The sequence below is a fragment of the Arthrobacter sp. YA7-1 genome (genome assembly GCF_025960325.1).
In the GTDB taxonomy this organism is placed as follows: Bacteria; Actinomycetota; Actinomycetes; order Actinomycetales; family Micrococcaceae; genus Arthrobacter; species Arthrobacter bambusae_A.
The window spans coordinates 4,167,825-4,224,819 of sequence record NZ_CP110114.1 but is presented as its reverse complement, the minus strand read 5'-3'; the positions used below and the strand labels follow the sequence as shown (position 1 = coordinate 4,224,819).

The 56,995-nt window shown below is 63.6% G+C and carries 51 protein-coding genes (1 of these 51 running past the window's edge); 30 read left to right on the top strand and 21 right to left on the bottom strand.

Annotated elements, in window-relative coordinates; translation table 11 throughout:
* Positions 1-4,295: 4,295 nt before the first annotated feature.
* The 5 genes from trxA to OIT41_RS19760 all read right to left on the bottom strand — a co-directional run bounded on the left by trxA (position 4,296) and on the right by OIT41_RS19760 (position 10,210).
* The gene (gene trxA, locus OIT41_RS19780) at positions 4,296-4,622 is read right to left on the bottom strand and encodes a thioredoxin (RefSeq protein ID WP_078107075.1); all 327 of its coding nucleotides are present in this window, start codon (positions 4,620-4,622) and stop codon (positions 4,296-4,298) included.
* Between the two features lie 36 nt (positions 4,623-4,658).
* Positions 4,659-5,615 carry a thioredoxin-disulfide reductase gene (gene trxB, locus OIT41_RS19775; protein ID WP_241707632.1) on the bottom strand — a complete coding sequence of 319 codons (957 nt, stop codon included), beginning with the start codon at positions 5,613-5,615 and terminating at the stop codon, positions 4,659-4,661.
* A 166-nt stretch (positions 5,616-5,781) separates the two neighbouring features.
* Entirely contained in the window at positions 5,782-7,425 is a 1,644-nt protein-coding gene (locus tag OIT41_RS19770) for an ABC transporter substrate-binding protein (RefSeq protein WP_241707631.1), read from the bottom strand.
* A 143-nt stretch (positions 7,426-7,568) separates the two neighbouring features.
* On the bottom strand, positions 7,569-9,638 hold the full coding sequence (murJ, locus tag OIT41_RS19765) for a murein biosynthesis integral membrane protein MurJ (protein WP_241707630.1): 2,070 nt from the start codon (positions 9,636-9,638) through the stop codon (positions 7,569-7,571).
* Between the two features lie 71 nt (positions 9,639-9,709).
* The gene (locus tag OIT41_RS19760; protein ID WP_241707707.1) at positions 9,710-10,210 is read right to left on the bottom strand and encodes an NUDIX hydrolase; all 501 of its coding nucleotides are present in this window, start codon (positions 10,208-10,210) and stop codon (positions 9,710-9,712) included.
* Positions 10,211-10,426: 216 nt separating this feature from the next.
* On the opposite strand from OIT41_RS19760, the gene OIT41_RS19755 reads away from it, so the two are divergent.
* From OIT41_RS19755 to OIT41_RS19735, 5 genes are all read left to right on the top strand, one after another.
* Positions 10,427-11,923 (top strand): CCA tRNA nucleotidyltransferase, encoded by a 1,497-nt coding sequence (locus OIT41_RS19755; RefSeq protein ID WP_241707629.1) that lies wholly within the window; start codon positions 10,427-10,429, stop codon positions 11,921-11,923.
* Positions 11,924-11,965: 42 nt separating this feature from the next.
* The gene (locus tag OIT41_RS19750) at positions 11,966-12,508 is read left to right on the top strand and encodes a histidine phosphatase family protein (RefSeq protein ID WP_078107119.1); all 543 of its coding nucleotides are present in this window, start codon (positions 11,966-11,968) and stop codon (positions 12,506-12,508) included.
* A 579-nt stretch (positions 12,509-13,087) separates the two neighbouring features.
* The gene (locus OIT41_RS19745; RefSeq protein WP_171983456.1) at positions 13,088-13,228 is read left to right on the top strand and encodes a hypothetical protein; all 141 of its coding nucleotides are present in this window, start codon (positions 13,088-13,090) and stop codon (positions 13,226-13,228) included.
* A 147-nt stretch (positions 13,229-13,375) separates the two neighbouring features.
* Complete coding sequence (locus OIT41_RS19740; protein ID WP_241707706.1) at positions 13,376-14,947, top strand: glycosyltransferase family 87 protein; 1,572 nt, start codon at positions 13,376-13,378, stop codon at positions 14,945-14,947.
* A complete protein-coding gene (locus OIT41_RS19735) occupies positions 14,940-16,385 on the top strand; it encodes a phytoene desaturase family protein (protein ID WP_241707628.1) in 1,446 nt (481 codons plus the stop codon). Before OIT41_RS19740 ends, OIT41_RS19735 begins: the two co-directional genes overlap by 8 nt.
* A 135-nt stretch (positions 16,386-16,520) precedes the next feature.
* On the opposite strand, the gene OIT41_RS19730 is transcribed toward OIT41_RS19735, so the two are convergent.
* The gene (locus tag OIT41_RS19730; RefSeq protein WP_241707627.1) at positions 16,521-17,126 is read right to left on the bottom strand and encodes an NAD(P)-dependent oxidoreductase; all 606 of its coding nucleotides are present in this window, start codon (positions 17,124-17,126) and stop codon (positions 16,521-16,523) included.
* Between the two features lie 82 nt (positions 17,127-17,208).
* Here OIT41_RS19730 and OIT41_RS19725 point away from each other — a divergent pair, with 82 nt between their 5' ends.
* Positions 17,209-17,601, top strand: a complete 393-nt coding sequence (locus OIT41_RS19725; RefSeq protein ID WP_264637130.1) for a winged helix-turn-helix transcriptional regulator — start codon at positions 17,209-17,211, stop codon at positions 17,599-17,601.
* Positions 17,602-17,672: 71 nt separating this feature from the next.
* On the opposite strand, the gene OIT41_RS19720 is transcribed toward OIT41_RS19725, so the two are convergent.
* Positions 17,673-18,371 carry an ABC transporter ATP-binding protein gene (locus tag OIT41_RS19720; protein ID WP_241707625.1) on the bottom strand — a complete coding sequence of 233 codons (699 nt, stop codon included), beginning with the start codon at positions 18,369-18,371 and terminating at the stop codon, positions 17,673-17,675.
* A 39-nt stretch (positions 18,372-18,410) separates the two neighbouring features.
* The gene (locus OIT41_RS19715) at positions 18,411-19,502 is read right to left on the bottom strand and encodes an ABC transporter permease (RefSeq protein ID WP_264637129.1); all 1,092 of its coding nucleotides are present in this window, start codon (positions 19,500-19,502) and stop codon (positions 18,411-18,413) included.
* 194 nt (positions 19,503-19,696) lie between these two features.
* On the opposite strand from OIT41_RS19715, the gene OIT41_RS19710 reads away from it, so the two are divergent.
* From OIT41_RS19710 to OIT41_RS19675, 8 genes are all read left to right on the top strand, one after another.
* The gene (locus OIT41_RS19710; RefSeq protein WP_241707623.1) at positions 19,697-21,055 is read left to right on the top strand and encodes a sensor histidine kinase; all 1,359 of its coding nucleotides are present in this window, start codon (positions 19,697-19,699) and stop codon (positions 21,053-21,055) included.
* Positions 21,052-21,708 carry a response regulator gene (locus OIT41_RS19705; protein ID WP_284762379.1) on the top strand — a complete coding sequence of 219 codons (657 nt, stop codon included), beginning with the start codon at positions 21,052-21,054 and terminating at the stop codon, positions 21,706-21,708. Before OIT41_RS19710 ends, OIT41_RS19705 begins: the two co-directional genes overlap by 4 nt.
* 201 nt (positions 21,709-21,909) lie before the next feature.
* Positions 21,910-23,901: a penicillin-binding transpeptidase domain-containing protein gene (locus OIT41_RS19700; RefSeq protein ID WP_241707622.1), complete on the top strand. Its 1,992-nt coding sequence runs from the start codon at positions 21,910-21,912 to the stop codon at positions 23,899-23,901.
* A gap of 348 nt (positions 23,902-24,249) precedes the next feature.
* Complete coding sequence (locus OIT41_RS19695) at positions 24,250-25,530, top strand: FAD-dependent oxidoreductase (protein WP_241707621.1); 1,281 nt, start codon at positions 24,250-24,252, stop codon at positions 25,528-25,530.
* Positions 25,531-25,553: 23 nt separating this feature from the next.
* Positions 25,554-26,132, top strand: a complete 579-nt coding sequence (locus OIT41_RS19690; protein WP_241707620.1) for a TetR family transcriptional regulator — start codon at positions 25,554-25,556, stop codon at positions 26,130-26,132.
* Between the two features lie 34 nt (positions 26,133-26,166).
* Positions 26,167-27,849 carry an ABC-F family ATP-binding cassette domain-containing protein gene (locus tag OIT41_RS19685; protein ID WP_241707619.1) on the top strand — a complete coding sequence of 561 codons (1,683 nt, stop codon included), beginning with the start codon at positions 26,167-26,169 and terminating at the stop codon, positions 27,847-27,849.
* A gap of 278 nt (positions 27,850-28,127) precedes the next feature.
* Entirely contained in the window at positions 28,128-28,898 is a 771-nt protein-coding gene (locus OIT41_RS19680) for a DeoR/GlpR family DNA-binding transcription regulator (RefSeq protein ID WP_241707618.1), read from the top strand.
* A complete protein-coding gene (locus OIT41_RS19675; RefSeq protein ID WP_241707617.1) occupies positions 28,895-30,088 on the top strand; it encodes an MFS transporter in 1,194 nt (397 codons plus the stop codon). Before OIT41_RS19680 ends, OIT41_RS19675 begins: the two co-directional genes overlap by 4 nt.
* A 75-nt stretch (positions 30,089-30,163) precedes the next feature.
* On the opposite strand, the gene OIT41_RS19670 is transcribed toward OIT41_RS19675, so the two are convergent.
* From OIT41_RS19670 to OIT41_RS19655, 4 genes are read right to left on the bottom strand one after another with little or no spacing between them, the layout of a single operon-like run.
* Positions 30,164-30,571, bottom strand: a complete 408-nt coding sequence (locus tag OIT41_RS19670) for a hypothetical protein (protein WP_241707616.1) — start codon at positions 30,569-30,571, stop codon at positions 30,164-30,166.
* Between the two features lie 58 nt (positions 30,572-30,629).
* Positions 30,630-31,874: an ABC transporter permease gene (locus OIT41_RS19665; RefSeq protein WP_241707615.1), complete on the bottom strand. Its 1,245-nt coding sequence runs from the start codon at positions 31,872-31,874 to the stop codon at positions 30,630-30,632.
* Positions 31,871-32,599: an ABC transporter ATP-binding protein gene (locus OIT41_RS19660; RefSeq protein ID WP_078107090.1), complete on the bottom strand. Its 729-nt coding sequence runs from the start codon at positions 32,597-32,599 to the stop codon at positions 31,871-31,873. The genes OIT41_RS19665 and OIT41_RS19660 overlap by 4 nt, the downstream gene beginning before the upstream one ends.
* 6 nt (positions 32,600-32,605) lie before the next feature.
* Positions 32,606-34,147: an efflux RND transporter periplasmic adaptor subunit gene (locus OIT41_RS19655; protein ID WP_264637128.1), complete on the bottom strand. Its 1,542-nt coding sequence runs from the start codon at positions 34,145-34,147 to the stop codon at positions 32,606-32,608.
* Between the two features lie 181 nt (positions 34,148-34,328).
* Here OIT41_RS19655 and OIT41_RS19650 point away from each other — a divergent pair, with 181 nt between their 5' ends.
* The 6 genes from OIT41_RS19650 (at position 34,329) to OIT41_RS19625 (ending at position 41,259) form a co-directional block, all read left to right on the top strand.
* A complete protein-coding gene (locus OIT41_RS19650) occupies positions 34,329-35,825 on the top strand; it encodes a bifunctional phosphatase PAP2/diacylglycerol kinase family protein (protein ID WP_264637127.1) in 1,497 nt (498 codons plus the stop codon).
* 164 nt (positions 35,826-35,989) lie between these two features.
* Positions 35,990-36,988: an ABC transporter ATP-binding protein gene (locus tag OIT41_RS19645; RefSeq protein WP_241707612.1), complete on the top strand. Its 999-nt coding sequence runs from the start codon at positions 35,990-35,992 to the stop codon at positions 36,986-36,988.
* Positions 36,985-37,875 (top strand): ABC transporter permease, encoded by an 891-nt coding sequence (locus tag OIT41_RS19640; protein WP_078107094.1) that lies wholly within the window; start codon positions 36,985-36,987, stop codon positions 37,873-37,875. The genes OIT41_RS19645 and OIT41_RS19640 overlap by 4 nt, the downstream gene beginning before the upstream one ends.
* A 49-nt stretch (positions 37,876-37,924) precedes the next feature.
* Entirely contained in the window at positions 37,925-39,211 is a 1,287-nt protein-coding gene (locus tag OIT41_RS19635; protein WP_264637126.1) for a sensor histidine kinase, read from the top strand.
* A complete protein-coding gene (locus OIT41_RS19630) occupies positions 39,208-39,903 on the top strand; it encodes a response regulator (RefSeq protein WP_078107096.1) in 696 nt (231 codons plus the stop codon). The genes OIT41_RS19635 and OIT41_RS19630 overlap by 4 nt, the downstream gene beginning before the upstream one ends.
* 54 nt (positions 39,904-39,957) lie before the next feature.
* Positions 39,958-41,259, top strand: coding sequence for a M18 family aminopeptidase (locus tag OIT41_RS19625; protein WP_264637125.1), 1,302 nt, complete (start codon positions 39,958-39,960; stop codon positions 41,257-41,259).
* 1 nt (position 41,260) lies between these two features.
* Here the strand turns inward: OIT41_RS19625 and OIT41_RS19620 are convergent, their stop codons facing one another.
* On the bottom strand, positions 41,261-41,932 hold the full coding sequence (locus tag OIT41_RS19620; protein WP_264637124.1) for a DUF1345 domain-containing protein: 672 nt from the start codon (positions 41,930-41,932) through the stop codon (positions 41,261-41,263).
* A gap of 154 nt (positions 41,933-42,086) precedes the next feature.
* Entirely contained in the window at positions 42,087-42,425 is a 339-nt protein-coding gene (locus OIT41_RS19615) for a YnfA family protein (RefSeq protein WP_264637123.1), read from the bottom strand.
* A gap of 260 nt (positions 42,426-42,685) precedes the next feature.
* On the opposite strand from OIT41_RS19615, the gene rpsF reads away from it, so the two are divergent.
* From rpsF to OIT41_RS19585, 6 genes are all read left to right on the top strand, one after another.
* Complete coding sequence (gene rpsF, locus OIT41_RS19610; protein ID WP_028267876.1) at positions 42,686-42,991, top strand: 30S ribosomal protein S6; 306 nt, start codon at positions 42,686-42,688, stop codon at positions 42,989-42,991.
* Positions 42,992-43,046: 55 nt separating this feature from the next.
* Positions 43,047-43,622, top strand: coding sequence for a single-stranded DNA-binding protein (locus tag OIT41_RS19605; RefSeq protein WP_078107100.1), 576 nt, complete (start codon positions 43,047-43,049; stop codon positions 43,620-43,622).
* Between the two features lie 124 nt (positions 43,623-43,746).
* Positions 43,747-43,986: a 30S ribosomal protein S18 gene (gene rpsR, locus OIT41_RS19600; RefSeq protein ID WP_003800144.1), complete on the top strand. Its 240-nt coding sequence runs from the start codon at positions 43,747-43,749 to the stop codon at positions 43,984-43,986.
* Positions 43,987-44,003: 17 nt separating this feature from the next.
* Entirely contained in the window at positions 44,004-44,456 is a 453-nt protein-coding gene (rplI, locus tag OIT41_RS19595; protein WP_059388834.1) for a 50S ribosomal protein L9, read from the top strand.
* 107 nt (positions 44,457-44,563) lie between these two features.
* On the top strand, positions 44,564-45,400 hold the full coding sequence (locus tag OIT41_RS19590) for a PhzF family phenazine biosynthesis protein (RefSeq protein ID WP_264637993.1): 837 nt from the start codon (positions 44,564-44,566) through the stop codon (positions 45,398-45,400).
* A 99-nt stretch (positions 45,401-45,499) separates the two neighbouring features.
* On the top strand, positions 45,500-46,126 hold the full coding sequence (locus tag OIT41_RS19585; protein WP_264637122.1) for an FMN reductase: 627 nt from the start codon (positions 45,500-45,502) through the stop codon (positions 46,124-46,126).
* A gap of 29 nt (positions 46,127-46,155) precedes the next feature.
* Here OIT41_RS19585 and OIT41_RS19580 read toward each other — a convergent pair whose 3' ends face one another.
* Together OIT41_RS19580 and OIT41_RS19575 are read right to left on the bottom strand one after the other, a co-directional pair.
* Positions 46,156-46,731 carry a hypothetical protein gene (locus OIT41_RS19580; RefSeq protein WP_264637121.1) on the bottom strand — a complete coding sequence of 192 codons (576 nt, stop codon included), beginning with the start codon at positions 46,729-46,731 and terminating at the stop codon, positions 46,156-46,158.
* A 3-nt stretch (positions 46,732-46,734) separates the two neighbouring features.
* On the bottom strand, positions 46,735-47,214 hold the full coding sequence (locus tag OIT41_RS19575) for a hypothetical protein (protein ID WP_241707605.1): 480 nt from the start codon (positions 47,212-47,214) through the stop codon (positions 46,735-46,737).
* A 628-nt stretch (positions 47,215-47,842) separates the two neighbouring features.
* Between OIT41_RS19575 and dnaB the strand changes: the two genes are divergently transcribed.
* Entirely contained in the window at positions 47,843-49,222 is a 1,380-nt protein-coding gene (gene dnaB / locus OIT41_RS19570) for a replicative DNA helicase (protein ID WP_184739940.1), read from the top strand.
* Here the strand turns inward: dnaB and OIT41_RS19565 are convergent.
* From OIT41_RS19565 to OIT41_RS19550, 4 genes are all read right to left on the bottom strand, one after another.
* Entirely contained in the window at positions 49,219-49,866 is a 648-nt protein-coding gene (locus tag OIT41_RS19565; RefSeq protein WP_241707604.1) for an ABC transporter ATP-binding protein, read from the bottom strand. The genes dnaB and OIT41_RS19565 overlap by 4 nt on opposite strands.
* 29 nt (positions 49,867-49,895) lie before the next feature.
* On the bottom strand, positions 49,896-51,755 hold the full coding sequence (locus OIT41_RS19560; protein WP_264637120.1) for a hypothetical protein: 1,860 nt from the start codon (positions 51,753-51,755) through the stop codon (positions 49,896-49,898).
* 236 nt (positions 51,756-51,991) lie between these two features.
* Entirely contained in the window at positions 51,992-52,282 is a 291-nt protein-coding gene (locus OIT41_RS19555; protein ID WP_264637119.1) for a lactococcin 972 family bacteriocin, read from the bottom strand.
* A gap of 775 nt (positions 52,283-53,057) precedes the next feature.
* On the bottom strand, positions 53,058-54,026 hold the full coding sequence (locus OIT41_RS19550) for an acyl-CoA thioesterase (protein ID WP_264637118.1): 969 nt from the start codon (positions 54,024-54,026) through the stop codon (positions 53,058-53,060).
* A gap of 92 nt (positions 54,027-54,118) precedes the next feature.
* Here OIT41_RS19550 and OIT41_RS19545 point away from each other — a divergent pair, with 92 nt between their 5' ends.
* From OIT41_RS19545 to OIT41_RS19535, 3 genes are all read left to right on the top strand, one after another.
* Positions 54,119-55,462 (top strand): MATE family efflux transporter, encoded by a 1,344-nt coding sequence (locus OIT41_RS19545; RefSeq protein ID WP_264637117.1) that lies wholly within the window; start codon positions 54,119-54,121, stop codon positions 55,460-55,462.
* 9 nt (positions 55,463-55,471) lie between these two features.
* Positions 55,472-56,026, top strand: coding sequence for a hypothetical protein (locus OIT41_RS19540; RefSeq protein ID WP_413542295.1), 555 nt, complete (start codon positions 55,472-55,474; stop codon positions 56,024-56,026).
* 67 nt (positions 56,027-56,093) lie between these two features.
* Entirely contained in the window at positions 56,094-56,444 is a 351-nt protein-coding gene (locus OIT41_RS19535; RefSeq protein ID WP_078107111.1) for a hypothetical protein, read from the top strand.
* A 15-nt stretch (positions 56,445-56,459) separates the two neighbouring features.
* Here OIT41_RS19535 and OIT41_RS19530 read toward each other — a convergent pair whose 3' ends face one another.
* On the bottom strand, positions 56,460-56,995 hold the 3' portion of the coding sequence (locus OIT41_RS19530; protein ID WP_078107112.1) for a CGNR zinc finger domain-containing protein. 13 nt of this gene lie beyond the right edge of the window; 536 of the gene's 549 nt are visible here — the last part of the coding sequence; its start codon lies off the right edge, out of view; it ends in the stop codon at positions 56,460-56,462.

Sequence of the window (56,995 nt, the reverse complement as noted above, 5' to 3'; positions counted from 1 at the left end):
GCGGTCTTAGGGGGCTATCTGTGTGTCTGCGCCAGTGACAGCCACGAACCACCATTTCCCGGTGACCAAATGACGACGGGTGCGCCGAACCGAACGATGCCGAACATCTTCAGGATCTTATGGACGCGGTATTGGTCGACTTCGACGATCGTGTTGCGTTCCCGCCTTCACGGCGACATAGGACCGGCGGGTGGCAAACCGTTCCCTGAGCTCGTTTGAGTGTGGCAGTGTGGCAGTGCGGCTGGAAGGGAGTCCGCCTGGAAGGGAACAGATCCCTGGGAGCTCGATCGTCGTCCGGCTGCCGCGTGGCAACAGCCCCTGAGCTCGTGGATTGCGGCGAGGCGGCATGGCTTGGGCGATGTCCTATCCGGACTAGGAGCCCATTCCATCATCCATGTTCGGAGGCGTCCAAGACGGTTCGCGGGTCCCCCGGACCTTGTCATCGAATTCCAGAGCTCGGGAAGTGCGATTGGACCCCGAATAAGTCAGCACCGCAAGACGGCCTCAGGGAGAATCTGATCGAAGTCCTCCTGTGGACCACGGAACTCACAGGAGAGACTGGATCTCGTGGTGTGTGGTGTGTGGTGTCGGCACTGGCTCCAGTCGCCGGTGCCTGCGCCTACGCGGACTTAGGTGCGTGCCCCGACCGGCGTCTGGACGCAGCACAGAGGACCCCTGTACCTGGTGTGCCGACTTGCGGTGAACTTGGATCGAGCGGTGGTGGGACGCCGGCTCCCCCGGAGACGTCGTGCGACGGGATTGAAATCCTGGCATCCTGGCCGCGGTCGTCCTCGTGCCGCGCTGTCCTCAGGTGAGGCTCGCTTGCTGTACTGCTTGCCGGCGCGGCGACAAGCGCGCCGAGGATGTCCGGATGGCTCTCAGTCCTGGTTGGCAGCGCACAGAATCTCTTCATGGACACTCCACACACTTCGGTCTGCCGAATGATCCAGCCCACGGGGCGTCCGTGGCTGGGGCGTCCTGAGTTCGATTCCTGCAAAAGATTCAGAAGGGGTTCGTCTTAGCGGGCATCCATCCCCCGAGCTCCGGCTAGCTAAAGCGCGAGAGTTAGGAGGACCCGATGTGGCTTCGGCTGAGCTTGCCATCGGATCGCCGACGCTACAGGCCAATACTTCCACGGGCGGGCGGGGCGGTATCGACGAATCTGAACGCAGACGATCCGAGAAAGCTTAGCCGTGTGGAGTGTGTATCTCGCTGTTGAAAAGTCTGAGAGCAGCGGTGGATATCGCTGTGGATAACTTTGTTGATAATTCGGTGGGACTGCGGGAGCTCAGGCCTGAGCTCTGTGGGTATCTCGTCGGTCGGCGTCGGTATTCGTGTGGTCCTGAGGTCGCTCGCTGGCTCTGTTTCACGTGAAACAGAGCCAGCGCCTGTAGATCAACCAGATTTACCCCGTTTGGGACCAATATTGGCAGATTCACGGGCTTCTGAAAGCTTTCCGGTCCGTATCAAATCTGATCTCATCTGGCTGGCTAAGCTTTGCTGCGTTCCGCGCCGGACATGCTCCCCAACCGTCCGGGAGAAGCTAGTCGAAGTGGTTCTTTGCGCCCGTGGATATCGTTGTGGATAACCGTGTGTATAACTTTTGGCCGGTCGGTGGATATCCCTCCCAGCGAAGAGCCAGCTGAAGTGGAATCTTGCCTCCATGTTCCTCGCCAGTGCCCGGCTCGACTCGGCTCGGCTTGGTGCTCTCGGGATCTTCTATTCCGCCTGCGCCCCGTGTGAGCGCTCTTGAATTCGACGGTCGCTGCATGTTTCACGTGAAACGCGACCGAATCGAAGGCTGCCGATCACCCGACACCTTCCACTGTCGGTGGGCAAGGGCCGGTGGCAACGACCGAGACCGGAGGACTCCAGGAGCGTGACTGCAGCGGGAGCGCCTGCTGACATTCGGAGAAGCACTGCTGGCATCTATTGGCCCGCGGGTTACCTAATCGGGCGCGGTTCAGTCACGCGGAAACGCGGTTGAGCCACTAGATTGCGGCCAGCCTTGGTTTCTGAATCCCGGACCGGGCGGCCGTGTAGGCATGTCGCTTCTCGTAGTTCAGCTTCGTTCATGAGGGTAGTCGGGCCAATCATTGCTCCCGGTTAGAGGGACCTCCTCCGTTCTCTTGGATTGAGCAGGCGCTCCAGATCGCCCCGTCTACCCCGGACAACCTCGCCAAAAGCAACCAACCCCACCTTGGCCGGTCGAGTTGACCTGCCTTGGGGTTCAATTGTTAGCGCTTCTCGCCTCGTTGCAGGAAGGGGCTTGTGTGAGGGATGCCCAGGGAAATTGCTGCCTCCAGGCTGATCATTTGGCGGCGCTCCGCCTTGCCGGACTTCTTGTCCCGCTGAGGCGGGCTTGAACCCAGGCTCTCGTGCTGGGAGGCAATTTCCGTGGACGTAGCTCTAGTTGCTCGTTTGAGACTCTGTCTCCCCCATTGCCATACGTCCACGATCCTCGGGTGCAGGAAGACGTCAGGGCCACCCCGGCGCGGCTCAGGCGAGTTTGTGTACGGGGAACCAATGCCCAAAGCTGTGGGTGGCGGGTTCAAGATAGCGTAGTCGGCTGAGTCGAGTCTGACTGCAAGACAGCCCGCCCAAGGTACTTCACCGTGTCGGCAGGGATCCTGGATGGGTACTCCCACAATCAGTCTGAATCCCTCGAACGGACCACGTGATTGCCTAACGGCCCGCTCTGGGACCACGTGCGCCGGCGAGCGAAGAAGGCCTGGCCGTCCTAGGGCCTGACATGTAGTGTGTGGCTGCGACACCTTTGTCCTGACTGTGCAGCCGCTGGCCTCAGGTCCTGCCGTCTGAGAGGGTCTGATGCCGCACACTTCGGCTCATTCAGCCACGTTCACGTCTACGCCGTTACGGATCGGCGTTACGGATCAATAGGGGGCTGTCGATAGAGCCACCCACAACCCGGCACCCATAGTCCGTCGACCTTCTCACGCCGTGAGGATGAAGGCGTCCACACGGCGCCTGCTCCCAAGCCTCACGGTGCCAAGGGGCCATTCCAAGGAACTGTATTGTGGCGCAGGGCAATGGCGAACTCCTCCCCCGATTGACGGCCAACAAGCGGCCTCCTCAGCCTCGATGCATGTCCAAGGGTTACTGGGATCGAAGGCTACTCGTGATGACGGACGGAGCAATGGACGGGGTGGGCCGCGTCCCAAGGGACGAAGCAACCTGAATTAATTGTTTACGGACCTATTAGTACTAACGGTCGGGCCTTCTGCCGGCCGACGTCGCCAGGCACTCGTTTGTCCGGTGTCCGGATAGCTTTACGCCTTGCGAGAGTTGCTGGTAGCCACTTGACGCGCCTGTCTGTCACGTGCCGACGGAAGTGTCCGTATTGATCGCAGGCCTGAAGAAGTGCCCGGCCGGCTCTCGGGACACCGCGGTGTTTCACGTGAAACATCGCTGATATGGGGATTTTCAATAGGACGTTCATCCCGTGCCAAGGAGGGTGGTTTGCGGCGACCCCCGGTGCGCCGGTCATGGCCTAGCACCGAACAAGCCGCGGCGTGGTTCTTGACGGGGGTTGATCGACCTGGAAAGCCGCAATGAATAAGGGACGACGCCCCGGCTCGGCGGCAAGCCGTAACCCCCGCACCCAGTAGTACCAGCGCGGTTTCACGTGAAACCGTCCAATCGCCACTGTCCCGCGATCTGCCTGCGCGAGGCTCAGGTCATCCAGCAATGAACCCGGCACCCAAAGCACTTTTACTCCCTCATCAACGAGCCGTGTTTCACGTGAAACAGTGCATGTGTTGAACGTATGGTTCGACCTGTTTCGAATTCAATAGCGAGGGATCGTGGGCTCCAACGCACGGGTAGCACGGTTTCACGTGAAACGACCGGATCACATACTTGCCCTTCGTATCGAACGTAGTGACTCGGCAGCCTGAATGGAAACTCCCTGCGTCCGCGGCGATGCATGAGTCAGTCGGGCGCAACTATTGCTTAGTAAACATTCCAGCATTCGAAGGCGGAATTAGTTCACCCACTCCGGCCCGTCTCCGGGGGCCGAAGTTTCAGTGGCCGTCTGGGCCGTTCCAGCGAAGAACTGCCCCTTTTGAAAGTGAAAAAGGTTCAGAAATAGGAATAAAAACCGAGACTGGCAGCGGGCGTTCACTGCGCCTCTCAATATCACCAGCCGAAACCACGAGGCTCGGGTCTCGAACTCAATAGCGTGTACCCAAAGACATGAAAAAGCCGGCGGTCTCGCTCAACAGCGAAACCACCGGCTCAATCGGGAAGCAGGCCTTACAGGCGCGCCGCATGTCCTAGGACAGGACGGATTCAAATTCCTTTTCGAAGAACTGCTTCGGCTTTGCACCGATAACTGTGCTCTTCACTTCTCCCCCGCTGAAGAGGTAAACGGCTGGGATGGACGTGATGCCGTACTCGGCGGCTATGGCGGGGTTGTCGTCGACATTCAGCTTGACGACATCGACCTTGTCTCCGTATTCAACCGAGATCTCATCGAGGATTGGACCCAACTTACGGCACGGGCCGCACCACTCTGCCCAGAAGTCCACAATGACCGGCTTTTCAGCGGCCAGGACGTCGGTGCTGAAACTGGCGTCGGTAACGTTTTTCGCGTTGCTCATAATTCTTTCCCTTCGAATGGATGGCTGCTGTGCCGGTTAGGCGTGCAGGTCTGCAAGATAGTGCTCGACGTCCAAGGCAGCGACACAACCGGATCCGGCTGCCGTGATGGCCTGGCGGTAGGTCGGGTCCACGACATCGCCGGCGGCGAAGACGCCCTTGATGCTGGTCTTGGAGCTGCGGCCGTCGACGGCGATGGTGCCTTCAGGAGCGAGCTCCAGTTTTCCCTTGACGAGTTCGGTGCGGGGATCGTTGCCAATGGCCACGAAAACTCCAGTGACGGCGAGCTCCGACTCGGTGCCGTCGACGAGGTTCTTCAGCTTCAGGCCAGTGACCTTGTCCCCGCCGATGACGTCCTCGACGGCGGTATTCCACACGAAGTTGATCTTTTCGTGGGCCTGGGCGCGGTCACCCATGATCTTGGAAGCCTTGAGGGTGTCGCGGCGATGTACCACGGTGACCGACTTGGCGAACTTGGTGAGGAAGAGGGCTTCCTCCATGGCAGAGTCGCCACCGCCGATCACTGCGATGTCCTGGTCTTTGAAGAAGAAACCGTCACAGGTTGCACACCAGCTCACCCCGTGGCCGGAAAGGCGTTTTTCATTCTCGAGGCCGAGCTCACGGTATGCGGAACCCGTGGACAGAATGATGGCGCGTGCCATGAACTTCTCCCCCGTGCCGATAGTCACGGACTTGATGTCGCCGTCGAGGTCCAGTTCGGTGACATCCTCAAACTGAATCTCCGTCCCAAAGCGTGCCGCCTGCTTTTCGAAGTTCTCCATGAGATCGGGTCCCATGACGCCTTCGGGGAAGCCGGGGTAGTTCTCGACGTCTGTCGTGTTCATCAGTTCGCCACCGGCCGTCACGGAACCGGCGATGAGAAGCGGGTTCATGTTGGCCCGTGCCGTGTAGACGGCCGCCGTGTAACCGGCAGGCCCGGAGCCTACGATAATGACATCACGTACGATGGACGCGGTGTTTTCTGCGTTGCTCACTGTTGGGTGAACCTCTTCCTTAATCGATGCACCGGTTCCTTGCGGCCGGCCACATGGCACAACCCTATGGCGGCGCGGAATATTCCGATGTTTCCGGGGACCCTAATATCCACCACCATTCAGGGTACCTTCTGGCAGTGCAGGGCATGGAAGCGAGAAGCGTCGGCTACTGGACCTTGATCTCCGCAAGGCGCAGGCCGTAGCCGTAGCGCGTCTTGGGGGCGGTCAGTTTGGGCAGGGCCTTGATGGAGATAATCACGTATTGGGCCGTTACAGGGGCACTGAGCGGCATGGTGAGCTCCGGTGAGGTGAAGCTGTTGGTGCCCACCAGCTTGGCACCGTCCAAGGCCGGACGATCATTGGTGTAAACGCTGATGTTTCCACCGGATGCGCCCAACTGGCTCAAAGTGACGGACGTCACCTGCGAGGGTGTCTTGAGCTTGACCAGCAGCGACACTCCATCGGGTGCGAGTCCACCCCAGTCCGCCGTGGCGAATTCCATGTCCGACCAGTAACTGGCGGCATTGCCGTCGTATGCCTTGACCAGGTCCTTGTCGTAAGTTGCTGCGAAATCGAAATCGCCCATACGGGTGACTCCATCGATGACCGGCGGCGCTGCGACCGGCGGCGCCGAGGCGGTACCTGTGCTGCTCGGCTGTCCAGTTACGGTTTGAGACGCCGAAGAGGACTGCTTGGCCGCGGGAGCCCCGCCGGGGATGAGGTTGCCGAGATTGGTGACAGCAAGGATCAAACCTACGATCAACACGGCGGCAAGGACCCCGCCTACGAGCCAACGGAAGGAACGGGGCTCGCGAACCGGCTCCTCGTCGTAATATTCGTCCTCGTCGAGGGGCCCTGCTTGCTCGCGCGCGTTCGACGGGAAGCTCGAGGCTCCCCGGCTGTATCCGGCGGCAGCCGCGGCCGCATCGCGGGAAGCGCCCGTGCCGCGCGCTCCGCCGTCGTCGTTAACGAAGCCATAGTCGTCCTCGGACCAGAGAGAGACTTTGGATTCCTGGGCCGGGGTTGCAGAAGTAGGCGCCTGAGGAGTGGATGCTGGAACAGCCTGGGTGGCGGGCGCCGCTTGGATTTGCTGGGGAGCGGTCCGGCTCGCCTCGGCGGTCGAAGTGGACGCGGGCCTCCCCGAAGGCGCGGCTTGGCCGTCGTCGCTGTTTGACTTGCCGCTGCCGTTTACGGCGGCCGCGGCCGCTGCGGCAGCAGCCCCTGCCCCCGCTGCCGCAGCAGCGATGCGGGAACCAAAGCCCCCGGAGGCCGACGCCGGCCGGCCAGCGGGCATGGGAGGAACCACCGGGCGGTGCGGGTCAGCGGCAGCCGGCAGCGATTCGCCAGCGGGATGGGGCTCGACCTCGTCGTAACTGATGTACTCGGCGTCGTGCTCGTCGTCGTCGTAGAGTCCGTCGTAGGTCTCGGGTTCGTGGGAACGGGCCTGGCCGAAGATCTCGCTGCCAAGCGTGTCCGTGAAGAACGGTTCGACGTAAGGAGGGTTGGTGGCCACCACCAGGTCCAGCAGGTCGGGCGCGCTGCTGTGGTTCGTAATGAGGTACGTGGTGCTGTCGCTGACCCCGAGGTCGAGGATCTGGACATGTCCGGGCCGTTCGCCGGTGGCGACCTCGCGGGCGCTCTTGGCAACCTGATCGGCGTTTCCGGGGCCAGCCACGAGGATGCTGACAGGCCTGTTGAGGACCTGGTCCATGCCGTCGAGCACCAGATCCTGGTCGTGCGAAGTCAACACGGTGGCTGTGACTTTGTAGCGGCCGCCAAGCACTGATCCGACATCGATCGGGTGGGACACGGGTTCCTCCTAAGACTGTCCGGAAGCTGCGGGTCCTGAATACGGGATCCGGCCAGCCGGGTGACCCGTGGTCTGCAACTACCTGTATTAGTTTCTGATCCTAGCTGATTGGGCCGTTCCGGCTCCCGGTTTGCGCGGATCCGTCACCTTTTGCGGCGTGATCCACCGCGGAAATAGGGGTTGTTTCCCAGTGTTCCCTGATAGGTGCGGCGACCGGGCAACGGGATCCCTGGGCGGCCTGCGCCCCGTTGCGCGGTGCTGGGGAGGTCTTCATCGGGCAGGTATGACTTCTCGACGTCGGACCAGGCATCCACCTTGTCCTTGCCCTCCGCAATGGCTCCATCGGCATCGCGGTTGTCATCCCACCCGTCCTTCGAAGGCATGGTCTGCACGGCCGGACCGGCGCGGAAGGATGCTGCGTCGAACTCCCCCGAGATGCGCGGAATGAGTCCGGTGTCGTCGGAAACCGTGGCGCGGGCCGCCGTCGGGGTCTGCTCTCCACCCGCGGACGGTGCTTTCGCAACCGGAACGCCCCGGCCGAGCCGGCCAAGCACCGGACGGAGCAAATCGCGGAGCTCACTGACGTGGAAGACGCGCAGCAGGAAAAGGTATGCAAGCAGCATGACGGGCCCGACGACGACCACCGTCACCAATGCGGCAGGCCGGCTGCTCCAGGCGAAGCCGTCGGCGTGATAGCTGCCCAGGAGCCACAGTGCCACGGCGCCGGCGATCGCCGAGCCCAACGCGGCGTAGCCCATGCGGATGTACGAGTTTGCGATGCGCGGACCGTCCACGTGGCCGAGAAGTCGTCGCAGGAACCAGACGCTGATCACCACGGAAAGGATGTTTCCGAGGGTATACAGGACGGCGATCGCGAAGATGATCCGCCCGACCGGCAGGAACTGGATGATGAACGCGCCCACAACGTTGACCAGCGCAAGGATGAGCTGGATGTAGAAAGGGGTCCGGGCGTCTTCATTGGCGTAGAAGACACGCGACATCATGAAGTTGGCGCTCATGAACGGGGTGCTCAGCGCGAGGATCGTCAGCGTCTGGGCGAGCATGACGCCGTCCTGGGGTTTCCCGCCGGAGAAGAACATGCCCAGCGGTCCGGCGAGGGCGAACAGGGCCAGTGCCCCGAAGACAGTGGCGACGGCCATGGTCCGCAGCCCGTGCGACAGGGCTTCGCGCAGTTCGGCTTTGTTGCCCGCCTGGGAGGCATGGGCCATCCGGTTGAACAGCACAGTGGCGAGCGACAACGCAATGATCGAGTGCGGGAGCAGGTAGAGCTGGCTGGCGACTTCCAGGACCGCGTTACCCGGGAGAGTGGCGGCCGCCGGGTCTTGCGCATGCTCCAGCCGAAGCCGCTCGGAGCCGGGAATCGTGGCGATCCTCATGACGTAAAGGAACGCGAGCTGCCCGACGGCGGCGGTCAGGAGCGTCCACACGCTCAGTTTCGCTGCCTGGCCCAGTCCGACGCCCCTCCAGCCGAAGCGGGGCCGGAGCCCGAGCCGCAGGCGGATCACCGGGACAAGGAGTATGGCGGTCTGAGCGAGCACGCCGACAGTGGAGAGGCCGGCGATCAGGAACGTCTGGACTGGCCCCCAATTGTCCAAGGTGTGGGGGTTGGTGTTGTTGGCGCCGAGGATCCAGATGAACATGCCCAGTCCGGCGATGGCCACCACGTTGTTCAAAATGGGAGCCCACATCGCGGGGCCGAAGGCACCGTTGGCGTTGAGGACCTGGGTCAGCAGCGCATACAGACCGTAGAAGAAGATCTGCGGCAGGCAATAGAACGCGAAGGTTACGGCCAGCGATTTCTGCTGGGGTGAATAGCCCTGGGTGGTGAGGTCGATGACCATCGGCGCGGCCAGGGTGACCAGGGTGGTCAGCGTCAAGAGAACCAGCACAGCGAGGGTCAGGAGCCGGCTGATGTAGTCCGCGCCGCGGTCCGGACCCTTGCTGGCTTTGATGATCTGCGGGACCAGCACAGCGTTGAATACGCCACCGGCCACCAGGAGGAAGATCAGGTTCGGCAGGTTGTTGGCATTGATGAAGGTGTCGTTGACCGTCGATCCCAGGCCCAGTGCGGCGCCAAGCATCCAGGTTTTGGCGAAGCCGAGGAACCGTGAAACAAGCGTCCCTGCGGCCATGACGGCGCTGGAACGGGTTTCTCCGGACTGGGGTGACTGGGTTGTTTTGGCGGCAGACATTGTCATTATCGTCCCATGAGCCGGGCTGCCTGTTGCGTCAAACCGGCGTCCGCCGGAAGGAAAGGCCCGCGTTAGAGGTGTTCGGGCAGGACTTCCCGGGCGAGATCGGCGATGCGCCGCTCATTGGGAAAGGACAATTTGCGGGCCAATTCCTGGAGGGGAACCCACGCGGCATCGATGGCCTCTTGGTCGGGATCGTTCTCGATGGTCAGCTCCCCGCCCGTGGCGCGCAGGAGGAAATGGTGCACGGTTTTGTGGACGCGGTGCCCGCTCACGGTGAACCAATAGTCGATGCTGCCGAGCGGAGCGAGGACGTCGCCCTCGATTCCGGTTTCTTCAGCGATCTCGCGGACGGCTGCTTCCTCGTTGTTTTCCTTGCCCTCCGGATGCCCTTTCGGCAGGCACCACTCGAGCCGGCCACCCCTATTAAGGCGGGCGATGATCGCAACCCTTAGTTCGCCGTCGGACGTGTCTACGACGACGCCGCCGGCAGAGACTTCCTCCACCGTCGGAAGGGCGGCCTGGGCCGGGTGCGGAGCGGGCGCGACGTGGGCACCAATTGCCGACGGCAATGGTGCGTTCGTCCTCCTGCCAGGAGCACTCGGGATCGGGTTGGCCATGAAGTCCACTCTAACGACTCTTGCCCGTTGGTGATGACCGGGACATGGACTCACGGTGACGTGCGGATGGCGTGAGACCGTGATCCCGGTGTTGTTCCCACCCAATCGCAGCGCAATGACGAGGATCCGGTGTGATGGCGCGGTGAAATCTGACAAGCTTAAGGAACTATGGCGCAAGTATTGGACAGTTCTTCAGTTAATTTCCAGATGGATCCAGTGGTCCTGGACCTCGGTCGGCGTTTCGTGGACGCTGGATTCGAACTGTCGCTGGTTGGCGGGCCGGTGCGGGATCTCTTCCTCGGACGTGTCTCGCCGGACCTGGATTTCACCACTGACGCCTCTCCGGACCAGACCCTCTCGATCATCAAGAGGTGGGCCGACAATTTCTGGGAAATCGGACGCGCCTTTGGAACGATCGGGATGAAGAAGTCCGGCTTCCAGATCGAGATCACGACCTACCGCGCCGAGGCTTACGACGCCGATTCCCGCAAGCCCGCGGTGGCCTTTGGCTCGTCGCTCCTGGACGACCTCCTGCGCCGCGACTTCACCATCAACGCCATGGCGCTCCGGCTGCCGTCGCTGGAACTCGTGGATCCTTTCGGCGGGGTCCGCGACCTCCACGCCTCGGTCCTCGCCACCCCGGGAGCACCCGAAGCGTCATTCTCCGATGATCCCCTTCGCATGATGCGTGCTGCCCGTTTCGCCGCGCAGCTCGGCGTTGCCGTGCACGACGACGTCCGCCTCGCCATGTCCGGGATGGCCGAGCGGATCAAGATCATTTCCGCCGAACGCGTGCGCGAGGAACTCGTCAAGCTCATTAACGGTGCGCACCCGCGTGCGGGCATCGACCTCCTCGTGGAAACCGGACTTGCCGAATTCGTCCTCCCCGAGGTCTCCGCGCTGCGCCTTGAAGCCGATGAGCACCACCGGCACAAGGACGTCTACCAGCACTCCTTGCAGGTCCTGGAGCAGGCTGCGTCGCTTGAGACGGGCCCGGACGGCCCGGTGCCGGGTCCGGACTTTGTGTTGCGCTTCGCCGCGCTCATGCACGACGTCGGGAAGCCGGCGACGCGCCGTTTCGAACCGGGCGGCGCGGTGAGCTTCCGCCACCACGACATGGTGGGCTCCAAACTGACCGCAAAACGCATGAAGGCCCTGCGCTTCGACAACGACACCATCAAGGCCGTGGCGCGGCTCGTGGAGCTTCACATGCGTTTCTACGGTTACGGCGACGCCGGCTGGACCGATTCCGCCGTCCGCCGCTACGTCGCAGACGCCGGCCCCTTGCTGGAGCGCCTGCACCGGTTGACCCGGTCCGACGTCACCACGCGTAACCAGCGCAAGGCCGAGCGGCTCTCCTTTGCTTACGATGACCTTGAGCAACGGATCGAAGTCCTGGCCGAACAGGAATCGCTCAATGCCATCCGGCCGGACCTGGACGGAGCGCAGATCATGGATTTGCTGGGACTCAAGCCCGGACCCGTGGTTGGCCGCGCCTACAAGTTCCTCTTGGAGGAGCGCATGGAAAACGGTCCGCTGTCCCAGGAAGAGGCCGAGTCCAAGCTCCTGGGCTGGTGGACCGGCCAACCCGAGTCCGCCGTCGAACTTTCATCGGAACCAGCCGTCGATGCCAAAGCAGGCACCGCCGAACCAGAGGAGTCCTAAGTGAACCCTGCAGCCAAACTCTCCCGGCCACAGCTCTGGATCATGCGTCACGGCGAGACCGAATGGTCCAAGAGCGGCCAATACACCGGTTTGACGGACCTTCCCTTGACGGTCGAGGGAGAGCAGCAGGCCGTGGAAGCGCGCAAAATCCTGGAAGGCATCGACTTCGACCTGGTCCTGACATCGCCGCTGCGCCGGGCCCGCCGTACCGCGGAATTGGCGGGCTTCCCCGACGCCGTTCATGAGCCGCTGGCTGTGGAGTGGAACTACGGCGATTACGAAGGCATCAGCTCGGATCTCATCCGCAAGGACAACCCGGATTACCTCATCTGGACCGACGGCGTTCCCAACGGCGAGACACTCGACTCTGTGGCGGCCCGGGCCGACAAGATCATTGCCCGCGTCCTCGAGTCCGGAATGGACAACGTCCTGATTGTCGCGCACGGCCATTTTTCCCGCATCCTCACGGCCCGTTGGCTCGAATTGGACGCGAGGGAAGGACGCCACTTTGTCTTGGGAACGGCCAAAGTTTGTACCTTGGGATGGGACAAGCGGACGCCGGCCATTCTCCGCTGGGGATTGTAAGAATTAATTTCTAAATTGTTTGTAATTGGCTGGTCAACAGTGCGATTCATGGTGTAACTTTATTTTTGATCCCAGAGCAATCTGCCGGGATTGAGGCGTGCGCTACCCAGTCAGTCATCTGCGGTAGCGCCAAAACAGAAAAGGAGGTTGGGAAAATGATTACTTTGACTAGCGGATGGAAGATGACCGTTGCTGGCACCCCGGCCTTCGCTGTTCGACGCCGTCCTGCGGCCTAACTTCTCCTGATTTCCTTCTTCCCCCTGATGTTTCAGGGCTGATCAAGGGGCAATCAGGCTCCGAGTTGGGCCTGCCATTGAGCGGTATCACGCGATTGACGTGGTGCGCAGTTTCCTCATAGTTCGGAACCAGCTTCTTGTTGGGGACGGCTGCCCCTGGATACCCCTATCGGAGTTCCATGCTCCGGTACGGACACGGTCGTTCGAGAAATCCGCTTAATCCACCCCTCATTGCCTGGCATTCACGCGCCTAATTCCGCCGCTGTTTTCTTCGAATTCAGGGGGCTTAATTGTCATGCCTGAATTCCGGCAATTCTCTTCAATAACGAAAGGAGGTGAACCCTTGGCCAAGCGCCTCAGGGACTTGATGGTCTTCAACAGCAAGCCCGTCGTCAAAGACAAGACCCTCTTCAACGGACAACTGTTGGATCAACGCCGGGAAGACGTCTACGTCGTCCTGCATCAAATGGGCATCATCCGCTGAGTGTCCCCACCACTGCACTACAGGAGGGACTGATGGCACACATCGGACCGTTCGCCCCGGAAGCCCGCGCGGCTACGCGTGGGCTTCCGCCCTTTAAAGCGGGGGCTTAGGGAGGAGCGCCCCGTGCCTGAAGGTAAGCTCGATTCCATGCAGGAGACAAAGCCGCACATCCAGCAAAAGCGTGCGCGCTTTGTGGTTCCCAGCCGTAGTGATTACTTGCTCAGGAACTTCACCGAGTTGATCGGGGGACCCCTCGGACGGCGGTCCTCCCCCGGGGCCATCTCCCCCGGATTCTTCACCGTGGAGCGGGTCCTGGTCATCCTCACGATCGTCGCCGCCATCGTGTCGATCATGATCAAGGGCTATTGCCGCGTCAACGGCTGGCACACCCCACAGCAGTTCTATGCCACCTGCTACTCGGATTTCCCCGAACTTTTCAGCAGCAGGGGCTTCGCCGACGGCGTCTTCCCGTTCCTTGATCCGAAAAGCATGTTCGAATATCCGGTGATCATCGGGCTGATAGCCGGTGCTACCGCACGGTTGGTCCCGGGCCATGGCGCCACCCCCGATCGGATCCTGGGCTACTTCGACGTGAACGCCACCCTGATTGCGGCCATGTGGATCGTGGTGGTTCTGGCTACCGCGCGCATCAATCGTCGCCGGCCTTGGGATGCGGCAATGGTGGCCCTCGCGCCCGGGATTGTCCTGGCCGGAGTCATTAATTGGGACATGTGGGCAGTTGCCATGCTCGCCGTGGGGATGTACTTCTTCTCGAAGGACCGTCTCGTCATGGCGGGCCTGTTCATCGGCCTCGGAACGGCCACCAAGCTTTATCCGCTGCTTATCCTCGGCGCGATCCTCCTGCTCGCCTTGCGAAGCGGCCGCCTGCGGGGCTTCTTTGTGACCACCGTGTCAGCCGCGGTCGCTTGGCTGGCAGTCAACGTCCCGATCGCGGCCATCAACCCAGCCGGTTGGCGCTACTTTTTCGATTACACCCGTGATCGCCCCGCGGGGTACAGCTCCTTGTGGTTCGCGTATAACCTCGTTGCCGAACGCCTCCGACTGGCCAAACTTGGCCCCGACGCCATCAATGCCTTGGCGATGGACATGTTCCTCCTTGCGTGCGTTCTGATTGCCGTATTGGCATTGGCGGCGCCGCGGCGCCCGCGGCTTGCCCAGTTGACCTTCCTGATCGTGGCAGCCTTCGTGCTGAGCAATAAGGTCTATTCCCCGCAATATGTGCTCTGGCTGGTGCCCTTGCTGGCATTGGCCAGACCCCGCTGGCTCGACTTCCTGGTCTGGCAGGCAGCTGAGGCGTTGCATTGGGCTGCCACCTGGATGTATCTGGGTCAGGTCAGTAGCGGCGGGGCGGCGCAGAACAACATCGATATGCCGTACTACGTCATGGCCGTGGTGCTGCATATGGCCGTAACGGCATATTTGATGTTGAGGGTTGCATGGGACATCTGGGATCCACACCTTGATCCCCTCCGGGTCCAGGGTGTGGACGATCCCCACGGTGGCCTGTTCGATGGCGCGAAGGATTGGTTTCGGGTGGACCTCAAGAATCCGACGGCCTCGGTGCTCCCCTGGCGGCGCGTTGAGGTGAACTCCGCTGAGGACCGTTCCGGGCGCGAGCCGCAATCCGGGCGCGACACCTCCGGAACTCCCCGCGACTCAGTGAGCTCCACGCAAGGCGACGGCGAACGCCATGGCTGAGGTCGCCGTCGTCGGCTCCGGACCGAACGGTTTGGCCGCCGCGGTAGTGATGGCCCGGGCGGGCCTGGCTGTCCGGGTGTACGAGGCCGCCGAGACGATCGGTGGTGGAACGCGGACGACTGAACTGCTGGAGCCGGGGCATATCCACGACGTCTGCTCCGCTGTGCACCCCATGGCGCTGGCTTCGCGTTTCTTCCGGGATTTTGAGCTCGAACGGCGTGTGGAGCTGCGTTTGCCGGAGGTCCAATACGGAACACCGCTCGACGGCGGCAGGGCAGTTCTCGCGTATCGCTCGCTGGAGCGGACGGCTTGTGAACTCGGGGCCGATGGAGCAGCATTTACCCGCCTCATGGGACCGTTGGTGGAGCATCTGGGCGGCGTTCTTGACGTGACGCAGAACCAGTTGCTGCGGATGCCGGCCCGTCCGATCGCCGCGCTACGCCTCGGCCTGGCAACCTTGGAGCAAGGTTCACCGTGGTGGAACCGGCGGTTCATCGGGGATGCGGCGCCCGCACTGCTGACAGGTGTGGCGGCGCATGCTTTGTCTCCCCTTCCTTCTCCCACAGCCGCAGGGGCGGGACTCCTCCTGGGTGCGCTGGCCCATGCCGGTGGCTGGCCCATTCCGGTTGGTGGATCCGTGGCCATAGCGGACGCGATGGTGCGGGACATCGAGGCCCACGGCGGAGTGGTCGAGACCGGTGTGCGGATCGATTCCTTGGAAGAGCTGCGTCCCGCGAAGGCCATCCTGCTGGATGTCGCACCACCAGGACTGCTGCGCATGGCGGGCGCCGCGCTTCCCGCCCGCTATAGGAAGTCGCTGGAAACATTCCGTTTTGGGAATGCGGCATGCAAGGTGGATTTCATCCTGTCCGGGCCGGTGCCTTGGACGGCTCCAGGTTTGGCCGACGCCGGGACGGTGCATGTGGGCGGCACGCGTGCCGCCATGGCGGAGGCCGAGAACCTTGTAGCTGCGGGCCGGCATCCCGCGAAGCCGTATGTCCTTGTGGCCCAGCCATCCATAGTGGATCCGGGGCGCGCTCCCGTAGGGCGGCACATTCTCTGGTCCTATTGTCATGTTCCCAAAGGTTCCACGGTGGACATGGCCGAGGCGATCATGTCCCGGATCGAGGAATTTGCGCCGGGTTTCCGCGACGTGGTGGTCGGCTGGAAGACGACAACGGCGGCGGGCTTGGCCGACTACAACGCGAACTACGTGGGTGGCGATTTTAGCGCGGGGACCATGGATATCCGAGGACTGGTACAGCGTCCCGTGCTCTCCTCAGTGCCGTGGCGGACGCCTCTGCCAGGGGTGTACCTGTGTTCCTCGTCTACGCCTCCAGGACCTGGAGTAACAGGAATGCCCGGGTACCATGCTGCTGAATATGCCCTGAAAGACATGTTCGGCCTGCCGATACCCGGGCTTGGCCTAGGCGCATGACCCCTGCGACGCCCGCTCACTTATGTCGCCAAAATCCGAAACGCTCGCTCACTTGCGTACAGGAGCGGCCCGCGTTTTCCGTCAGAGGTGAGCGGGTGTTGGTGAATGTGCCGTCATAGGTGAGCGGGCGTTGGGCTAGTTGGCTGCCGTGAAGCGTGCCCGGCGGTGGGCAGGAGTTTCGATTTCGTCCAGCATGGCCACAGCGTAGTCCTGGGTGGAGATGGTGTTGCCGGCCGGAGAATCCTTTGCAGTGGAGTAGTTCCCGGTGCGCTCACCCGGCTGGATGACCGGCGCAGGTGCGAGTACGGTCCAGTCCAGGCTCTCGGGAGCTTCCTTGACGGCGGCGAAAGCGGCCGCGGCCGTGGTTGCTTCGGCCTTGTATGCCTCAGGGAAGTCGGGCGAATCGAGGAGGCGGACGCCGTCGATCTCCAGGGTGCCTGCGCCGCCGACGATCATGAGACGTGTACCTTCCGCGTTGCTGTACGCGGTGTCCATTGCCGCCAGCCACTCCCCGTGGTCTCCGCCGGTGCGGCTGGGACCGGTGGCGAGGATGACGGCGTCGTGCTCTTTGGCGACCTCCGCGAAGCTCTGGCCATCAGCGAGGTCGGCGGCGAGGGCCTTCGCTCCAGCAACCTCCGAGCCCTTACGGGAGATCGCGGTGACTTCGTGGCCGCGGGTGAGGGATTCGTTGACGATCTGGCTTCCGACCATGCCTGTTGCGCCGTAAACTGCGATTTTCATGACTCTCCTTGGGTTGCTATTCTTGCGATATCAAAACAGTATCTAATTGATACTGATAGCTTCAAAGGAACTTAGTTACCTCATGGATACCAGCGACCTGCCAGCAAACATCCTCGACCCGGACTGCCCGTCGCGGGTGATCTTTCAACGCATCGGCGACAAGTGGGCTTCGTTGGTGGTCCAGGTCTTCGCGGACGGCCCGATCCGGTTCTCCGAGCTTCGCAAGATGGTCCATGTAGTGACGCCGAAGGTGCTCACCCAGACCCTTCGAACCCTGGAGCGGGACGGTCTCATCACCAGGACCGTCCACGCGCAGGTACCCCCTCGCGTCGACTATGAACTGACCGAGCTCGGAGCTTCCTTGCTGGAGCCCTTGACCCTTTTGCGTCTCTGGGCGGAGGATCACGTGCCCAGCATTCTCAAGGCCCGCGACGCCTATGACGATGCCCAGGACGAGGCCGTGATCCGGGACTGACCCTTCCGGCCTTCGCCAACTGGCTCGCAGTAAGTGTCGTTTTGAGGCCTCAGAACGACAACAAATGCGAGTCAGTTGGGTGTGCCGACAGGGACGCGCGCACTGAGGCGCCCGTCCCGCATAGTGGCGACGGAGTCGGTGAGCGGGAGGAACTCGGTGTCGTGCGTGACCATGACGGTCGCCGTCGCGAACTCGTCGGTGACTTGACGCAGTAGCCGCACGATCGATTCACTGCGTTCGTGATCCAATGCCGCGGTCGGCTCGTCGACAAGCAGCACCCGGGGTTGGCCCATGAGCGCCCTCGCGATGTTTACCCGCTGCCGCTGCCCTCCGGAGAGCTGGTGCGGCCTCTTGTTGAGCGAACTCCCGAGCCCGACGACGTCGAGCAGTTCCGTAGCGCGCTCACGTGCCGCTTTGGCAGGCTTTCCCCGGAAGTGGTCGCCGATGATCAACTGCTCGACGGCGGTCAGCGACGGCAGGAGGTTGGGTTGCTGGAAGATGATGCCCACTTTTTCCCGGCGCAGGGAAGTGAGTTCGGGGTCCTTGAGTCCAGTGGCATCCGTGCCGTCGATGATGACGAGCCCGGAACCCGGCCGAACGAGTGTTGCCGCCACGGCAAGAAGCGAGGACTTCCCGGAGCCCGACGGGCCCACGAGGGAAAAGAACTCGCCGGCGTCCACGCTGAGATCCACGGCGTCCAGGGCCTTGAGGGTGGAGTCTCCGTCCGGGTACTCCAGGGTGGCGTTGACGAGGTTCAGTACGGGGTTCATTGATATGCCTTTCATGGAATATTAGGTTTTGGCGTTGGCCTAGTTGCCGCCAAGGGCGATGAGCGGATCCACCTTGGTGATGCTGCGTACGGCCAGCGCCGCACCGCCAAGCCCGAGGATCACGATTCCGGCAATCGGGACGAGCGTCGTCAGTGGAGTCACGAGGAACGGGGCAGCCTTGGCAGCAAAGAAGCCGCCAACCACGCCAACGCCGCCGCCCAGTCCCGCCCCTGCGAGCAAAACGATTCCCGCTTGGACCAAGGCGTCGCGCACGACGTAGCCGGACGAAGCGCCCATGGCTTTGAGCACCGCGATATCGTGTGTGCGCTGCACAGTCCAGACGGTCAGGAACGCCACGATGACAAGCGCCGAGATACCGTAGAGGAAGGCCTGCATCAGCATGAGGGAGCCGTTTTCGCTCTTGTAGGAACCGAGGGCCTGGAACGAGCCACTAGGCGTGGCGCTCACCGTGCCGGCTGCTGCGTTGGCGGCGTCGGGGTCCACGGAGGCTCCGGCGTCGTAGGTCACCGCGAGGACCGTCCCAATCGATTCCCCGGCAGGAATATGTGCGAGCTTTTGCCACGTCGCCCGGGAAGTCCAGACAACCCCGGTGTGCGAATACCACTCATCCTGGGTAACGGCGGAAACCGTCAGGCTGGTACCGCCCACGGTCACGCTGCTCCCGGTACTCAGCGCGAGTTCCTTCGCCAAGGCCTCCCCGACCACCACCTCGCCGTCCCTGACCGCCACTGGCGAGATGCCGCCGTCGGCCCCGAAGACCGCGACGTTGGCAGTGCCGGCGGCATTATTGGAGGAATCGAGGGATTGGAACCGCGTCTGGGTGATACCCACCGCTTCGACAGAAGCAACACCCGGCTGGTTCCGCCAGGCTTCAAGCTGCTTGTTGGAGACTTCCGATTCCGTGTAGGAGGCCTTGGCCTCGCCCCCGGCTGGGGCGCCGAAGGCGATTTGCTGCGCCGGAAGGGCTGAGATGGCCGACGTGGACTGGTCACCGAGGCCCGCGGTCAGTCCGGAGAGCATGACGAGGAGGAGTGTGATGAGGGCGACGACGCTTCCCATGAGGGCGAAGCGGCCCTTGGCGAAGCGGATGTCGCGCACTGCGAGAAACATGGAATTCCTTTGGTTCGGAGGCGATTTTCTGGTCCTGCTTCAACTTTCCCGGCAGTTGGCGGCTGAAGCATCGTGAAGTGGATGGACCCATCCGATCGCCTTGGTTGACCGCGGGATCAACCGTTTGGTTGATTGGAGCCGAATACGGCGGAACCGGGGCAAAAGTGTCGGAGGGCGAGGCTACGCTGGAGGGCATGCAGGGAGACGATTCGCAGCAAGTCGCCGCGCCGCCTGCGCCGCGGCAGCAAACAGGTGACACGGCGCAGCCCAATGACACGCAGCCCATTGGTTCCGCCGTGATTTTGCGTGTCCTGCGCGTCAGCCTGCACGTCGGTTTTGCGGTGCTCTTGTTGGTGGCGGTCGTCAGGCTTGCAGTCGCGGGCCTTTCGCCTTTCGCCACCGGGGCAGGCCTCGGCCTGTCGCTGCTACTGACTGCTGTCTACCTCGCAGGGACGGTTCTCGAGAAGCGGCACGCCGGCCATTCCGAGCGTTTCAATCCGAAGCCATACGCGCGCTGGTGGCTCGCCGTCGTCGGATTCCTATGGCTGCTGCTCATGCTCATCAGTCCGGACTTCGCGTGGATAGCTTTCCCGCTGTTCTTCCTGCAGCTGCATATCCTGCCGCGGCGTTTCGCTCTTCCCGCGATCGCTGCCAGTACCGCGCTCCTGATCGCGGCGATGTGGTTCCATAACCGGGGTGCCGGGGCGGATGCCCTGCAACTTGCCATGGTCCTCGGGCCTGTTTTCGGGGCCGCCTTCGCGGTTGTCACCGGCCTGGCTTATCGGGCGCTTTACGTCGAGGCGGAGAACCAACGCCTTGCCGCCGAGGAATTGCGCCGAACCCGGGCCGAATTGGCACGAAGCCAACACGACGCCGGTGTGCTGGCAGAGCGCGAAAGGCTCGCCCGCGAAATCCACGACACCCTGGCGCAGGGATTCTCGAGCATCGTCCTGATGGGGCGCTCGGCGGAGAAGGCCCTCGACGCCGGTGACAACGCCGCGGCCCGCGACCGGCTCAGGACCGTCCGTGAGACAGCAGCCAGCAACCTGGCGGAGGCTCGCAACTTTGTCCGCGGTCTTGGATCCCCCGAACTGGATGAGTCTGAGCTGGCGGACACCCTGCGGCGCCTCTGCACCAAGACCGAGGCCGAGGCTTCCGCCCGGGGAGCCACGCTGCGCTGCCGCTTCGAGCTCCAAGGCACGCCGGTGCCGCTGCCCAACCCTTACCGGACCACCCTGTTGCGCGCGGCTCAGTCTTCCCTGGCGAACGTGTGGGCGCATGCCCAGGCGGGCGCCGCCGTCGTGACCCTTTCCTTCCTGGACGCCGAGGTGACCATGGATGTGTTCGACGACGGTGCGGGCTTTGATCCCGAAGCGGCGGCTGCCGCAGCAACCCGCGACGACGGAACCGGCGTCGGGCTCAAAAGCCTGCGCGAGCGGCTCGCTGCCCTCAACGGAACGCTCGACGTCGAGTCGGCTCCCGGGGAGGGGACCGTGGTGGCAATCCGGCTGCCGCTGGGGACCGGCAACGCAGCCCTGGAGGGGACCCCGTGACCACCATCAGGGTCCTGCTTGTTGACGATCATCCCGTGGTCCGCGCTGGGCTCCGGGCCATGCTTTCCGACTTCGAAGGCGTCCGCGTGGTGGCGGAAGCCTCCGACGGCACCGCCGCATTGGCGGAACTATCGAAGCTCCACACCCTCGGCGAACCCGTCGACGTGGTTCTCATGGACTTGCAAATGGGCTCGGGCATGGACGGCGTCACCGCCACGGGCAAGATCAAAGCCGGGGAAGCCGGGACTCCCCCGCCGCCGGTCCTGATCCTGACCACTTACGACAACGACGCCGACATCCTCGCCGCGGTAGAGGCCGGTGCCAGCGGATACATGCTTAAGGACGCGCCACCTGAGCAAATCCGGCAGGCCGTGGTGTCTGCGGCGGCGGGTCAGACGGCCCTTGCACCCGAGGTTGCCGCCCGGCTCATGGGGCGGATCCGCAATCCGGTGAACGCCTTGAGTGCCCGTGAAGTGCAACTCGTGGAGCTCCTCGCCACTGGGATGAGCAACCGTGCGATGGCGAGGCAACTCTTCATTTCCGAGGCAACGGTCAAGACCCATTTGGTGCACATTTACGGCAAGCTGGGCGTCGACAACCGGACCGCGGCCATCGCGGCGGCGACGCAGCGCAGGATCATCCGCAGTCAGTAGAGTCGGCGCGCGCACCCCGGGTGCCTCGCGGACCCAAATGACTGGCAGTAGGTGTCGTTCTGGGGGTCGAAAACGACACCTACTGCGCGTTACTTGGGGAAAGTGGCTACGCGCTGTTCTCGAACCCCTGAAGCATCACAAAAGCGCAACGTGCTGTGATTTGGATCATTCCTGTCGGTCCAAGAAGGCATAATGGCGCGAATGGGGAAAACTAAAAACATTGTCCTGGGGCTTGCCGCCCTGATGATTGCCGGGTCGCTGACCTCTTGCGATGACGGCCGCTCCGGGGCGGAGGGCGCGGCCAAGCAGCTCGCCTCCTCTTTGGCGGCGTTCGACGTCGGATCGCTCGCCGTTGACGGCAAGGATGCCTCGGCGGCAAACGAGCAGCTCAAAGCGGTGTTCGCGGCCCTTGATCCGGCCAAGCCTTCCGTTGAGAGCGGCGCGGTGACGCTCGACGGCGACAAAGCGTCCGTCCCGCTCAACTTCACATGGAAGATCGGGACCGCGGAGTGGAAGTACACCTCCCAGGCTGCACTGAAGAAGTCCGGCGACAAATGGGCGGTCCAATGGAATTCGGCACTCCTGGAGCCGGACCTTAAGGACGGCGAGGTCCTGGACAAGACCGTCAATTCGCCATCCAGGGCCGACATCCTCGGCGCAGGGGACGCGAAATTGGTCAGCTACCGTCCGGTGGTTCACGTGGGGATCGACAAGACAACGATTGGATCGGCCGATCCTGCAGCGTCCGCGGCGAAGCTCGCGCAACTGGTGGGCGTGGACGAAGGCGCGTATGTGAAACAGGTCCAGGCTTCCGGCCCGCAGGCCTTCGTCAGTGCCATCACGCTGCGCGAGGACGGCAGCCGGACGGTCACAGACCAGCAGATTGCCGCGATTCCCGGCGCCCGTGGCATCCGCGATTTTCTGCCTTTGGCACCAACCCGCACCTTCGCCCGCGCCGTCTTGGGGACCGCGGCCGAGGCAAGCGCCGAACAGATCCAAAAGTCCGGGGGCGCCCTCAAGGTGGGAGACACCGTCGGATCCGGTGGCCTGCAGGAGCAATATGACACTCAACTCCGAGGCCAGGACGGGGTCTCCATCAAAGCCCGGCCGCAAGGCATGACAGACGACCAGATCAAGGCAGCAAATCCGGATCCGCGCCGAGTGCTTTTTGCCGTCGATGCGAAGCCCGGCGACCCGTTGAAGACCACCCTGGATCCGCGCTTGCAGCAGCTCGCCGAAGACACCTTGGCCGGTGTTGGGCCGGCCTCGGCAATTGTGGCACTCCGTCCCTCCACCGGCGCCGTCCTCGCAGCGGCCTCCGGTCCCGGCAGCAACGGCTACAACACGGCCATGCTCGGCCAGTACGCGCCGGGGTCCACGTTCAAGATCGTCGATTCCCTCGCCTTGATCCGCAATGGAATGACGCCGGATTCCAAGGTTGAGTGCACGCCCACAATCACGGTGGATGGCCGGACCTTCAAGAACGCCGAAGGCTACCCGGCGTCGTCCCTGGGTTCTGTTGAATTGCGGGACGCTTTTGCGCATTCGTGCAACACGGCCTTCATCAGTTCCCGCGACAAAGTGAGCCAAGCCCAGCTCGAGTCTGCGGCAACCTCGCTGGGGGTGGCAGTCCAAGCCCCGAAGCTGGGGGCTGACGCCTTCCTGGGCTCCGTACCGGGAAACGCTGATGGCACCGAGCACGCAGCTTCGATGATCGGCCAGGGCAAAGTGCTTCTTTCGCCGCTCGCGGCGGCCATCATGGCAGCATCGGTGGCCCACGGCGCGCCGGTGTCGCCGCAACTCGTCCTGAACCCCGGCGCAGTCCCGCCCTCCGCAGGTGCCACGCCGACGCCGTCCGGCCCGCCGTCGTCGGCGTCCCCCGGTGCCTCGGAGTCCCCCATCGCGGCAGCGTCCGACAAACCGGTCACCCCGGCTGAGGCAGCCGCGCTGACCGACATGATGAGGGCGGTGGTGACCTCCGGCCATGCCGGTTTCCTGGCGTCAGTGCCAGGGGCGCCCGTTGGCGCGAAGACCGGAACGGCCGAATTCGGAAATGACAACCCGCCCAAGACTCACGCCTGGATCGTTGCAGTGCATGGAGACCTGGCGGTCGCAGTGTTCGTGGAAGACGGCGGCCTCGGTGCGACTACCAGCGGTCCGCTGCTCAAATCGTTCCTGACCGCCGCCGGCTGAACTCGCGGCCCGCAGACCGCTGGTGTTCGTCCTCTGGATGGACGTGTTCTCAGGCTGTCCCGCCGCGCCTTCTGCTGGAAGGTAAAGCCAAAGAGCAACAGCATCAAGGGGAACCCACGTCGACGCCGCAGCAAGGATTTCAGCCCCGCTTACCCACCACCGTCCGATCGCGCCCCCGTCAGCATGGGGCAGTTGCAGCGGCCCAGGAGGGAAAGATTCTCGGTTGGTAACGTGGCTCGGTATGTGAGCGGGCGTCGCAGCCTCTGGACACGACCGCGAGGCGGGTGCACACTTAATTCAACGCTTGTTGAATTAGTTGCGGAATGAAGTTCAACTCCGGGAGTGGCCATGGACCAGCCTGAAAGCACCACATGCGTCATCGCGGGCGGGGGACCCGCCGGGGTGATGCTCGGACTCCTCTTGGCGCGGGCCGGCGTCGAGGTCACGATCCTTGAAAAGCACGCCGACTTCCTGCGCGACTTCCGCGGCGACACCGTCCATGCCTCCACCATCCGACTGTTGGATGAGCTTGGGCTGGGCGAAGGATTCCGGGCCTTGCCCCAAAGCAAGCTCGGCAATTTCAAACTCCCCACGGGCGGCAAGGAGGTCACCCTGGCCGACTTCGACCGCCTCAAGCCACCCTACGATTACGTAGCCATGGTTCCGCAGTGGGACCTCCTGAACTTCCTGGTGGACGCCGCACAGCAAGAGCCGGAGTTCACGCTCCGGATGAACACCGAGGCCACGGATCTGCTGTACGACGACGGCGGGAAAGTCGCCGGGGTGGCGTACCGCACCCGGGACGCGGCGTCCGGCGTCGAAATCGGAACGGGGGAGCTTCGCGCGACGTTGACGGTGGCATGTGACGGCCGCAGCTCGGTGCTCCGGCAGAAGGCGGGCCTCGTCCCCCGTGAGTTCCCCGTGCCGTTCGACACGTGGTGGTTCAGGCTGTCCCGGCGTGCGGATGAACAGGAACAGTTGGCTTCGATCGTGCCCCGCTTCTCCGGCGTCGATGTGCTCCTCAGCCTGACCCGCAAGGACTTCTACCAGATCGCCTATATCGCGGAGAAGGGCAAGGATCCGAAATTGCGGGCCGAAGGGGTGGAGAGTTTCCGTGCACGCGTGGCCCGCATCCGCCCGGACCTGGCGGACCGCGTGGACGAAATCAGGTCCATGGACGATCTCCATTTGCTCGACGTGAAGCTCAACCGGATCAAGCCATGGCACAAACCCGGGCTGCTCCTCATCGGAGACGCGGCCCACGCCATGTCGCCCGCAGGCGGTGTGGGGATCAACCTGGCCATCCAGGACGCAGTCGCGGCAGCCCAGCGCCTTGCCCGCCCTTTGCTTCAGGGCACCCTGGGCGAAGCCGACCTGGCCTCGGTGCAGAAGCGGCGATGGTTCCCCACGGTGGTGATCCAGAATGTTCAGCTCCTCATCCAGAAAGCCGTTTTCGGCCCCGCAGTGAAAGGCCAGTTGATGGGCCCGCCCAGTCCGGTGGTCTTTATCGCCCGCCACGTGCCGTGGTTCCGGAAACTTCCAGCCCTCATGATCGCTTTCGGGCCGCGGCCGGAACACGCCCCGGACTTTGCGCGCCGGAAGGCCGCCGCGAACCGGAAATCGCTGTGAACAGAGGGCGGCGGCCCGGACGCGTGAGCAGCCGGGACGCGGTTCTCAGTGCGGCTCGCGAACAGTTCAGCCGTAAAGGATATGACGCCGCGACTGTCCGGGCCATCGCGGCGGAGGCCGGCGTGGATCCGTCCATGATCAACCACCATTTCGGAACCAAGGAGCAGCTGTTCATGGCTGCGCTTGAGTCCCCCGTGGACCCCAAGGACCACATCACGGCGGTCCTCAGCGGTCCGCCGGAAGGGGTCGGGGAGAGGTTGGTAATGCGTGTCCTGACCGTGTGGGACTCGCCCGCGGGGGCAGCCGGCGTCGCGGTTCTGCGGACGGCGATGCAACATGAGTGGAGTGCCGCGCTGGTCCGCGAGTTCATCCTCAACCGCGCCATCAACCCGCTTCTGGCCGGCCTCGGGGTGTCCGCGGAAGAGGCGTCGTGGCGCGGAAACCTGGTGGCGTCGCAGATTTCCGGACTTATCCTGACCCGCTACCTGATCAAGCTGGAGCCGATCGCTTCGACGCCGCACGCCGTCGTCGCCCGAGCGCTGGGGCCGACCATCCAGCGATATCTCACTGGTGCCGTCGGTGCGGACCACCTGGGCGGCTGAGGAGCCCCCCGCGGTCCGTGGGAAGATTGAACGCGTGGCCCATATTGACGTTTCAGGCATCGACTACTTCCTCTCCGACGGCACCCAACTGCTCAACGGCGTGACCTTCAAGGTCCCGGACGGCAGCAAAACAGCCCTGATCGGGCCCAACGGAACGGGAAAGACCACCCTGTTCAAGATCATCGCCGGCGATCTCACGCCTGACGAAGGAGTGGTGGGACGCTCCGGCACCATGGGCATCATGCGCCAATTCGTCGGCCAGGTCCGCGATGAATCAACCGTGCGGGACCTGCTCGTCTCCGCCGCGCCGCCAGCTCTCGCCGCCGCCGCGAAGGCGGTCGAGGACGCCGAGCTCGCCATGATGGAGCACGACGACGAGCCCACCCAAATGCGGTACGCCCAGGCGATCGTGGACTGGGGAGACGCCGGAGGATACGACGTCGAGACCGTCTGGGACGAAGTCTGCATGGCAGCGCTGGGCATCCCCTTCGACCGCGCGCAGCACCGACCGGCGTCGAGCCTTTCGGGCGGCGAGCAAAAGCGCTTGGTGCTCGAGGCACTGTTCTCCGGACCGGATCAGCTCCTGCTCCTCGACGAGCCGGACAACTACCTCGATGTTCCGGGCAAGCGATGGCTCGAAAGCAAGCTCAATGAATCCAAGAAGACGGTCTTCTTCATCAGCCACGACCGCGAGCTGCTCAACAACGCCGCTGGCCGCATCGTGACGCTGGAACCCGGCATCAACGGCGCCGGGGCCTGGGTGCACGGCGGCGGCTTCGGCACCTACGTGGACGCGCGCATCGACCGCAACGCGCGCTTCGAGGAACTGCGCAAACGCTGGGACGAGGAGCACTTGAAGCTCAAGGAACTCGTCATCATGTACAAAACCAAGGCGGCGTTCCGCTCGGACATGGCCAACAAGTACCAGGCTGCCCAGACGCGGCTCGCCAAGTTCCTGGAGGCCGGGCCGCCCGAGGCCTTGCCGCTGGAGCAGAACGTCAACATGCGCCTCAAGGGAGGCCGGACGGCCAAACGAGCGGTGGTGGCTGAAAAGCTTGAACTTACGGGCCTGATGAAGCCGTTCTCCACCGAAATCTGGTTCGGCGACCGCGTGGGCGTGCTGGGTTCCAACGGTTCGGGCAAGAGCCACTTCCTGCGGCTCCTCGCCGCTGGCGGCACCGACCCGGAGCGCGAGCACTTGCCCGTTTCCGACGTCGAGATCGCCGAAGTTCCGCACGAAGGAACCGTCAAACTGGGTGCCAGGATCCGTCCCGGATTCTTCGCGCAGACCCATTCCCGCCCGGACCTCATCGGCCGGACGCTCCTGGACATCCTGCACCGGGGTGACGAACACCGTTCCGGGCTGGGCCGCGAGGCTGCTTCCGGCGCGCTCGACTCCTACGGGCTGGTGGGCTCGGCGGAACAGAAGTATGAGTCGCTCTCCGGCGGCCAGCAGGCGCGTTTCCAGATCCTGCTCCTCCAACTGTCGGGCGCCACGCTCCTGCTCCTCGACGAACCGACGGACAACCTGGACCTGCACTCGGGCGAAGCCTTGGAACGTGCCATCGACGCGTTCGAAGGCACCGTCCTGGCTGTCACCCACGATCGCTGGTTCGCGAAGTCCTTCGACCGCTTCCTCGTCTTCGGATCCGACGGCAAAGTCTACGAGTCCGCAGAGCCCGTCTGGGACGAGTCCCGGGTAGAGCGGGCGCGCTAGCCTCCAGGCGCCACCGACGCCCGCTCACCTTTGGTGGTTTTTTCGGGAACGTCCGCTCACGTCTTGAATGGGTGAGCGAGCGTCAGCTTGAAACCCCGCATAGGTGAGCGAGCGTCTACCGGAAGTGCCGCATAGGTGAGCGAGCGTCTGAGCCGGTGTCACGCAGGGCGAGTTCCACATCCACTCCGCGCCCCGCTCTCGCGCCGGGCACGTCCAAACCACTCGCCCATATGATCACGACTGATGATTAAATGCTCATTCTTGGATAGCATATGAGCATGAGAACTGCTGACCGCCACCGGCTCATTGGCGAGCTGCTGCGTGAGCGTGAAGAGATCACGGTTGACGAGCTCGTTGCCGAATGCGGAGCCTCGGGGGCCACTATTCGGCGCGACCTGGAAATCCTCGCTTCCCACGGCGTCCTGCGCCGCGTGCATGGCGGGGCCCGCAGCCTCGTGGACCGCGGTGACAACCCGGGCTATGGGCAGCGCGAACTCGAGGACCAGGACGCTAAGGAGAGAATCGCCGTCGGCGTCGAACGGCTGCTCCGCGACCGCGATCACGTGTGGCTGGACAGCGGTTCCACGGCAACGGAAATCGCGCGCCGGCTCGCGCAGCGGGAACTGACCATCATGCCGATGTCCCTTCGTGCGGTGGAATTCCTGGCCGCCGACATTCCCTCTGGACGGCGTCCCGGTCTCTTGTTGCCTGGCGGCAGCCTGGTTCCCGGCGAGCAGTCGTTCCGTGGGCCGATGGCAGAGGCCAACATCCGCTCCTTGCGTTTCGACGCCGCAATCGTCACGCCCTGTGCCATCAACCTCAAGGACGGCCTGCTGGCGCACGATCTCGAGGACGCCGCGATCAAACGGGCAGGCCTGGAATCGGCCGGCCGGGTAATCGTGGCCTGCACGGGAAGTAAATGGAATGCACAGGCCGTGGCTCTGGTTGCAGCCATGGATGCGGTAGATGTCATTGTGACGGACCGGAAGCCAAGCACTGAAGAACGCACCCTACTTGAAAATCTCTCCGTGGAAGTTGTGACCGTATGACCACCAGCACCCGAACCGCCCCGAACGTCAAAGCCGCAGCAATCGCCACCTTCCTGGTCTTCGGAATGAACGGGCTGGTTTTTGCCAGTTGGGCGGCCCGGATACCCGCCGTCACCCAGACCCTGCACCTGACGTCAGGCCAGATGGGCACCCTGCTGCTGTGCACCGCCGTCGGGTCCCTTGTGGCGCTGCCCTCCGCGGGGTGGGTTGTCGGCAGGATCGGTACGGCCGATACCGTCCGCGCTGCCGGTCTGCTGGCCGCCTCTGCCGGAGCGGCCATCGCGTTCTCCTTGATGGCCGGCTCCGTGGCCGCCACCGCGCTTGCGCTGTTTTTCTTCGGCGTGGGGGTCGGGCTATGGGATGTGTCGCAGAATATCGAAGGGGCCGACGTCGAACATCGCCTCGGGCGCACCATCATGCCGCAGTTCCACGCGGCTTTTAGCGGGGGCGCCTTTGTGGGTGCGGTGGTTGGTGCGTGGCTTTCCCAGATCGGCGTTGGACTTCCGGAGCACTTGCTGGTCATCGCCGGCGTCGTGGTTCTTCTCACCTTGATCGCACCCCGTTACTTCATGCCCCACGAAACCACGGGAACGATGCCCGACGACGGCGCGCCCGCCGTGAAGGGCCCCTCGGCCTGGCGGGACTCCCGCACCCTGTTGATCGGCGTCGTGGTCCTCGGGGCGACCCTCACGGAAGGCGCCGGAAACGACTGGATCGCCAAGGCGTCGGTGGATGGCCTGAATGCTTCCGAATCGACGGGCGCTCTTTTGTTTGCGCTCTTTGTGGCCGCGATGACACTCATGCGTTTCTTCGGCGGCCGCGCGATCGACAGGTTCGGGCGCGTATCCGTGCTGCGGGTCAGCATGGCCGCCGCTGCAGTGGGCCTGACGCTCTTCGTCTTCGCGGGAAACCTGGTCCTTGCCGGGGCGGGTGCGGCCCTTTGGGGCATCGGCGCAGCCCTGGCCTTTCCGATGGGCATGTCCGCTGCTGCGGATGATCCGAAACGCGCAGCCGCACGCGTGTCGGTGGTCTCGACCATCGGTTATGTCGCGTTTCTCGCCGGTCCGCCGCTCCTCGGTTACTTGGGCGACCACACCGGAATCCACATGGCCCTGCTTGCCATCGGTGTTCCGATCCTGATTGCCCTGTGGTTGGCAGGCGCCGCGAAGCCCCTCGGTAAAAGCAACTGACTCGCAGTTGTTGTCGTTATGAAGCGTCAAAACGACAACAACTGCGAGTCAGTTGGGTGGCTACGGCGGCGGTAGTTACGGAGCCGAGGTGGCGGGTGCCGAAGGAATGGCGGTCGGCGATGCCCCGTTGGTCGGAGCGCCGCTCTGCCGGTTCCGGCCCTGGCCGCCGTTGAAGTTCTGGAACTGGCCGCGGCCGGGACGGGCCTGGCCCGCGTCCATTGCCTTGGTGACGCCGACGCCCGCAAAGAACCCGACGGCAACCAGCAGCACTGCAAGGAGGATCTGCGTCAAGCGACCCATCTTGAAGCGCTTCTTGGGCACGAACGGCTCCGACGGCTGGGGCTGGCCCCAGCCCTGTCCGCTGGGTTCCTGGCCGGTGGCTTGCAGGACCGCGGTCGGCTGTCCGGCGTGCGGCTGCTGGGTGTAGGGCGGCTGGGGTTCCGGCTGGTTGGTGGTGCCGGGCTCCGGTGCTGAGTAGGACATTTAGGGATCTCCTGTTTGGCTGTTTTCTTTAGTTGCTGGGGAGTGGAACTGTGGGCGGCTATTCGTACCGCAGGGCGTCGATCGGCCGGAGTTTCGCCGCCTTGTTGGCCGGGTAGATTCCGAATACCAAGCCGATCGCCGCGGATACCAGGAACGACAGCCACACGGTCCACCACTGGACTTCGGGCTGTGTTCCCAGCAGGGGGAAGGCGCTGCCGATATAGCCGGCGGCGATTCCGAGCACTCCGCCGATCAGCGAAATGATGAGCGATTCGATCAGGAATTGGCTCACGATGCTGCCCCGCGAAGCTCCGATCGCCTTGCGGATGCCGATTTCGCGGGTACGTTCGGTGACCGTGACGAGCATGATGTTCATGACGCCGATCCCGCCCACCAGGAGCGAAATGCCGGCCACGGCTCCCAAGAGCACGGTCAGCGTCGCCGTCGTGGTGGTGGCGGTCGTGAGGATCTGCGCCTGGTTCCGCACTTGATAGTCACGGTTGGCGGAGGTGACGTTGTGCCTGGCATCGAGGATCATTTGAACCTCGTTCTGGGCCTGGTTCATCACGTCCGCTGACTTCGCCTGGACCGTGATCGAGGCGAGGGACGGCGAGTACCCCGTGAACTTGTCCTGGGCTGCGCTGTAGGGGATTACCACAATGTCATCCGGATCGTTGAGGCCCGAGGACCCCTTTTGAGCCAAGACGCCGGAGACCACGAAGTTCTGGCCATTGAGGGCGATGGTCTGCCCCACGGCCGAGGTCACCGAGCTGCCCACCAGGTCCTGCGCCACGGTGTTGCCGATCACGGCCACTGCGGTGCCGCTGCTGGCGTCACCATCGCTGAAGTAGGATCCCGCCGCGAGCGTGTCGTTCGAAATGGAAAAGTACGACGGCGTGGTCCCCACGAATGTTGCGACCGCGTGGGTTGCGTCCTGGTAAGTACCCGTGACGTTCTGTGCCGTGACCACCGGCGCCGTTGCGGCGACGTCGGGGGCCATCACGGGATCCGTCAGCGCTGCCATGTCCTGGAGCGTGAGGTTGGTGCCACGGGACCGCGGACCGGTGACGGCTTGTCCGCCTGCGGCTCGGCCGCCGGCTGTCGTCTGGCGGCTCACGGTAAGCACGTTGGTTCCCAGCTTGCCGATCTGGGTCTTGATGGCGTTGGAGGTTCCGGCGCCTACGGCCAGCAGGATGATGACGGATGCGATGCCGATCAAGATGCCCAACGTGGTGAGGATGGAGCGCATCTTGTTGGCCATCACCCCTGTCAGGGCGAAGCGGACGGATTCGGCGATCATCATGCCGGCACCGCCGTGGCTACCGGGTGGGCGTGGACGTCCCGAAGCCGGTGGTCCTCAATGATGTGTCCGTCCTGGAATCGCACAACACGGTTGGCCCGCGCCGCGACGTCCGTCTCGTGGGTAATCATCACGATGGTCCGGCCGTTGGCGTGCAAGGACTCGAAGAGATCCAGTATTTCGTGCGAGGACTTGGTGTCCAAGGCTCCCGTCGGCTCGTCGGCCAACAACAATACGGGGTTGGTCACAAGCGCCCGGGCGATGGCAACGCGCTGCTGCTGTCCACCCGAGAGCTGCGAAGGCTTGTGGTCGGCGCGTTCCGCCAAACCCACCGAAGCGAGCACTTCCAGGGCCCGCTCGCGCCGTTCCTTGCGGTGCACCTTTGCGTACGCGAGCGGCATGGAGACGTTGTCCACGGCCCGCGTGCGCGGTATCAGGTTGAAGTTCTGGAAGACGAAGCCGATCTTCCGGTTGCGGATCTGGGCGAGCTGGAATTCGTCCAAGGTCCCGGTATCGATGCCGTCCAGGTGATAAGTCCCCTGGGTGGCGCCGTCGAGGCAACCGATGATGTTCATCATGGTGGACTTTCCGGAGCCCGAGGCACCGATGATGGCTACGAAGTCGCCCCGGTCAATGGAGATGCTGACGGAATCAAGCGCCCGTACTTCGGCCTCCCCTTTGCCATAGATCTTGCTCACGGAGTCCAGTTGGATGACAGCGTCGTTCACGGCTGATTACCCGCCATTTCCGCGTGTGCCACCGGTGCCGCCGCCCGTAACTCCGGCGCCGCCTGTTCCACCGAATCCACCCGTGCCGCCGAATCCGCCCGCACCGGTTCGTCCGGTGGTGCCGGTGGTGTCAAGAGTTGAGGAGATGGCCGGGAGCTCAATCTGATCGCCCGCGCTGAGCCCGGTGAGCACCTGGGTGCGGCCGTTGTCCGTGATCCCGGTGGTGATGGTCACCGCCGTCGTGGTCCCGTTCTTCATGACATTGACGGTCTGCTTGGTTCCGGTGGTGGTGATCGCCAGCGAAGGCACCGCCAAAGCGTTCTTGGCGGTCGCCGTGGTCACGGAGATATTTGCGCTCTGGCCGAGCCGGAGGTCAGCCGGGGGGTTCTTGATGGAGATCGTCACGGGATAGCTGACAACGTTATTGGTGGTTGTGGCGTTCTGGGCGATTGCCGTGATGGTACCGGTGACCGGTGCCGCGGACGGGTCGGTCTTGAGTGCCGGGAAGGTGAAGGTGGCCGAGTCGCCGGTCTTCATGGCGGCGATGTCCGATTCGGCGAAGTTGGCGATGACCTGCAGGTGCGCCGTGTCGCTGATCGTGATCAGCCCGGAGGACGACGTGCTCGCGGCGCTTGTTGAAGTGCTGCCGGAGGAAGCGGACGCCCCGGAAGAGGAGGATCCGGAACCGGATGAACCGGAGCTGCCACTACCGGCGTTGCCTCCGACGACGGCGTTCACGGCGGTGACCGTACCCGAAACCGGGGCCGCGAGTGAGCAGGCCGCCAGGTTCTTGGTCGCAGTGTCGACCGCAATCTGGGCAGAAGTCGTGTTGGACGTGGCGCCGCCGCCGCTCTGGGCGGAATTGAGGGCGGTCGCGGCCGAGGCGACCTGCTCTTTGTCCTTGAGGGCCGAGCTGGCTTGCTGGTTGGCTGCCTGGGTCAGTGCTTGGTTGTCCTTTGCCAGCTGGGCCTGTGCAGCGCTGAGGGCGGATTGCGCGGGTTGGCTCTTCGGCTGGGCACTGGCGGTGGCCTGCGCAGAAGCGACGGTTGCATTGTCATTGTTCACGGCCGTCTGCGCGGCGGCCACGGCACTGGCTTGCTGGCTCGCGTCCAGGTTGGCCGTTTGCTGGGCGTTGGTGAGGCTTTGGCTCGCTGAAGCTACCTGGTTGCTGGCTGAGGCCTGCTGTTGGTTTGCCTGCGCCGCGGCGGAATCCAGCTGGGCCTGGGCAACCGCCAGGGCGTTTTGCGCGTTCGTCGGATCAATGGTGACGAGTACCTGCCCGGCCGTGACCTGCTGGCCTGTCACCGCGGAGACCGTGGCGATGGGCCCGGTGCAGTTCTGCGCGTTGATGACCGTGGTGCTCGCGGGCGAGACGTTTCCGCTTGCGGTAGATACTGCGGTGAGGTCCGCTGCGCTGACCGAGACCGTCCGGGCGGTGGTGTCTGAAGCCGTCTGCGGCACGCCGTTCAGCACGAAGAAGGCACCGGCGGCAAGGCCGACAACGACCACCCCGATGCCGCTGTTGATGAGTTGAGGTTTTGAGAGCATGCCCGAAGACTATGGTGGCTGTCTTGGAGCATGCCGAGTGCTACCTGATGGTTTACCCTATGTGACGCCCTGCCAGGCGTGTCGCTTGAGCCATGCCCGCGGGGGGCTGCGAGACGCGTGCACGGGTAAATGACCACCGGCCATCCCACCAGACTATCCGACCCGCCGATAGTCTGGTGGGATGCGAAGCATGCTGCGATGGGGGCCGGACCGGATAGCGCGATTGGATCGGGCGGCGGTCCGGGCGGTCTCGCGGTGGCCGGAAGGCCCGCATGACGACGTGTGGAAAACCCTCTCGCGGGCCGCAACCAAGGGCAAGCTCTGGTTTGCCGTGGCTGGCGTTTGTGCGGCATTTCCGGGGAAGCCCCGCAACGCAGGGATCCACGGACTCCTGGCCCTCGGCGTTGCGTCGGCGGTCACCAATCTCGGGTTCAAGGCGCTTCTTCCGCGGACGCGTCCATTGCCCGAACTCCTTCCGGCATTCCGGTTTGTCAATCCGCAACCCACAAGCTCTTCGATGCCTTCGGGCCATTCGGCGTCCGCGGTTGCGTTCACTCTTGGCGTCGCGCTGGTGAGCCCCCGCCTCGGAGCGACCTTGGCTCCGGTTGCGGCAGGTGTGGCGTATTCCAGGGTTCATACCGGCGCCCACTGGCCCTCCGACGTGATGCTCGGCTCGGCAATCGGCGCAGGAGCGGCGCTGCTCACGCGAAAGTGGTGGCCTGCCCGGCCCCCGGTTCCGGACACGGACCGTTCACCGGCCGACGCGCCTGCAGTCGGCGACGGCGAGGGGCTCAGCATTGCGGTCAACGCACTTGGCGGTTCCTACTCGCCGGAGACCGAGGCCCAGCTTCGGGAAATATTCCCCAAATCGCATATAAGACTGATTTCCGACGGCGACGATGTAGTTGCCGAAGTGCGGGCCGCGGCAGGGCGCCCCGGGACGAAGGCCCTGGGCGTGTGGGGCGGTGACGGAACTGTCGGCGCCGCCGCTGCCGCCGCCGTCGAGCACGATCTGCCCTTGCTGGTGCTGCCTGGCGGGACGCTCAACCATTTCGCGCGCGACGTGGATGCCCGATCCCTCGAAGGGGCCCTCAAGGCTGCCAAAACGGGAGCAGCAGCATGGACGGACCTGGGCCATGTGAGCGCGGGCCGCGGCATCGACGGCAAGGACGAAACCGCCGAACTCATCATGCTCAATACCGCGAGCGTCGGTGTCTACCCCAACCTGGTGCGACGACGCGAACGGCTGCAGCCCGCCATGGGGAAGCCCCTGGCGGGACTCGTCGCCGGCTTGCGGACGTTCGGCGCGGCACGGCCCACCACTCTCCGGATCAACGGTGTCCCCCACAAGTTGTGGATCCTCTACCTGGGCCGCGGCCGTTACTACCCGCGGGACCTGGCGCCGCTGACCCGTCCCGTGCTCGACGACGGGGTGCTGGACATCCGCATGGTGACGGCCGATGAGCCTTTCGCACGGTTGCGTCTGCTGTGGGCGGTCCTCACCGGAACCGTGGACACGTCCAAAGTCACCCATCTCAGCGAAGCGGCGGAGCTCAGGATCGAGGCGTCCGGAGAACCGCTCGTGATCGCGGTCGACGGCGAGCCGTTGCCCGGCGTGCGGACCGCCGACTTCACCGTGAAGCGCCGGGCGCTACGGGTGTATTCACCGCTTTACTAATGCTTTCCCAGCGGTGGGATCCCTGGCCCAAGCCGGAGTCATCCATAGGGACTACCCTGAGTGACCCCTGAATCATCCCTGAGACCGGCGAATTCGGCCCTCCCGGTAGCTAGCGTTGTACCTACAGTCACCACCTAGCTGCAGCAAGCGGAGGGAACGCTTCCATGATTGAGGCAACAGGCTTGAGGAAGGTCTACGGCGCAAAGACAGCCGTGGATGGAATCAGCTTCACCGTACAGCCCGGGAAAGTCACGGGCTTCCTTGGCCCGAACGGCGCCGGCAAATCCACCACCATGCGCATGATCATGGGCCTGGACCGCCCGACCTCGGGCGACGTCATCGTCAACGGCCGGCACTACTCCCAGCACAAAGCCCCGCTCCACCAAGTGGGAGCGTTGCTCGATGCCAAGGCGGTGCACACCAGCCGCAGCGCGTACAACCACCTGCGCGCCATGGCCGCAACCCACGGGATTCCGAACTCACGCGTCGAGGAAGTCATCGAGATGACCGGCCTCACCGCGGTAGCCAAGAAGAAGGCCGGAGGGTTCTCCCTCGGCATGGGCCAGCGGCTTGGCATCGCCAACGCACTCCTCGGTGATCCCCAGACGCTCATCCTCGACGAACCGGTCAACGGACTCGATCCCGAAGGCGTCCAGTGGGTCAGGAACCTCGCACGCTACCTGGCAAGCCAGGGCAAGACCATCTTCATCTCCAGCCACCTCATGTCCGAGATGGCCCAGACCGCGGACCACCTCATTGTGATCGGTCGCGGCAAGATCATCGCCGACACCACGGTGGATGCGCTGATCGAGAGCCAGTCCCGCAAGCGCACTTTGGTCCGTACCTCGGAGACGACGCGCTTGTCCGAGTTGCTGGCCCGCGACGGTGTCCGCGTGGAACAGAACGAACGGGAAACCCTGGAGGTATACGGGGTGGAGCCGCTCCGCATCGCCGAACTCGCCCTCGACAACCGGGTGCTGGTTTACGAGCTCACGCCGCTCACGTCGTCGCTGGAAGAGGCCTATTTCCAGCTGACCAAGGACGAGGTGGAGTACCACTCGCACATCACCGGTGGACCGACGGCACCAGGCGGGCCGCTGGACGCAAACCCCGCCGGCGTCGGCGCCACCCCCGCTGCCACCATGGAAGGGATCCAGTCATGAGCACCACCACCGTCAGCAAGAAACATGCGGTCCCGTCAGCCGGAACCGGTGGCGTCACTTTCCTCAGGGTGTTGAACTCCGAAGCCATCAAGTTCCGGACCCTCATGAGCACGAAACTCCTGTTGGTCCTGACCTTCGTGGCCATTGTCGGCATCGGCCTGCTGTCCGCCTTGGTCCGCTGGAACTTCATCAACCAGATGGTCGAAGTCGGCCGGCAGGGTCACAAGGAAACGGTGCAGCAGGCCGTTGACTCCTTCCCTCCCGGATCGGGGTTCAGCCTGTACAACCTGCCGAACGCCGGACTCAACATCGGCATCCTGGTCATGGGATCGCTGGCCGTACTGTTCATCGCCTCTGAGTACGCCACAGGCATGATCCGGTCGACCATGAACGCGGCTCCGGGCAGGCTCTCCACGTTCGGCGCCAAGGCCGTGGTCCTGGTTGTGGTCTCCTACGTCCTGTCGGTCGTGGCCGGCGTGGTGACCTTCCTGTTGGCGTCACCCATGTTCGCCAACTTCTCCCTTGACCTCGGCTGGAACACGGACGGCGTCCTCTACAGCGTTTTCACCGGCGGCCTGTACGTCTCCGGTGTTGCGCTGATCGGCCTCTCCCTCGGAACACTGCTGAAGAACCCGGCCGGCGGAATCACCGTCCTGGTGGGCATCATGTTCGTCCTCCCGTTCGCCGGCCAGTTCCTCAGCCTCGCGCCCGGTGACTTTTGGAAGTACGTCCCGCAGTACCTGCCCAGCGAGGCCGGTGGCCGCTTCCTGTCGATCGGCCACGTAGACGGCACCCTGGATCCGTGGGCGGGCGGCCTCGTGTTCCTCGGCTACGTCATCCTGTTCATGGTTCCTGCCCTCATTGCCCTCAAGAAGCGCGACGTCTGATTCGCACTTCAGGGACACCCGCTCAAGGCAAGGCCACTAGGCTCAAGCCATGAGTGAAGAGTTGCCAGCACAGGACGCGTCGGCCCACGGAGCCGACGCGTCCTTTGCTGAAATCACGCTGCGCCGCCGTGGCAGGATCCGCCGCTATCTCTTCGAGCACCCGCGGGTCATGGACGCGGTGGTGGTGCTTTGCTATTCGTTGCTGGCACTGGCCACGTTCATCAGCTCCATCGTGGACGGCAAGTGGTTCGCCGCACTGCTCCTTGTTGCCATCGCCGCCATCCTGTTCCTTCGGCGCCGCAATCCGCTCAGTGTCACTGCGGCCGTTGCGGTCCTCGAAGTGGCTGTGACGCTGCTGAATCCATGGGGTTCGAACGTCTCGGCGGGACTATGGTTTGCGCTATATGCCGTGGCCGTGGGGAGGGCGCGGACCTTCGCGTTGATAGTGTTTGGCGCCGCAAGCCTGCCGCTGACCCTCGTGTACCTCTTCATGTGGACCAGCCCGGTTGCCCCGTCCAATGGAGAGGCGATTCCGGAGAACTTCCACCTCATCAGCAACATCGCGGCCGCGGTCAGCATATTGTTGTCCAACCTGATCGCCACCGGCATCGGCATTTCCGTTCGGCAGCGACGTGAGCATGAGAGCGAAATCAGGGCGTGGGCAGCCCGCACGGCCCGCCTGGGGTCGGTCACCGAACGGAACCGGATCGCCCGGGAGATGCACGACGTCGTGGCCCACTCCCTGACGGTCATGATCAGCCTCTCGGACGGCGCCGCCGTCGTGGTCAAGAAAGATCCGGAGCGCGCCGGCGAGGTGCTTGGCGAACTGTCCCGCACCGGCAGGACTGCGCTGGCCGATATGCGCCGCGTCCTCGGCGTGCTGCGGGACGACACTCCCAGGTCGGCGCCGCTGGAGCCCTTGGTTTCCGGGCACGACCTGAGCAAGCTGCTGGATGGATTCCGGACGGCGGGGTTGCCGTTGCACTATTCGCACACGGGACCAGCCCTTCCTGAAGACCCGGCGTTCCAACTCACCGTGTACCGGATCGTGCAGGAATCCCTGACCAACGTGCTCAGGTACGGGCGCTCCTTAAGCCAAGTGGAGGTGCGGATCGTGCGGGAGGGCGACTCGGTCACCATCGACGTGCTCGACGACGGCCGGGGCTCCCGGGATCCGGGAACCGAAGAGGCGGCGCTGGGAACGGGCCAGGGAATCGCGGGGATGCGTGAACGTGCGGGAATTTATGCTGGATCCGTGGATGCAGGTCCCGGCATTCCCGGCGGGTGGCGTGTCCATGCGGAACTGAAGTGGAACGGCGACAAGGTGAAATCATGAGTGACAACGCTCCCACCAGGGTTCTGCTGGTGGACGACCAACCCCTGCTGCGCATGGGATTTCGGCTCATCCTGGAAGGCGAAGGCGACCTCGAGGTGGTGGGCGAAGCGTCGGACGGCGCCGAGGCTGTGCGGAAGGTGGCGGAACTGGAACCGGACGTGGTGCTCATGGACGTCCGGATGCCTGCCATGGATGGAATCGAAGCCACGCGGCGGATCACGGCTTCGGCCTCCAATGCCCGGATCATCATCCTGACCACTTTCGACCTCGATGAATATGCGTTCTCCGGCCTGCAGGCAGGCGCCTCCGCCTTCCTGCTCAAGGACGTTGCGCCTGCCGAGCTCGTCCAGGGCGTCCGGCTCGTGGCGAGCGGCGATGCCGTGGTGGCTCCGAGGGTCACCCAGCGGCTTCTGGAGACCTACGTCCGCGGGGGCCGTGTGCCCGGCCAGCCCACGGCGCAGCCCCGCGATCCATTGCTCGAAGAATTGACGCCCCGCGAAACCGAGATGCTCGAGGCGATCGCCGGAGGGCTGTCCAACGCGGAAATCGCGCACAAGTTCTTCCTGTCCGAGGCCACGGTCAAGACCCACGTACGGCGGATCCTCACCAAGCTGCACTTAAGGGACCGGGTCCAAGTGGTGGTCTACGCGTACGAAACAGGGCTCGTGATCCCGAGCAATCCGGATTACTAGGACGCGGATACTGCGTGGCCGGCGTCATCCGCGGCCGCGGCTAGACTCGGAGCCATGCCTTCGAACTCCGCTGCAGAACACATCCAGGACCTTGGCGCGTATGTGAGCGCATCGCCGTCGAGCTTTCACGCCGTCCACGAGGCCGCGCGCCGGCTCGATGTGGCCGGTTTCACGGCCCTTGATGAACTTCAGCCATGGGAAGGCGGCGCGGGCAGCTTCTACGTGATCCGGGACGGCGCCCTCATCGCTTGGGTGACACCGGAAGGCGCCACCGCCACCACCGCATTCAACATCCTTGGCGCCCACACGGATTCTCCGTCCTTCAAGCTCAAGCCCAAGCCGACAACGGGCAAATTCGGCTGGCTCCAGGCGGGCGTGGAGGTGTACGGCGGTCCCTTGTTGAACTCCTGGCTGGACCGTGAGCTGCGGCTCGCCGGACGGCTCGTGATGATGGACGGCACCCAGCACCTCACGGCTACCGGGCCGCTCCTGCGTTTTCCGCAGTTGGCCATCCACCTGGACCGGGCCGTCAATGACGGCCTCACGCTGGACAAGCAACAGCACATGAACCCGGTGTTCGGCCTCGGTGATCCCGATAGCGCGGACGTCCTGGCCATCCTGGCGGACTCCGTGGCCGGGGCTTCCGTGGATCCGGCGCGGATCGGCGGTTATGACATCGTGGTCGCGGACACGCAGGCGCCTGAGCAGTTCGGTGCCAAAGGCGAGCTCTTCGCTTCGGGACGCCTCGACAACCTCTCTTCGACACACGCCGGTCTCGCGGCCCTCATTGCGCACTCCGCCTCGGGAGCGCCGGCCGATGGCCCCATCGCGGTCCTGGCCGCCTTCGACCACGAAGAAATCGGCTCCGCCTCGCGTTCAGGCGCCTGCGGACCCATCCTCGAAGACATCCTCACCCGGATCTCCGACGGATTGGGCGCGACGGTGAGTGAACGGCGCCAGGCGTTGTCGGCGTCGTTCTGTGTTTCCGCGGATGCCGGCCACGCCGTCCACCCCAACTACCCCGAGCGGCACGATCCCGCCAACCGTCCCATCCTCAACGGCGGACCGCTCCTCAAGATCAACGCCAACCAGCGCTACGCGACGGACGCTACCGGCGCGGCATTCTGGGCGCGGCTGTGCGGCGACGCGGGCGTCCCCTACCAGGAGTTCGTTTCCAACAACGACGTCCCATGCGGCTCGACCATCGGCCCGCTGACGGCTACCCGCCTGGGGATCCGGACGGTCGACGTCGGAGTGCCTCTTCTGTCGATGCACTCGGCACGCGAGCTATGCGGCGTTGAGGACCCGCGCCACCTGGCCACTGTGGCCGAGTTGTTCTTCCGCACGGCAATCTAGCTCAGGATGCGAGGCTCACCACGAGGTTGATGGTGGTGGCGAGGATCCCGACGCCGAAAACGTAGGCGAGCAGGCTGTGCCGCAAGGCTGCAGACCGCATTGCCCTGGTGGTGATCGACGTATCCGAGACTTGGTAGGTCATCCCGAGGCTGAACGCCATGTAGGCGAAATCCGTGTATTGCGGCGGTTCTTTTTGGTTGAATTCGATGCCTTGGGGCGGATCCGACGTGTAGTACACCTCGGCGTAGCGCAGAGTGAAGAGGGTGTGCACCAGGAGCCACGACGCCACCGCACCGCCGAGGGCCAGCAGGGCGAGCATGAATTTGTCGAAACCGTGCGCATCCTTGGCCCCCAGCATTACCAGGACGAAGGCTGCCAGGGAGCCGACGGCGGCACACAGGATGAGAAGATCGGCGGTGGAGCGCCGCGGATCTTCCTCCCTGGCATGGGTTCTCGTCTGATCGGCCTTCATCGGGGTGATGACCGTCCACACGGAAATGTTGTAGACCGCCGCTGCCACTGCCCAACCCGCGGCCGGCGCATAGATCCACTGACCCCAGATCCCGGTCGCCACCGCAGCTGCGATGCCGGTGAGGAGCATGAGCCCGAATCGCAATCGGGAACGTTTGGCACGGGCAGACTTCGGACGCTGGTTCTTTGCTGCGGCGTTCATAGTCCGATCATGGCACGCCCGACTGCGGGCTCCGGCGTCACGCCACGCAGACTTTTGGCTGCCTCTGTGGAGCCGCGCCCCGGAAGAACGGGAGATCCCGACGTCGGACGGTCCAGAAAGTTGCGCGGCGTGACGGCTTAGCTGCCCGGCCGGCTTAGCTGCCCGGCCGGGGCGCGAACATGATGACGGCGACGCCCAGAAGGCAGATCATGGCACCGATGATGTCCCAGCGGTCGGGTCGGAATCCATCAAGGAGCATTCCCCAAGCCAATGATCCGGCGATGAACACCCCGCCGTATGCTGCGAGGACACGGCCAAAGTGTGCGTCCGGCTGGAACGCCGCCACGAAGCCGTAGATGCCCAGCGCCGCAATCCCCAGGCCTGCCCACCACCATGGTTTGGCCTCCCTGATCGATTGCCACACGAGCCAGGCCCCGCCGATCTCGGCGATGGCCGCGAGGACAAAGAGCGCGACGGATTTGAGGACGGTCATGGGTTCAGTCTGCCTGAGCCTGGCGTCGCCGTTCCACGCGGGTTATCCACATACCTGGGTTGTCCACATAGGCGATGCGGCTCATTCCACCTTGTCGACACGCCGAATAGGCTTAGACACGGGAAATGGACTAAGATATTGAAGTCTGTGCTGCGCCCTGCTTCCGCTTCTGGAAGCGGTCACCAGCACTGTTCATCGCAAATGAACCTCCTGTTACGGAAATGCCGTAACCGCTTAGCCCAAAGGAGGTGGGTTCACATATGCGTCCTTACGAATTGATGGTAATCATCGACCCCGAGGTCGAAGAGCGTACCGTAGAGCCGTCGCTTCAGAAGTTCCTCAATGTCATCACCACCGATGGTGGAACCATCGAAAAGGTTGACATCTGGGGCCGCCGTCGCCTCGCTTACGACATCAAGAAGAAGTCCGAAGGTATCTACGCTGTGGTGAACTTCACCGCCAAGCCGGAAACCGCCAAGGAACTTGACCGCCAGCTGAGTCTCAACGAGACCATCATGCGCACCAAGATCACCCGCCCCGAAGAGCAGAAGGTCGTTGCTGAGTAATCTCAGCTCCAAGCTTTCATTCTTTACCCCGCAGGAACGAACAAGGAGGCAGTAGATGGCAGGCGAAACCACTATTACGGTCATCGGTAATCTCACCAATGACCCCGAACTGCGGTTCACACCGTCAGGCTCGGCGGTAGCGAACTTCACCATCGCTTCTACTCCCCGGACCTTCGACCGCCAGTCCAACGAATGGAAGGACGGGGAAACCCTGTTCCTCCGCGCTTCGGTCTGGCGCGAAGCAGCCGAAAACGTCGCCGAATCCCTCACCAAGGGCATGCGCGTGATCGTTTCGGGCCGCCTGAAGAGCCGTTCCTACGAAACCAAGGAAGGCGAGAAGCGCACCGTTATCGAGCTCGAGGTCGATGAAATCGGCCCGAGCCTGCGTTACGCCAACGCCAAGGTCAACCGCACCCAGCGCTCCGGCGGTCAGGGTGGCCAGGGCGGCTTCGGCGGCGGCAACAACAGCGGCGGCTTCGGAGGTGGCGGCGCTGGTGCAAACCAGGGCGGCAACTCCGGCGGAACATGGGGCGGCGGCCAATCCGCACCGCAGGAAGACCCCTGGGCTACCCCGGGCGTCAGCAATGCGGGCGGATGGGGCAACGGCCCGGATTCCGAACCTCCCTTCTAAACACCCATAAAAGCTCGACGCCGGAACCCGCCGACGTGCCGCGAGGCACCCGGGTGGCGACCGCCGTCGGGCACCACCATCCCGTGGATCCATTCCACGGGCTCCATAGAAAAGGAGCTCCACGATGGCTAAGGCTGAACTCCGTAAGCCCAAACCAAAGTCCAACCCCTTGAAGGCCGCTGACATCACCGTCATCGACTACAAGGACGTAGCATTGCTGCGCAAGTTCATCTCCGACCGCGGAAAGATCCGCGCCCGTCGCGTCACTGGCGTCACGGTGCAGGAACAGCGCAAAATCGCCCAGGCAATCAAGAACGCCCGCGAAGTTGCTCTGCTGCCTTACTCCGGCGCTGGCCGCGGCTAAGGAAGGGATTAACTAACATGGCAAAGCTCATTCTGACCCACGAAGTAACCGGTCTCGGTGCTGCTGGCGATGTTGTCGAGGTCAAGGACGGTTACGCACGTAACTTCCTGCTGCCCCGCGGCTTCGCTCTGACCTGGACCAAGGGTGGCGAGAAGCAGGTTGAGTCCATCAAGGCTGCCCGCGCTGCTCGTGCCCACGCTTCGGTTGAAGCTGCACAGGCCCAGGCCTCTGCGCTTTCTTCCAAGAAGGTCAAGCTCGTAGTGAAGGCCGGCGAGTCCGGTCGTCTCTTCGGCACCGTCAAGCCGGCTGATGTCGCTGCTGCAGTTGAGGCCGCTGGCCTCGGCTCCATCGACAAGCGCAACGTTGAACTGCCGAACCACATCAAGTCCCTTGGTTCGTACCAGGCCAACGTCCGCCTGCACGAGGATGTTTCCGCTGTCATCGACCTCGAGGTCGTTGCAGGGAAGTAGTCTCTGACATAGCTCGAAGGACCCCCGTCCCCGGTTTCCGGAGGCGGGGGTCCTTTGCTTTGCTCCCGGGTAAGCGGTGGTAGCCTGCAGCGGTGAACCTTGAAACCATGCGCACCAGGCCCTTCTCGCAAGTGGATGTCTTCACGGACGTGCCGTACCTCGGCAATCCGCTTGCCGTCGTCGTCGATGCTGAGGGGCTCAGCGCCGGGCAGATGCAGCACTTTGCCAACTGGACCAATCTGTCCGAGACCACCTTCCTGCTGCCGCCGAGCGACCCCATGGCCGATTACCGCGTCCGGATCTTCACGGGCAGCGAGGAATTTCCTTTCGCGGGACATCCGACGCTCGGCTCGGCGCACGCTTGGCTCGCGGCCGGCGGAGTGCCGAAACGGGACGGGATGCTCGTCCAGGAATGTGGCGCAGGATTGGTCAAGGTAAAGCTCGACGGCGGCCGGCTCGCCTTCGCGGCGCCGCCGCTGACCCGCTCCGGGCCCGTGGGCGAGGCAATCATGGAACAGTTGGCCGCCGGACTCCGCTTGCCCCAAGCGGCGCTCTTGGATGCCTCCTGGCTGGTCAACGGCCCGCAATGGATCGGTGTGCTGCTCGAATCGGCTGAGCAGGTCCTGGGCCTTGAGCCTGACCTTGCGGCGTTGGGGGATCTGAAGGTCGGCGTGATCGGTCCCCATGAAGCGGGTGCCGGCGTCGATTTCGAAGTCCGGACGTTCATTCCCGGAGACGCCATGGTGGAGGACCCGGTCACGGGAAGCTTCAACGCCGGGGCTGCCCAGTGGCTGATCGGCAGCGGCCGGGCACCGGAGCAATACCTCGCCGCGCAGGGGACGGCGCTGGGCCGGGCGGGACGCATCCACGTCAAAGCGGAAGACGGCGACATCTGGGTGGGTGGAAGCTCGGTCATGTGCATCCAGGGGACCGTCCGTCTGTAGCAGGGAATAAAAGGGGATGGGCCACGGTTTGGGAGTATAGATGCAAACGCATGTACTCTGGTTTGAAGCCATCGAACCGCCCAGCAACAGGAGATCGCCATGGAGACCCGCCGCATAACCGTCCTTTCCGCCGGACTTGGCGTACCGTCGTCGAGCAGGCTTCTTGCAGACCAGCTCGCCGCGTCCGCCAAGCGCCAGCTAGGGGATGCCGGGTACGAGGTGCGGGTGGATGTCATCGAACTCCGGGACCTGGCGGTGGATATCGCCAACAACTTCGTCACCGGCTATGCCGCACCGCGCCTCGCGGAGGTGATCGTCGGCGTCGAGGATTCCGATGGCATCATCGCCGTCACGCCCGTCTTCAGCGCGTCTTACAGCGGTCTGTTCAAGTCCTTCATCGACGTTCTGGACCCGAAGTCCCTGGACGGCAAAGCGGTCCTTCTCGGCGCCACGGGCGGCACCGATCGGCACCAGATGGTGCTCGACTACGCCATGCGGCCGCTCTTCACCTACCTCCGCACCCGGATCACGCAGACCTCGGTTTTCGCAGGACCCCAGGACTGGGGAAACACCGACGACGGCGCGTCGCCGCTGTCGGTCCGCGTGGACCGGGCGGCGGGCGAGCTGGCCCGGCTCCTGAGCGGCGAACAGCCGCACCGCAAGGCGGACGCGATGGAATCCCTGCCTTTTGAGCAGCTGCTCGCGGGGATCACCGCGGGACCCTAGCCGAGCCTGGCCTGCGCACGCTCCTGGCGCTAGTCGTCCAGCAGCTCGATGAACTCCCGGGCCTGCTTCATGCTGATGTCGGAATGCTTGGTGAGGGCCAAGGCTGCCGCTTCGACGTCGCCGCTCTTGGCCAGGGTGCGGATCCGTCCGTAGATCTCGTCGTTGAGCATGTTGCTGCTCACTTCGCGTGTCACGTCGCCCTTGCTGACGATTGCCCGGTAACGGTACGGGAAGTGCTCTGGTTCGTCGTCGTCAGGCATGAGGTCCTGCGGGGCCGGTTCGGGCTTGCGGAAAGGCTGTGGGTGCGCCGCAAGGGCGCCGACGGCGTCCCGTGAGGCGCGCAGGCCTTCTCCGGTGGCGCTGAGGTACAGCTTGATGGCCGCCATGGCCTGACCTTGGGCGATCAGGGAGTACAACTGCCGGTGTTGATCTTCCGTGAGCTTCGCAGCGGCTTCGCGGGCCAGTTCGACAGGGTCCACTTTCGCTTTGTCCGTGGCGGCAGTGCCGCGGAGTTCCGTGGAGCGGCGGGAGAGGACGCGGCTGATCAGGAGCACCCCGACGACGACGGCCGCCAGGATCAAGACCGGAACAAGTAGGGATGACATGCGCTAAAGCCGATCTATATAGTTCTTGGCGGTCAACAAGTCCGAGTGGGTTTGCTGGCGCAGGAGCTTGATGGCCTGAATCTTCTGCCCGCTGCGGACCATGCCCTGCAATTGCAGGGCGAACTGTGGGTTCAACTGCCCGTTGGGCAGGATAGGGGTGTTGTAGCCTGCCTGGCCGACCCCCGGGCCGGCCCCGGCTTGCGCCCTTAGTGCCGCCCGCGACTGGCTGTCCTGCTGGGACTGTTGCTGCGCGTTCTGGCTCGGCCTGGTGGATGCATCGATGCGGGCGCGTGCCGCCGTTGCAGCCTGCACTTGGGCGGCCTGGTGGGCTGCCGAGCGGACAGCCAGCTCCCGTTGATAGCGCTCAGCGTCGGACAACCCGGAGTTACGTGGTTTGAATGCCGCCGTCAGGGCCCAAATCACAGCCACAAGGATGACAACAGGCGTTGCGACCAGCAGTACATCCCCCACAGTGAAACCCATACCTAGAGCTTATGTCAGAACGCAGTTATCCACAGCACATTCCTGCTTTGGCATAGCTTCTGAGAGCCGTCTGTCAAATTCCGGAAGGCATTGTGGGGAGTATCACTTTTCTGGCATATTTATGGCCCTCCGGGCCGTTGGGTACGGGGCCGGGTGGGGTTTGCGCATATAGGCCTGTGGATGATCCGCTGAAGAAAATACTTTTGTTCCACATGCAACGAAGAACGTTTTCCCAGCTCAGAGGCTATTTGCGGCCAAAAGAATTTCTCTTTCCACAGGGTCATGCACAGACTGTGCACAAGTAGGGGTACGTATTCCACACTTTATCCACAGGCCCGGCTTGGTGCCCCGGAAAAGCAGGGCTAACGTGGCTGAGTACCTGCTTTAGGTACTTGGAAAACCCCTGTTTCTCATGGACTGCGCGTTGGTGCTGTCGGTAAGCAGCGCGCCCGCGGACCCGTCTGTGGATAAGTTGTGGAAATCTCGGGGAAACCAAAATTGTCGGTGCCTTGAGGGACAGTTTGGACCAGCCGGCATCAACGGCGCGGTCGGAGCAACCCATACCGGGGCATTGGCCTACCGCACCGCCGGAAACAGTTATCTGCCGCGGTACAAATGGAGGACGGCTTTGTCAGTTACGCACTTGGATTCGATCGAGGGCGGCCGGACATCGGACGCCAGCCGCAAACCTCCCCAGGACATTCCCGCTGAACAATCGGTTCTCGGCGGCATGATGCTGTCCAAGGACGCCATTGCCGACGTCGTGGAGATTGTCCGCGGCCATGACTTCTACCGTCCGGCCCACGAAACGATCTACGAGTCCATCATCGATCTCTACGGCCGCGGCGAACCCGCCGACGCCGTCACAGTGTCCGATGAGCTGACCAAACGCGGCGAGATCAACAGGATCGGCGGCCCCGCCTACCTGCACGAGCTCATCCAGACCGTGCCTACGGCGGCCAACGCCGGCTACTACGCAGAAATCGTGGCTGAGCGCGCTGTCCTGCGCAGGCTCGTCAACGCCGGCACCAAGATCGTCCAGATGGGCTACGGCCAGGACGGAGAGGTGGAAGACCTCGTCAACCAGGCCCAGGCCGAGATCTACGCCGTGGCTGAACGCCGTACTGCGGAAGACTACGTGGCGCTCAAGGACGTCATGGAATCCACCGTTGACGAGATCGAGGCATCCGGCCACCGCGGAGAAGGCATGACGGGCGTCCCCACCGGGTTCTACGAACTCGATGAGCTCACGCACGGTCTGCACCCGGGCCAGATGATTGTCATCGCCGCGCGCCCCGCCGTCGGTAAGTCCACGTTCGCGCTTGACTTCGCCCGTTCCGCCGCGATCAAGAACAACCTCGCCACCGTGATGTTCTCCCTGGAAATGGGACGCAACGAAATCGCGATGCGCCTGCTGTCCGCGGAAGCCACCATTGGCCTCCAGGACCTGCGCAAGGGCACCATCAAGGACGAGCAGTGGTCCAAGATCGCCACCACCATGGGACGCATGAACGACGCCCCTCTGTTCATCGATGACAGCCCCAATATGTCCCTCATGGAAATCAGGGCCAAGTGCCGCCGCCTGAAGCAGCAGCACGACCTCAAACTGGTGATCCTTGACTACCTCCAGCTCATGAGTTCCGGCAAGAAGGTGGAATCCCGTCAGCAGGAAGTCTCCGAATTCTCGCGTGCGCTCAAGCTGTTGGCCAAGGAGCTCCAGGTTCCGGTCATCGCGCTCTCGCAGCTCAACCGTGGGTCTGAACAGCGCCAGGACAAGCGGCCCATGGTCTCGGACCTGCGTGAATCGGGCTCCATCGAGCAGGACGCGGACATGGTCATCCTGCTACACCGCGAAGACGTCTACGACAAAGAGTCTCCCCGTGCCGGCGAGGCCGACATCCTCATCGCCAAGCACCGTAACGGTCCCACCAAGGACATCGTGGTTGCGTTCCAGGGCCACTACTCCCGCTTCGCCAACATGGCCGGCGAGACCGGCGGCGGGTTCTAGCTCCGCTCGAGTCCTAGTCGAAGTGTTGTGTCGCAGGCGTTCATGAGGGCCTCATCGTGGGTGGCAATAACGACAGCGGCGCCGCGGGCGGCCTCTTGCTGGAGGAAGCCTGTGACGAGGTTCCGGTTATCCAAGTCGAGGGACGCGGTGGGCTCGTCGGCGAAAATGATGTCGGCGGAGCGGAACATCGCCCGGGCCAGGCCGACGCGTTGCTTTTCGCCGCCGCTGAGGGTTGATACTTTCTCCTTGCCGCGGCCGGTGAGCCCTACTCGTTCGAGCGCCTCCCCGACGGCGGCTTTCTGGCGCCGCTGAAGTCCGAGGAGTGAAAGATGTGAGAGGGCGACGTTGTATTCGACTGATTCTTCGTCAATGAGCCCGTAATCCTGGAAGACGAACGCAGCGTGTTGCTGCCAAAAGCGGCGCCTGCGCCGGTCATCCCATTTGGTGGCGTCTTGCCCACCGACGGTTACGCGGCCACCATCGACGCGGAGGAGTTGGCCGAGAACGTTGAGAAGGGTGGTCTTTCCGGACCCGCTAGGCCCGATCAGCGCCAGAGTCTTTCCAGGCAGGCCGTGGGCGCTTTGTCCGTCCAAGACCTTTTTTCCTTCGATGGTGACGGTGACATTGTCTGCTTTGATGTCCATGAGAACCTTTCGAATGGTCGTGGTGGCGGTCAGGCTGCCCGGGAAAGGAGCCGTCTGAACACTCCTCGTGCCGAGCTGATATGCATGGTGAGACTGATGAGCACATAGAGCGGGACGGCGATCAAGGCCCACCAAACGTCCGGACGGGCGCCGGCGCCGAGGGTGAAGTACATGGCGACTGCCAGCACCAGGGCCAGCGCGCCCTCCCACGCCAGGCGGCGGGTGAGGGATTTGAGCCACGTCCAGCCTGAAGTGCGTTGCACGAAGATGCGCCGGGCTTTGGAGAGGGCGTAGACGAGGGCCGAAACCGCAGTGCTCATGGTGAGTGCGAGGAGGACCAGGGTGAAGGATAGTGTCTTCATGCCCGCGGACTGGTTTTGGAGCTGGCTGTTGTAGAGGGCGGCGTCCGAAATGCGGTCCACCGAGAGAACCACGCTCCCCAGGGAATGTCCGGCGAGGTAGTCACGGACCCAGCCTGCGTCGTTGAAGGTGAGATTCGCCGTGGTAAGGAAGCCGCCGATGGTGCTGTTGTTGAAAGTCTTGGCGGGGTCGGCCACGACGATGACGAGAGGGTTCCGGAAATGGGTCATCTCGCCAAGAACGGGCGCAAGTGCAGGGAATTCTTGCTGCCCCGTGTATCGGTAGTTTTGGAGCGACTGGTCCAGCCCGTTGAGGTTGTCGCCGGCTCGATTCCACAGTGGGAACTGTCTGGTCAGATAGTCCTTGAGGGTTGCCGGGAGTTCATCGAAGGAAACCTTCGTACCTTGCGCCCCGAGCGGGTCGCCCGTGGAAGGATCAGAAGCGATGAGCGGCGAGATCGCCTTGAGGTAGTTGGGATTTGCGATGACCACTCCGTCGTAGCCGCCGAGGTCGGCCGACCCGGTCTCGTCCTGTCTGACAAGGTATTCGGGCTTGATGGCGTAGGAAAGGGTCAGCTTGCCGGTGCTGGAAGCGGCGTCGGCAAGGTTGTGCAGTTCTGCTTGCCGGCTCTGAAACTCGGCATCCGAACGGACGCCTACGCGCAGTGAGACCTGGTCTTTCAAGACCTCCCACTGGGCGCCTTGGTTTGAAAGGTTCGTCGCCTCGGCGATGGATGCTCCGACGACGGGCAGCGTCACAGTCACCAAGACAAGGGTCGCTGCCTTGAGTAGTTCGCTGATCCGCTGGAAATGTCTCTCGGGAGGCTGGCGCGAAGCGATACCGTCCACGGACGGCCACGTCAACGCACTCACCAGCAGCGCACACAGGACCATCATGGCCAGGGCGCAGCTTAGGAACGCGGCGCTAGTGAGCGTGAAGGAGGTCAGATAGGAGGCCTTGCCTTGGGCAGTAAGGACGACAAGGGCTACAAGGACGCCGACGACCGCGGGAATCGCCACGACCCGGAACAGGGAGAGGAGGTCCTCGAGGACGATCTTGCTGGCGGGGGTACCGCATAAGACCTTCAGTGTGCGTGCCTTGGCACGCAGGACGTACCACGCGATCACCAGGGTAATGAGGAGGACCAGACACGTCAGGAAGGTCAGCCAAGCGCCCGTGCCCAACAGTGCCTGTTGGAGGACACCGACGGTGTCCTTTGCGGAAATGTTGCGCTTCACAAGGTGGGTGTCCAGCCATTGCGTCAGATGCAGCGTCGCGCTCTCGGACCCCGAGTAGACGTAGGGGCCGCTCAGGGAGGCGGTACCGAGTTCATGCGCGGACCGTAGCTGACCATGCATGCCGGGTTTGAACCATTCAAGCTCCTGCGCGGTCAGCGGCGCTTCCTTGCCGAAGGCGTACAGCGATCGTGAATTGAAGAAGTCCTCAGGATCTGCAACGACTTTGGCCAGGTGAAGACCTGTTGCGTCCGCCAGTGAATCCAACTCGGAAATGACGTGGGCTTTGGGCATTTGCACTTGGGAGAAATCAAGGCTCGCCGTAAATTCGGAACCTCGGGGGAATGCTTCCTCGGCTGTCGATATATAGATTCCTGCCAACACCGACAAGAACACGGCTATGCCCAATGAGGTAATTCGTACAAGTAACTTTAACATTTAGGACGCGTCCTCAAAATGGTGGGGAATCCGACCGGCGGAACGTGGAAGGTCCGCCGGGCGGCCATTAGCCAGGCAGGAATACCTTCCGGTTAGCAGACCCGGTAGTACCAGGAGTTGTGTGTCCAGATGTTTCCGGAGTGCCAAGCGTTCGCCCAGTAACCGCCAGCGGTATTAATACTGCTGTTGTAGCCCCAGTCGTTCCGAACCGATGAGCCATGGCACCGACTTCCGTGCATGTAATCGGAATAGATACCGATGTTGTAGCCGTAGTTCCACGTGCCGCCTTCGGCGGGATACTGGGTGCCAGCGACCGCAGCTCCTGCCACAGAACACAGCGCACCCGTGAGCGCGATACCTGCCAACGTCTTCTTCAGATTCATACAAATTCCCCCGAATTTATTAATGCGAATGCGAAATGGGGGGAATGTCAACGTTCAGATATATCCCCCACAAAGAAAGCTATCAGGATACTCCCAGCATTCAACCCAAGATCAGTAACGACTCGGTAACAACAATTACTAAGTTTTAAACAGCAAGATTACTATTGCCGAAAGCAATCAATTACTGCGAAGTAAAGGCGTAAAGAATGCGGAGCACGTTCCTGCCTTCACACTCAGGCGTCTCAGCATCGAGCAGGGTAGGCGCCGAAGGTCCAATAAGCTCGACGCCCATGCTGGATGCATCCTGCGACACGGGAAGTACCTCCTCTACTGGACAGCCACAATCGGACAGTGCAACAAGGAGCGGCAGCTGGTCATCAGCGCATATCTTCCAGCACGTTTGTGACCCTCATTCCAACCGATCAATGTCGAGATGGGATCACTTCGACGCCTCGCCCAAGCCCAAGGTCTGACGGGTTCCCGCCCAGGGGCCTCCTGCTCGCACCGCGGATCGCCCACGTCACCGGTCGGGGCTACAAGGGGCACGAGGACCGCTGTCCTCCATACTTGGCGGCCATTCGGCAGGCCCGGGTTGAGTCTCCGGATCGTGATCGCTGACGACGACCCACGGCTTGCCGCCGGGGGTGCCGCGACGGCATTGCTGGAGGGTGCCGACCTGCCTAGCGCAGTGTTTGCCCGCAGCGACGAGCTGGCCCATGGCGTGCGCGAAGCCGCGCGGCCTAGGACGTCGCGGCGCCAGACCCTCGCGGAACGCCTACCCGCCGTTGAGCAAATGATCGGGCATCAGGTTTCCGGGAGCCCGTCCTCGGATCTCCAGGAGTTCGCGGGCGTGGGCGTGAAGGCGCCTGTCCTCGTCGGTTTCCGGCACCCAGGGTGGGATCGGTACGGACGTGCCGGTTTCATCCCTGGCCACCATGACCGTGAGGCAGTACGTGGTCAGGTTCATCTCACGGCTCTTCGGGTTTCCGGAGCGCACGTGCACAGCGATATGCATGCCTTTGTAGCCTGTGTAGACGAGACGGGCTTCTACTTCCACCACGTCGCCGATCAAGAGCGGCCGGTAGAAGCGCACGCCCCCGGAGAACACCGCCACGGTGTCCTTGCCGCAATACCGTGAAGCGCAGACGTAAGCGGCCTCGTCGATCCACTTCATGACAATGCCGCCGTGGACCTTTCCGCCCCAGTTCACATCGGTGGGGGCCGCCATGAAGCGGAGAACAACGCGCTCGGCAGTGCCGGCGTCCGTATATTCCTGCGCGTTCATGGCTTCGACGATTTTCTCCCGGACGGCGATCCGCGCGAGGGCGTTGTCGCGCTGCTCGACTTCCTCCGGCGTCGAGGGCTCGAACTGGGGGACTGGAACCGGGCGGCCGTCGGGACCAACCGCAACGAAGATCACCAGGCACTGGCTGCGCATCGTGGCTGGGCCGCCCTTGGGGTCGCCCGAGGACACGGTGGTCCGGATATGCATGGAAGAGCGGCCCGTATAGACGATGGTCGCTTCGACCTCGACCATGTCTCCGCTGTTGACCGGGTCGGCGAAATGGATGTTGCCCACGTATGCGGTGACGCAATAGGACTTCGCCCAGCCAACAGCTGCCGCGTAGGCGGCCTTGTCCACCCACTCAAGGACTGTGCCAGCGTCGACGGACCCGCTGTGTCCGACGTCGGTGGGAGAAGCAAGGAACCGCAGCGTGACGGAGTGGGAGGGAAGCTCGCTCATGACGAGAGTGTATCGACGGCGCGGATCCCGGCGCGTTGTATGACGGTGGGACCCGGGTCGGCAGTGTCGGCGCCCCCCGCTAGTCTGGGAAAGTGCCCCAAACAGTGACCCGTCCCACCCCGCCCTCCACGGCCCGGGAGATCCTGCGCCTTGCTGTCCCCGCCTTCGGGGCGCTCATCGCCGAACCCCTCTTCCTCTTGGCCGACTCCGCCATTGTGGGTCACCTTGGCGTGCCTCAACTCGCCGGCGTCGGACTGGCCTCCACCCTGCTGTACACGGCGGTCGGACTTATGGTCTTTCTGGCATATTCAACGACTCCAGCGGTGGCGCGGGCCATCGGGGACGGAAAACTCGCCAAAGCACTGGCCGCAGGCCGCGACGGCGCTTGGCTGGCCTTGCTGCTGGGTGCAGTTCTGGCGGTGGCGGGCTTCCTCGCGGCTGAGCCGCTGGTGGGGCTGCTTGGCGCCAGTGGTGAGGTGCGGACATATGCGGTGGACTATTTGCGCTGGTCCATGCCGGGACTCGTCGCCATGCTCCTGATCTTCGCCGGCACCGGAGTGCTCCGCGGACTGCAGGACACCCGCACCCCCTTGGTCGTCGCGACAGTGGGATTCGCCGCGAATATTGGCCTGAACTGGATCCTCGTCTACGGGCTGCACTTGTCAGTGGCCGGGTCGGCCATCGGAACCAGCATCGCGCAATGGGCCATGGCTGCTGTCTATTTGGTGATGGTGGGACGGAATGCCCGGCGTCATGGCGTTTCGCTGCGCCCTGATTGGCGCGGAATCCGCACGATGACCACCGTGGGTTCATGGCTCATGCTCCGCACACTCAGCCTGCGCCTGGCTATCTTGGCCACGGTCCTGGTGGTCACCTCCCAAGGGTCCGTCAACCTCGCCGCGCACCAGCTCGCCATGACAATCTTCTCCTTCCTTGCCTTCGCCCTGGATGCCTTGGCTATTGCTGCGCAGGCCCTTATCGGCAAGGAACTCGGCGCCTCCCGCCCGGGGAGGGCGCGCGAACTCACCCACACCATGATCCGCTGGGGTGCGGGCTTCGGCGTCGTGACCGGTGTGCTCCTCGCGGTGGCTGCGCCGTGGGCGGGATTCCTCTTCACCTCCGACGCCGGCGTCCAGTCCGCGCTCACCGCGGCGCTGTGGGTGCTCGCCGTCGGGCAGCCCCTCGCTGGTTACGTCTTCGTTCTGGACGGCGTCCTGATCGGTGCGGGCGATGCCCGCTACTTGGCGATTGCCGGCGTCGTGAACCTCGCGGTCTATCTGCCGCTTTTGGCGGCAGTCCACGCGACAAGGCCCGACGGCGCGGCGGGGCTCGTGTGGCTCTGGGGGGCGTTCGCGCTGGGCTACATGGCGGCCCGCGGGGTCACCTTGGGGCTGCGGTCCCGGTCTGACAAATGGATGGTCCTCGGTTCGCACTAAACTGGACTGGTGACTCTCCCCACCTCTTCAGCGACTTCATCCACGCCCATGGCAACCGGACTCTGGAAGCCCGTACTTCTCCGCGCCGGTGTTGCGCTGGTGTTTGGAGCCGTGACTGTCTTCTGGGGCTCGCCGTCCGTGCACGTTCTGGCTTGGGCTACCGGGCTCTATCTGCTCGCAACCGGGGGCGCGGCATTCCTGGCCGCGAGCATTCCGGCAGCCGCGGCCGTCGTCGTTGGCCTGGCAGGTGTAGGTGCCTTGATGACGCAGTCCGATACGGGCGTTGGCGTTTCAGCGCTCGTGGGATTGCTGGTGCTCGGGGGGTTCGAACTAGTCAAGGGATTCCGGCGGCGCGGACGCCACGTGCTCGCCCGCGACTGGATCATTTCAGGCGTGGTGGGCATCGGCACTGCCGTGGCCTTGCCGTTCTTCATCAGCTTGGGAGCCCACGCGCTTCTCGGCGTCGCCGGCGGCGGCGCCATCATCTCGGGAGTCTTGTGGGTGCTGTCCGGGTTGAGCCTGCGGCACGATGGGCAAACCCCCTCCGCCGAGGCCGTAAACTAGTAGTCGTACGTTCTACCCTGCGTAGAACTCTCAAGGCGCGTATGGCGCCAGCACCCACATTGGAGGAATGACCTTGGCTGACCAGAAACCAGGAGAGCCGCGCAAGATGCGGACCTCGGTTAAGGGACCGCTGATGTTCTCCGCGTTCTGGGGTGTCTTGGTCTTTTTCGCCGTGCTGATCTTCGCCTCCGGCGGCAGTGCCCGCACTCCGCGCTTTGACCTCGCCTTTACCGGTGGCGGCATCGCCTTCATTGTGAGCCTCGTCCTCGCCGCCATGCTTTCCATGAGCTACAAGGAAAACGCCGAGCACCTCGGCAAGGGCTCGGGCGTCAACCTAAGTTCCAGGAAGCCGGGCCAGAGTCACGGATCCGCGGCCCCCCATGCGGGCAGCGAAACGGAAACCCCCGACGCCAACTAGGCCGTCTTACTCCCCTCACTCCGTCCCCGATGCCTTTCGGGCCCGGTAGGCGGCCACGTGCGTCCGGTTGGCGCAGTTGCCGGTATCGCAATAGAGCTTGGATCGGTTGCGGCTCAAGTCCAACACGACGGCGTCGCAATCGTCTGCCGCGCACACCCGCAGGCGGTCCATTTCCTTGCTGCGGATGACGTCCACGAGCGCCATGGCGGCTTCGGTGCCCATGCGCTCCGCGAGGGGCGCCTCGGGGGTAGTGGCGTGCAAATGCCAATCCCAATGATCGTGCTTGACCAATTGGGGGAGGGCCCGCGCATCGATGAGGAGCTGGTTGACGGTCTCCACGGCCGCGTCTTCATCGGCCGTCCACAAGGAAGCCAGCTGGCTCCGGAGTCGCTTCACGCTGGCTAATTCGGCCTCGTTTCCTTCCCTGGCGCCAGTGAATTCTTCCGCGTCGAGGAAGGCGTGGAGCTCGGCGACACCCGGGAGGGATTCGGTGCCGTTGGCAGCCGTGTTGATCAAATTGACCACACTTCGAAGCGCCACTTCAGTGTCAG

What these genes read in the sequence shown, in the direction of transcription:
- trxA (WP_078107075.1), bottom strand. Translation starts at nt 4,622, where the DNA reads ATGAGCAACGCGAAAAACGTTACCGACGCCAGTTTCAGCACCGACGTC.
- murJ (WP_241707630.1), bottom strand. Translation starts at nt 9,638, where the DNA reads ATGTCTGCCGCCAAAACAACCCAGTCACCCCAGTCCGGAGAAACCCGT.
- OIT41_RS19755 (WP_241707629.1), top strand. Translation starts at nt 10,427, where the DNA reads ATGGCGCAAGTATTGGACAGTTCTTCAGTTAATTTCCAGATGGATCCA.
- OIT41_RS19750 (WP_078107119.1), top strand. Translation starts at nt 11,966, where the DNA reads ATGCGTCACGGCGAGACCGAATGGTCCAAGAGCGGCCAATACACCGGT.
- OIT41_RS19740 (WP_241707706.1), top strand. Translation starts at nt 13,376, where the DNA reads ATGCAGGAGACAAAGCCGCACATCCAGCAAAAGCGTGCGCGCTTTGTG.
- OIT41_RS19735 (WP_241707628.1), top strand. Translation starts at nt 14,940, where the DNA reads ATGGCTGAGGTCGCCGTCGTCGGCTCCGGACCGAACGGTTTGGCCGCC.
- OIT41_RS19730 (WP_241707627.1), bottom strand. Translation starts at nt 17,126, where the DNA reads ATGAAAATCGCAGTTTACGGCGCAACAGGCATGGTCGGAAGCCAGATC.
- OIT41_RS19725 (WP_264637130.1), top strand. Translation starts at nt 17,209, where the DNA reads ATGGATACCAGCGACCTGCCAGCAAACATCCTCGACCCGGACTGCCCG.
- OIT41_RS19720 (WP_241707625.1), bottom strand. Translation starts at nt 18,371, where the DNA reads ATGAACCCCGTACTGAACCTCGTCAACGCCACCCTGGAGTACCCGGAC.
- OIT41_RS19715 (WP_264637129.1), bottom strand. Translation starts at nt 19,502, where the DNA reads ATGTTTCTCGCAGTGCGCGACATCCGCTTCGCCAAGGGCCGCTTCGCC.
- OIT41_RS19710 (WP_241707623.1), top strand. Translation starts at nt 19,697, where the DNA reads ATGCAGGGAGACGATTCGCAGCAAGTCGCCGCGCCGCCTGCGCCGCGG.
- OIT41_RS19700 (WP_241707622.1), top strand. Translation starts at nt 21,910, where the DNA reads ATGGGGAAAACTAAAAACATTGTCCTGGGGCTTGCCGCCCTGATGATT.
- OIT41_RS19695 (WP_241707621.1), top strand. Translation starts at nt 24,250, where the DNA reads ATGGACCAGCCTGAAAGCACCACATGCGTCATCGCGGGCGGGGGACCC.
- OIT41_RS19680 (WP_241707618.1), top strand. Translation starts at nt 28,128, where the DNA reads ATGAGAACTGCTGACCGCCACCGGCTCATTGGCGAGCTGCTGCGTGAG.
- OIT41_RS19675 (WP_241707617.1), top strand. Translation starts at nt 28,895, where the DNA reads ATGACCACCAGCACCCGAACCGCCCCGAACGTCAAAGCCGCAGCAATC.
- OIT41_RS19670 (WP_241707616.1), bottom strand. Translation starts at nt 30,571, where the DNA reads ATGTCCTACTCAGCACCGGAGCCCGGCACCACCAACCAGCCGGAACCC.
- OIT41_RS19665 (WP_241707615.1), bottom strand. Translation starts at nt 31,874, where the DNA reads ATGATGATCGCCGAATCCGTCCGCTTCGCCCTGACAGGGGTGATGGCC.
- OIT41_RS19655 (WP_264637128.1), bottom strand. Translation starts at nt 34,147, where the DNA reads ATGCTCTCAAAACCTCAACTCATCAACAGCGGCATCGGGGTGGTCGTT.
- OIT41_RS19650 (WP_264637127.1), top strand. Translation starts at nt 34,329, where the DNA reads ATGCGAAGCATGCTGCGATGGGGGCCGGACCGGATAGCGCGATTGGAT.
- OIT41_RS19645 (WP_241707612.1), top strand. Translation starts at nt 35,990, where the DNA reads ATGATTGAGGCAACAGGCTTGAGGAAGGTCTACGGCGCAAAGACAGCC.
- OIT41_RS19640 (WP_078107094.1), top strand. Translation starts at nt 36,985, where the DNA reads ATGAGCACCACCACCGTCAGCAAGAAACATGCGGTCCCGTCAGCCGGA.
- OIT41_RS19635 (WP_264637126.1), top strand. Translation starts at nt 37,925, where the DNA reads ATGAGTGAAGAGTTGCCAGCACAGGACGCGTCGGCCCACGGAGCCGAC.
- OIT41_RS19630 (WP_078107096.1), top strand. Translation starts at nt 39,208, where the DNA reads ATGAGTGACAACGCTCCCACCAGGGTTCTGCTGGTGGACGACCAACCC.
- OIT41_RS19625 (WP_264637125.1), top strand. Translation starts at nt 39,958, where the DNA reads ATGCCTTCGAACTCCGCTGCAGAACACATCCAGGACCTTGGCGCGTAT.
- OIT41_RS19620 (WP_264637124.1), bottom strand. Translation starts at nt 41,932, where the DNA reads ATGAACGCCGCAGCAAAGAACCAGCGTCCGAAGTCTGCCCGTGCCAAA.
- OIT41_RS19615 (WP_264637123.1), bottom strand. Translation starts at nt 42,425, where the DNA reads ATGACCGTCCTCAAATCCGTCGCGCTCTTTGTCCTCGCGGCCATCGCC.
- rpsF (WP_028267876.1), top strand. Translation starts at nt 42,686, where the DNA reads ATGCGTCCTTACGAATTGATGGTAATCATCGACCCCGAGGTCGAAGAG.
- OIT41_RS19605 (WP_078107100.1), top strand. Translation starts at nt 43,047, where the DNA reads ATGGCAGGCGAAACCACTATTACGGTCATCGGTAATCTCACCAATGAC.
- rpsR (WP_003800144.1), top strand. Translation starts at nt 43,747, where the DNA reads ATGGCTAAGGCTGAACTCCGTAAGCCCAAACCAAAGTCCAACCCCTTG.
- rplI (WP_059388834.1), top strand. Translation starts at nt 44,004, where the DNA reads ATGGCAAAGCTCATTCTGACCCACGAAGTAACCGGTCTCGGTGCTGCT.
- OIT41_RS19590 (WP_264637993.1), top strand. Translation starts at nt 44,564, where the DNA reads ATGCGCACCAGGCCCTTCTCGCAAGTGGATGTCTTCACGGACGTGCCG.
- OIT41_RS19585 (WP_264637122.1), top strand. Translation starts at nt 45,500, where the DNA reads ATGGAGACCCGCCGCATAACCGTCCTTTCCGCCGGACTTGGCGTACCG.
- OIT41_RS19580 (WP_264637121.1), bottom strand. Translation starts at nt 46,731, where the DNA reads ATGTCATCCCTACTTGTTCCGGTCTTGATCCTGGCGGCCGTCGTCGTC.
- OIT41_RS19575 (WP_241707605.1), bottom strand. Translation starts at nt 47,214, where the DNA reads ATGGGTTTCACTGTGGGGGATGTACTGCTGGTCGCAACGCCTGTTGTC.
- OIT41_RS19565 (WP_241707604.1), bottom strand. Translation starts at nt 49,866, where the DNA reads ATGGACATCAAAGCAGACAATGTCACCGTCACCATCGAAGGAAAAAAG.
- OIT41_RS19560 (WP_264637120.1), bottom strand. Translation starts at nt 51,755, where the DNA reads ATGCCCAAAGCCCACGTCATTTCCGAGTTGGATTCACTGGCGGACGCA.
- OIT41_RS19555 (WP_264637119.1), bottom strand. Translation starts at nt 52,282, where the DNA reads ATGAATCTGAAGAAGACGTTGGCAGGTATCGCGCTCACGGGTGCGCTG.
- OIT41_RS19550 (WP_264637118.1), bottom strand. Translation starts at nt 54,026, where the DNA reads ATGAGCGAGCTTCCCTCCCACTCCGTCACGCTGCGGTTCCTTGCTTCT.
- OIT41_RS19535 (WP_078107111.1), top strand. Translation starts at nt 56,094, where the DNA reads ATGACCTTGGCTGACCAGAAACCAGGAGAGCCGCGCAAGATGCGGACC.